At 70.8% G+C, this 57671-nt stretch carries 46 protein-coding genes, 1 tRNA gene and 3 pseudogenes (2 of these 50 cut by a window edge); 36 read left to right on the top strand and 14 right to left on the bottom strand.

Annotated elements, in window-relative coordinates; genetic code table 11:
* Positions 1-937, bottom strand: the 5' end (the start) of a protein-coding gene (locus tag P3T34_RS09070) for a LamG-like jellyroll fold domain-containing protein (protein WP_280665492.1). 4583 nt of this gene lie to the left of the window's left edge; 937 of the gene's 5520 nt are visible here — the first part of the coding sequence; its start codon is at positions 935-937; its stop codon lies beyond the left edge, outside the window.
* A gap of 341 nt (positions 938-1278) precedes the next feature.
* Here P3T34_RS09070 and P3T34_RS09065 point away from each other — a divergent pair, with 341 nt between their 5' ends.
* The 3 genes and pseudogenes from P3T34_RS09065 (at position 1279) to P3T34_RS09055 (ending at position 10551) form a co-directional block, all read left to right on the top strand.
* Positions 1279-8004, top strand: a complete 6726-nt coding sequence (locus tag P3T34_RS09065; RefSeq protein ID WP_280665491.1) for an RHS repeat-associated core domain-containing protein — start codon at positions 1279-1281, stop codon at positions 8002-8004.
* Positions 8004-8354: a hypothetical protein gene (locus P3T34_RS09060; protein WP_280665490.1), complete on the top strand. Its 351-nt coding sequence runs from the start codon at positions 8004-8006 to the stop codon at positions 8352-8354. Before P3T34_RS09065 ends, P3T34_RS09060 begins: the two co-directional genes overlap by 1 nt.
* 534 nt (positions 8355-8888) lie before the next feature.
* A pseudogene (locus tag P3T34_RS09055) lies at positions 8889-10551 on the top strand (IS1182 family transposase).
* Between the two features lie 713 nt (positions 10552-11264).
* Here the strand turns inward: P3T34_RS09055 and P3T34_RS09050 are convergent.
* Both P3T34_RS09050 and P3T34_RS09045 read right to left on the bottom strand, forming a co-directional pair.
* Positions 11265-11936, bottom strand: coding sequence for a hypothetical protein (locus P3T34_RS09050; protein WP_280665489.1), 672 nt, complete (start codon positions 11934-11936; stop codon positions 11265-11267).
* A gap of 7 nt (positions 11937-11943) precedes the next feature.
* A tRNA-Leu gene (locus P3T34_RS09045) sits at positions 11944-12028 on the bottom strand.
* A 218-nt stretch (positions 12029-12246) separates the two neighbouring features.
* Here P3T34_RS09045 and P3T34_RS09040 point away from each other — a divergent pair.
* The 3 genes from P3T34_RS09040 to P3T34_RS09030 all read left to right on the top strand — a co-directional run bounded on the left by P3T34_RS09040 (position 12247) and on the right by P3T34_RS09030 (position 15152).
* Positions 12247-13584, top strand: coding sequence for a M20/M25/M40 family metallo-hydrolase (locus P3T34_RS09040; RefSeq protein WP_280665488.1), 1338 nt, complete (start codon positions 12247-12249; stop codon positions 13582-13584).
* Between the two features lie 187 nt (positions 13585-13771).
* On the top strand, positions 13772-14014 hold the full coding sequence (locus P3T34_RS09035; RefSeq protein ID WP_280665487.1) for a chaplin: 243 nt from the start codon (positions 13772-13774) through the stop codon (positions 14012-14014).
* 304 nt (positions 14015-14318) lie between these two features.
* The gene (locus P3T34_RS09030) at positions 14319-15152 is read left to right on the top strand and encodes a chaplin (RefSeq protein WP_348534643.1); all 834 of its coding nucleotides are present in this window, start codon (positions 14319-14321) and stop codon (positions 15150-15152) included.
* Positions 15153-15215: 63 nt separating this feature from the next.
* On the opposite strand, the gene P3T34_RS09025 is transcribed toward P3T34_RS09030, so the two are convergent.
* A complete protein-coding gene (locus P3T34_RS09025; protein ID WP_280671911.1) occupies positions 15216-15422 on the bottom strand; it encodes a DUF5703 family protein in 207 nt (68 codons plus the stop codon).
* Between the two features lie 300 nt (positions 15423-15722).
* On the opposite strand from P3T34_RS09025, the gene P3T34_RS09020 reads away from it, so the two are divergent.
* A complete protein-coding gene (locus P3T34_RS09020; protein ID WP_280665485.1) occupies positions 15723-16358 on the top strand; it encodes a hypothetical protein in 636 nt (211 codons plus the stop codon).
* A 57-nt stretch (positions 16359-16415) separates the two neighbouring features.
* Here P3T34_RS09020 and P3T34_RS09015 read toward each other — a convergent pair whose 3' ends face one another.
* The gene (locus P3T34_RS09015; protein ID WP_280665484.1) at positions 16416-18539 is read right to left on the bottom strand and encodes an ATP-binding domain-containing protein; all 2124 of its coding nucleotides are present in this window, start codon (positions 18537-18539) and stop codon (positions 16416-16418) included.
* Complete coding sequence (locus P3T34_RS09010) at positions 18536-19516, bottom strand: aldo/keto reductase (RefSeq protein ID WP_280665483.1); 981 nt, start codon at positions 19514-19516, stop codon at positions 18536-18538. The genes P3T34_RS09015 and P3T34_RS09010 overlap by 4 nt, the downstream gene beginning before the upstream one ends.
* Positions 19517-19792: 276 nt before the next feature.
* Between P3T34_RS09010 and P3T34_RS09005 the strand changes: the two genes are divergently transcribed.
* From P3T34_RS09005 to mshC, 5 genes and pseudogenes are all read left to right on the top strand, one after another.
* Entirely contained in the window at positions 19793-20839 is a 1047-nt protein-coding gene (locus P3T34_RS09005; RefSeq protein WP_280665482.1) for an LLM class F420-dependent oxidoreductase, read from the top strand.
* Positions 20840-20933: 94 nt separating this feature from the next.
* A complete protein-coding gene (locus P3T34_RS09000) occupies positions 20934-21638 on the top strand; it encodes a histidine phosphatase family protein (RefSeq protein ID WP_280665481.1) in 705 nt (234 codons plus the stop codon).
* A gap of 86 nt (positions 21639-21724) precedes the next feature.
* Positions 21725-22291, top strand: coding sequence for a DUF3090 domain-containing protein (locus tag P3T34_RS08995; protein ID WP_280665480.1), 567 nt, complete (start codon positions 21725-21727; stop codon positions 22289-22291).
* Between the two features lie 5 nt (positions 22292-22296).
* On the top strand, positions 22297-23214 hold the full coding sequence (locus P3T34_RS08990) for an SCO1664 family protein (protein ID WP_280665479.1): 918 nt from the start codon (positions 22297-22299) through the stop codon (positions 23212-23214).
* Positions 23215-23348: 134 nt separating this feature from the next.
* A pseudogene (gene mshC, locus P3T34_RS08985) lies at positions 23349-24579 on the top strand (cysteine--1-D-myo-inosityl 2-amino-2-deoxy-alpha-D-glucopyranoside ligase).
* An 85-nt stretch (positions 24580-24664) separates the two neighbouring features.
* Here the strand turns inward: mshC and P3T34_RS08980 are convergent.
* From P3T34_RS08980 to P3T34_RS08965, 4 genes are all read right to left on the bottom strand, one after another.
* Complete coding sequence (locus P3T34_RS08980) at positions 24665-25651, bottom strand: slipin family protein (RefSeq protein ID WP_280665478.1); 987 nt, start codon at positions 25649-25651, stop codon at positions 24665-24667.
* Between the two features lie 267 nt (positions 25652-25918).
* Complete coding sequence (locus P3T34_RS08975) at positions 25919-26944, bottom strand: PAC2 family protein (RefSeq protein ID WP_280665477.1); 1026 nt, start codon at positions 26942-26944, stop codon at positions 25919-25921.
* A gap of 218 nt (positions 26945-27162) precedes the next feature.
* Complete coding sequence (locus P3T34_RS08970) at positions 27163-28005, bottom strand: SGNH/GDSL hydrolase family protein (protein ID WP_280665476.1); 843 nt, start codon at positions 28003-28005, stop codon at positions 27163-27165.
* A 39-nt stretch (positions 28006-28044) separates the two neighbouring features.
* Positions 28045-29145: a hypothetical protein gene (locus P3T34_RS08965; protein ID WP_280665475.1), complete on the bottom strand. Its 1101-nt coding sequence runs from the start codon at positions 29143-29145 to the stop codon at positions 28045-28047.
* A 113-nt stretch (positions 29146-29258) separates the two neighbouring features.
* On the opposite strand from P3T34_RS08965, the gene P3T34_RS08960 reads away from it, so the two are divergent.
* A complete protein-coding gene (locus P3T34_RS08960; protein ID WP_280665474.1) occupies positions 29259-29954 on the top strand; it encodes a VC0807 family protein in 696 nt (231 codons plus the stop codon).
* A 47-nt stretch (positions 29955-30001) separates the two neighbouring features.
* Positions 30002-30634, top strand: coding sequence for a DsbA family protein (locus tag P3T34_RS08955; protein WP_280665473.1), 633 nt, complete (start codon positions 30002-30004; stop codon positions 30632-30634).
* 49 nt (positions 30635-30683) lie between these two features.
* On the opposite strand, the gene P3T34_RS08950 is transcribed toward P3T34_RS08955, so the two are convergent.
* On the bottom strand, positions 30684-31727 hold the full coding sequence (locus P3T34_RS08950) for a hypothetical protein (protein ID WP_280665472.1): 1044 nt from the start codon (positions 31725-31727) through the stop codon (positions 30684-30686).
* Between the two features lie 212 nt (positions 31728-31939).
* Here P3T34_RS08950 and metH point away from each other — a divergent pair, with 212 nt between their 5' ends.
* The 3 genes from metH (at position 31940) to P3T34_RS08935 (ending at position 38178) form a co-directional block, all read left to right on the top strand.
* Positions 31940-35461, top strand: coding sequence for a methionine synthase (gene metH / locus P3T34_RS08945; RefSeq protein ID WP_280665471.1), 3522 nt, complete (start codon positions 31940-31942; stop codon positions 35459-35461).
* Positions 35462-35588: 127 nt separating this feature from the next.
* Positions 35589-36293, top strand: coding sequence for an HAD family phosphatase (locus P3T34_RS08940; protein WP_280665470.1), 705 nt, complete (start codon positions 35589-35591; stop codon positions 36291-36293).
* A gap of 262 nt (positions 36294-36555) precedes the next feature.
* Positions 36556-38178, top strand: a complete 1623-nt coding sequence (locus tag P3T34_RS08935) for an ABC transporter substrate-binding protein (protein WP_280665469.1) — start codon at positions 36556-36558, stop codon at positions 38176-38178.
* 52 nt (positions 38179-38230) lie between these two features.
* On the opposite strand, the gene P3T34_RS08930 is transcribed toward P3T34_RS08935, so the two are convergent.
* Complete coding sequence (locus tag P3T34_RS08930) at positions 38231-38902, bottom strand: response regulator transcription factor (RefSeq protein WP_280665468.1); 672 nt, start codon at positions 38900-38902, stop codon at positions 38231-38233.
* Positions 38903-39829 (bottom strand): RecB family exonuclease, encoded by a 927-nt coding sequence (locus P3T34_RS08925; protein ID WP_280665467.1) that lies wholly within the window; start codon positions 39827-39829, stop codon positions 38903-38905.
* A gap of 209 nt (positions 39830-40038) precedes the next feature.
* Between P3T34_RS08925 and P3T34_RS08920 the strand changes: the two genes are divergently transcribed.
* The 3 genes from P3T34_RS08920 (at position 40039) to P3T34_RS08910 (ending at position 43049) form a co-directional block, all read left to right on the top strand.
* Entirely contained in the window at positions 40039-41244 is a 1206-nt protein-coding gene (locus P3T34_RS08920) for a site-2 protease family protein (RefSeq protein WP_280665466.1), read from the top strand.
* Positions 41245-41292: 48 nt separating this feature from the next.
* On the top strand, positions 41293-42249 hold the full coding sequence (locus tag P3T34_RS08915; protein ID WP_280665465.1) for a tRNA (adenine-N1)-methyltransferase: 957 nt from the start codon (positions 41293-41295) through the stop codon (positions 42247-42249).
* A 161-nt stretch (positions 42250-42410) separates the two neighbouring features.
* Positions 42411-43049, top strand: a complete 639-nt coding sequence (locus tag P3T34_RS08910) for a hypothetical protein (protein WP_280665464.1) — start codon at positions 42411-42413, stop codon at positions 43047-43049.
* Between the two features lie 28 nt (positions 43050-43077).
* Here P3T34_RS08910 and P3T34_RS08905 read toward each other — a convergent pair whose 3' ends face one another.
* On the bottom strand, positions 43078-43392 hold the full coding sequence (locus P3T34_RS08905; RefSeq protein ID WP_280665463.1) for a ferredoxin: 315 nt from the start codon (positions 43390-43392) through the stop codon (positions 43078-43080).
* A gap of 252 nt (positions 43393-43644) precedes the next feature.
* Here P3T34_RS08905 and arc point away from each other — a divergent pair, with 252 nt between their 5' ends.
* The 16 genes and pseudogenes from arc to tatC all read left to right on the top strand — a co-directional run.
* Positions 43645-45411 carry a proteasome ATPase gene (gene arc, locus P3T34_RS08900; protein WP_280665462.1) on the top strand — a complete coding sequence of 589 codons (1767 nt, stop codon included), beginning with the start codon at positions 43645-43647 and terminating at the stop codon, positions 45409-45411.
* 245 nt (positions 45412-45656) lie between these two features.
* A complete protein-coding gene (gene dop, locus P3T34_RS08895) occupies positions 45657-47168 on the top strand; it encodes a depupylase/deamidase Dop (protein WP_280665461.1) in 1512 nt (503 codons plus the stop codon).
* A gap of 233 nt (positions 47169-47401) precedes the next feature.
* Entirely contained in the window at positions 47402-47620 is a 219-nt protein-coding gene (locus P3T34_RS08890) for a ubiquitin-like protein Pup (protein WP_280665460.1), read from the top strand.
* A 6-nt stretch (positions 47621-47626) separates the two neighbouring features.
* A pseudogene (locus P3T34_RS08885) lies at positions 47627-48151 on the top strand (endonuclease VII domain-containing protein); the annotation flags it as partial.
* 20 nt (positions 48152-48171) lie between these two features.
* Positions 48172-49014: a proteasome subunit beta gene (prcB, locus tag P3T34_RS08880; RefSeq protein ID WP_280665459.1), complete on the top strand. Its 843-nt coding sequence runs from the start codon at positions 48172-48174 to the stop codon at positions 49012-49014.
* A gap of 48 nt (positions 49015-49062) precedes the next feature.
* A complete protein-coding gene (gene prcA, locus P3T34_RS08875; protein ID WP_280665458.1) occupies positions 49063-49851 on the top strand; it encodes a proteasome subunit alpha in 789 nt (262 codons plus the stop codon).
* Between the two features lie 157 nt (positions 49852-50008).
* Positions 50009-51370, top strand: coding sequence for a Pup--protein ligase (pafA, locus tag P3T34_RS08870; RefSeq protein WP_280665457.1), 1362 nt, complete (start codon positions 50009-50011; stop codon positions 51368-51370).
* Positions 51371-51515: 145 nt separating this feature from the next.
* Positions 51516-52499, top strand: coding sequence for an FKBP-type peptidyl-prolyl cis-trans isomerase (locus P3T34_RS08865; RefSeq protein ID WP_280665456.1), 984 nt, complete (start codon positions 51516-51518; stop codon positions 52497-52499).
* A 127-nt stretch (positions 52500-52626) separates the two neighbouring features.
* Entirely contained in the window at positions 52627-53949 is a 1323-nt protein-coding gene (locus P3T34_RS08860; protein ID WP_280665455.1) for an FKBP-type peptidyl-prolyl cis-trans isomerase, read from the top strand.
* Between the two features lie 131 nt (positions 53950-54080).
* Positions 54081-54494 (top strand): FKBP-type peptidyl-prolyl cis-trans isomerase, encoded by a 414-nt coding sequence (locus P3T34_RS08855; RefSeq protein WP_280665454.1) that lies wholly within the window; start codon positions 54081-54083, stop codon positions 54492-54494.
* A 151-nt stretch (positions 54495-54645) separates the two neighbouring features.
* Positions 54646-55647 carry a WYL domain-containing protein gene (locus tag P3T34_RS08850; protein ID WP_280665453.1) on the top strand — a complete coding sequence of 334 codons (1002 nt, stop codon included), beginning with the start codon at positions 54646-54648 and terminating at the stop codon, positions 55645-55647.
* Between the two features lie 26 nt (positions 55648-55673).
* Complete coding sequence (locus tag P3T34_RS08845; protein WP_280671909.1) at positions 55674-56600, top strand: WYL domain-containing protein; 927 nt, start codon at positions 55674-55676, stop codon at positions 56598-56600.
* Positions 56587-56835, top strand: coding sequence for a hypothetical protein (locus P3T34_RS08840; protein ID WP_280665452.1), 249 nt, complete (start codon positions 56587-56589; stop codon positions 56833-56835). Before P3T34_RS08845 ends, P3T34_RS08840 begins: the two co-directional genes overlap by 14 nt.
* A 30-nt stretch (positions 56836-56865) precedes the next feature.
* Positions 56866-57039, top strand: a complete 174-nt coding sequence (locus tag P3T34_RS08835) for a hypothetical protein (protein WP_280665451.1) — start codon at positions 56866-56868, stop codon at positions 57037-57039.
* A 172-nt stretch (positions 57040-57211) separates the two neighbouring features.
* On the top strand, positions 57212-57532 hold the full coding sequence (locus P3T34_RS08830) for a twin-arginine translocase TatA/TatE family subunit (protein WP_280665450.1): 321 nt from the start codon (positions 57212-57214) through the stop codon (positions 57530-57532).
* A gap of 51 nt (positions 57533-57583) precedes the next feature.
* Positions 57584-57671, top strand: partial view of a twin-arginine translocase subunit TatC gene (tatC, locus tag P3T34_RS08825; protein ID WP_280665449.1) — the 5' end (the start) only. 806 nt of this gene lie beyond the right edge of the window; the window shows 88 of its 894 coding nt (coding positions 1-88); the start codon lies at positions 57584-57586; its stop codon lies off the right edge, out of view.

Below are 57671 nucleotides of genomic sequence, written 5' to 3'. Positions count from 1 at the left end.
GGCCCGGGCCGGTTGCCGAGGAGGCGATCGGCTGGCCAGTGGCGGGGTCGACCAGCTTGCCCGTGGTCGGGTCGGTCACCGGTGCGCTCGGCGGCGCGGAGGCCACCGGTGCGGAGCTCGGCGCAGCGGCCTCGACCTTGGAGGACGTGAGCGGGGCGGTCTTTGACGGGGTGGACACGGCTTGCGTCGCGGAGTCCCACATCTGGGCGGCCTGCGAGGTGTAGACCGGGTGGCCCGACGCGTCCTTCGCACTCACGTTGCCCGCACTGTCCGCGGACAGCTTCAGCGCCTTGGTCTTGGTGGCCAGCTGCAGGGTCTTGAGCGCCGGATTCGCCGCGGCCGCCGCGGTCTTGACGATCAGGGTGTCCTCGAAACCGCCTTGGGCGTCCACGACCACTGACAGGTCCACCGAGGGCAGGACGTTCGTGTAGGTGGCGGTGCTGCCGGAGAGGCTCGGTGTCGGCAGGGCCATCGGCAGCGAGACGGCCAGGGACCGTCCGGCGTCGTCCATGGAGGCCAGCGGTCCGCTGCCGCCGCCGGACAACGACAGGGCGCTGGTGGACACCGATGGCGAGATGCTGCCGTCGGCGTTCTTCACCAGCGTCGCGTCGAGGTTGTGCCAGCTGCCGCCCACCTTCTTGCGGACCGGCGCGAGGGACTGGCTCAGGGTCAGGGTCCCGTTGGGGTTGGCGGTCAGCGTGCTGCTGTTGGTCGTCGCCGCGCTGGCCTGAACGGCCTTGCCCGAGGACGTGGCCTGCGCGAGCGCCTGCTGCACACCTACCGCGGCCGGGCTCGCGGCACCGCTGCCGACTGGAGTGGCCGCCTGGGCCATGGCGGGCAGTGCGGCGGCGCCTGCGGTCAGCAGGCCGAGTGCTGTCAACGCGCTGAGCGCTCGCAGCAGCGAGCGCGCAGGTGTACGCGCGGGGGAGGTGTGCATGGGTTCTTCACTCTCTGACCGGAGGTCGATCGCCTCCGAATACCCGTCACCGTAAGCACTGCTCAGACAAGTTCCATCCGAAGTGATCCAGAGCACAGGCGTAAATGTCCTCTTACGTCGTGATGTATCCGGGCCTCCCCAGCGGATCGTGTTTGATCCGTAACCGGAATTCCATGATCCGCATGTGATCGTTGCGCCATCAGACCAGGTCAGCGGCATCCTGCCGCTGACTCTGGCCTGTCGTCATGCTCATTTTCAGGGAACGGATTCACGTGATGGTGCTGCTGCTGCACAACCAAGGCGGGGCGAGAACGCGGCGCAGACGCGCACGACTGCGGGCTGTGTCCACCGCGATGGCGGGCATTCTGGCGATGGGTGCCACCTCGGCCATGGGCCAGGTTCCCGCCCCCAAGTCGCTTGCCCCGCACGCGTCGGCGCCCTCCCTGCCGGCCACTCCGTCGGTGAAGAACGTGGTCCCGGTGGCGCCGAAGGGCATCACCCGCCCCGCGTCGGCACCCGCCTACCGCCCCGTCGCGACCACCTGGCCCAAGGCGGCCAACGCGACCGTGACGCTCGGCGCACCGGCCGCGACCCAGCCAGGGGCCGCTCCCGCCGCCGCGGCGGTGGGCCCGGTCACGCTCACGCCTCTGGCGCCCAAGAGCGGCTCCTACCAGGGGCCCAGCAGCGCGCAGGTCAGCGTCAAGGACCAGGCGACCGCGGCCAAGGCCGGCGTCAACGGCGTCCTCTTCACCGTGAACCCCGCCACAGACGGAGCAGGCGCGGCCAACGTCCGGCTGGACTACTCGGCCTTCGCCCAGGCTTACGGAGCAGGCTACGGATCACGGCTGACCCTGGTCGAACTGCCCGCCTGCGCGCTGACGACACCCCAGGTCGCCGCCTGCCGCGTCCAGCACCCCCTGGGTGCCACCAACAACGCCAAGAGCAAGCAACTGTCCGCTCAGCTCCAGCTCCAGGCGGTCGGCGCCCCGAGCACCGCGGGCATTTCCTCGACTGCGCCCGCCGCGAGCGGATCGGCGGTCAAGGCCGCCTGGATCCAGTCCTCCGCCGTGAAGCCCCAGGCCGTGCAGGCGTCTGCCAGCACGTCGAACGCCATGGTGCTAGCGGCGGTCTCCGGCTCCGGCGGTGGTGACGGCGGCGGGCCGACCGGCTCGTTCGGCTCCACCAGCCTGAAGGCGGCGGGTTCCTGGGAGGCCGGGACCTCATCCGGCTCATGGACGTACAGCTACCCGATGACCGTGCCGCCGGCGTCCTCGGCGCTCACCCCGAAGCTGTCCCTGGACTACGACTCCGGGTCCGTCGACGGCCAGACCGCAGCCTCACAGGCCCAGTCCGGCTGGGCCGGTGACGGCTGGAGCATGCCGCAGTCGTTCATCGAGCAGAGCTTCACCTCCTGCTCCGACAATCCCGAGGGCAGCGCCTCGCCGACCTCGACGGGCGACGAGTGCTACGCGGGCCCGATCCTGACGCTGTCGTTGAACGGCGCGAGCACCGCCCTGGTCTGGGACTCCACCCACAGCAGCTGGAAGGCCGCCGACGACAACGGTGACGTGGTCACCCATGTCACCGGCGCCAACAACGGCGACGGCACCTACAACACGGACTACTACACCGTCACCGACCGTCAGGGCACGACGTACTCCTTCGGCCGCAACCAACTGCCCGGCTGGACCAGCGGCAAGCCCACCACGAACTCGGTGGACACCGAACCGGTCTACTCCGCCCACGCCGGCGACCCCTGCTACAACGCGGCGGGCTTCACCTCCTCGGTCTGCACCATGGGCTACCGCTACAACCTTGACTACGTCAAGGACGTCCACGGCAACGCCATGTCCTATTACTACGACCAGAACACCAACTACTACGGCCAGGACAACGGCGCCGCGAACACGTCCTACGTGCGCGACTCGCACCTGGACCACATCGACTACGGCTTCACCGACGGCAACGCCTTCGGCACCGTCGCTGACAAGGTCGCCTTCAACACCGCGGACCGCTGCACCAGCGGCACCGCCTCCTGTGACCCGCTGAACTCCACCACCCAGGCCAACTGGCCCGATGTCCCCTACGACCTGGCCTGCGCCTCGGGTACCACCTGCTCCAGCTACTCGCCGGCGTTCTACTCCACGGTGCGCCTGGCCTCGATCGCCACCGAGCAGTACAACACCACGACCTCGGGCTACAACACGGTCGACACCTACACGCTCACGCACACGCTGCCGGTCACCGCGGACGGCGGCGCCACCCTGTGGCTGGCGTCCATCGCGCACACCGGCTCCGACACCAGAGCCGGCGGGACGACCACACCGATCACGCTGCCGTCGGTCTCCTTCGGCTCGGTCGACATGCCCAACCGGGTGGACACCTCGGTCGACGGCCTGCCCGCGCTGTACCGCTACCGCATCGCCACGGTCACCACCGAGACCGGATCGGTGATCGGCGTGCAGTACGGCCAGACCAGCCCGTGCACCGCCCCGGTCACCACCAGCCCCGCTAGCAACACCAGTTCGTGCTACCCGGTGTACTGGACCCCGCAGGGCTACACCGCCCCGATCCTGGACTGGTTCAACAAGTACGTGGTCCAGAAGGTCACCCAGTCCGACCCCACTGGCGGAGCCGTGGCCACCGCCACCTCCTACCAGTACTCCGGCGCGGCCTGGCACTTCGACGACGACGAGGTCGTGCAGCCCAAGAACCGCACCTACGGTCAGTGGCGCGGCTACGGCGATGTGAAGACCTTCAACGGCGACATCACCAACGACAAGCAGACCGAGTCCGAGACCACCTACTACCAGGGCATGTCCGACGACAACAACACCACCGCCGTCACCCTGACGGACTCCCAGGGCGGCACCCACGACGACAACGACCTGCTGGCCGGCTCGGCACTCGAGCAGACCAGTTACCTGGGCGCGGGCGGACCGGTCGACCACTCGGCGATCACCTCGTACTGGGTCTCGCCCGCCACCGCGTCCCGCAACCGCATCGGCCTGCCCGCGCTGACCGCGAACAAGGTCGTGCCCGTGGAGGAGTGGAGCCGTCAGGCCCTGACCGACGGCGGCACCACCACCTGGCGTGTGAACGAGACCGACACCGCCTACGACGCCACCACCACCGACGCCGACTTCGGCCTGCCCACCGCCGTCTACACCCACACCGTTCCGGCGAACCCTGCCTACGACCAGTGCTCGCTCAGCAACTTCGCGGCCCCGAACACCGCCGCGAACCTGGTCGGCCTGCCCAGCGGCAGCGAGACCGACGCGGTCGCCTGCGGCGGCTTCACCGAAGGCACCACCAGCAGCGTCCCCGGTTCGGTGAACACCCTGACCGCACCGGGCAGCGTCACCCGCCCCGACCAGGTCGTCAGCGCCACCCGCACCCTGTACGACGACCCCACCGACGCGGCCGCCTGGCCCCAGCCCAGCTACACCTTCCCGCAGACCGCGGCCCCCACCAAGGGCGATACCTCGATCCACCAGAAGCTCACCGGCTACACCGGGTCCACTCCGGTCTGGACCACGCAGAGCACCGAGGTCAACGACAGCGCGGGTCGACCCACCGACAGCTACAACGCGGCCGGCGCCAAGACCCACCTCGCCTACACCACCGACGCGGTCGGTCTGATCACCGCCACCACCGCCACCAACGCGCTCGGCCAGAGTGCCTCCACCACCGTCGACCCGGCCCGTAACCTGAGCCTGACCAGCACCGACCTCAACGGCGTGGTCACCACGGACCAGTACGACCCGCTGGGCCGCATCACCGCAGCCTGGTCCGACTCGCGGGCCACGACGCTGGCGGCCAACGCGACCTACACCTACACCGTCTCCAACACCGGCATCACCGCAGTCACCACCGACAAGCTCGACGAAGCCTCGAGCTACGTGGTCTCCACCGTCCTGTACGACGCGATGGCGCGCCCGAGGCAGACCCAGTCCTCCACCCCGCAGGGCGGACGGATGGTCACCGACACCTTCTACGACTCGCGCGGCTGGAAGGCGTCCACCTACAACGGCTGGTGGGACTCGGCCACCGGCCCCAACACCACCCTGGTGTCCGCGGCCAACCTCAAGGACGAGGTCCCCAACCAGGACTACTACACCTACGACGGCCTGGGCCGCGTCGTAGTCGACCAGTCCGAGAAGGACAACCTGCTGGTCTCGGCGACCACCACGGTCTACAACGGCGACCGCACCACCGTCATCCCGCCCTCCGGCGGCACCGTGAAGTCCACGCTCACCGACCCGCTGGGTCGCAGCAGCGAGCTCGACTCCTACACCGCCGCTCCCACCCTGAACACGCCAGCCGACACCTTCGCGGGCATCTGGTCGGTCTCCGGCGGCACCAGCCAGGCCACCACCTACGGCTACGACAGCCACGGCAACCAGAACACCACCACCGCCAGCGGCTCCACCTGGACCACCACCTACGACATGCTCGGCCAGGCCGTCTCCAAGCAGGACCCGGACGCCGGGACCAGCACGATGGCCTACGACGCGGTCGGGAACCTGGTGCAGGCCACCGACTCCCGGGGCAAGACCACCAGCTCCACCTACGACGCGCTCGGCCGCCAAATAGGCAGCTACGACGCCCCGGTCTCCGGCCAGTCCACCACCAACCGGCTCACCGCCAACGTCTACGACAACAGCAACAACGCCGTCACCGGCATGAAGTACCCCCTCGGCCACCTCACCACCGCTACCTCCTACGACAGCACCGGTCTCGCCTACACCACCCAGGCGATGAACTTCAACGTCTTCGGAGAGTCCCTCGGCGAGAAGGTCACCATCCCCGCGAGCCCCGCTGCCGGCTCACTCGCTGCGACCTACACCTTCCAGCACTCCTACAGCACCACCACAGGCCTGCCCGCCAAGAGCACCATCCCGGCGGCGGGCGGCATGGCCGCCGAGACCGTCGGCTACAGCTACATCGGAGCCCTCGACCTGCCCAGCGGGATCGGCGGCCTGAACGTCTACGCCCAATCCACCAGCTACGACGCCTACGGCCACGTCCAGCAGGAGACCCTGGGCACCGGTACGACCACGCAGGCCTTCATCACCGACACCTACGACCCCCACACCAGCGCGCTCACCGACCAGTTGGTCACGCGTTCCACCAACACCCCCAGCGCGGTGGACGAGCAGAACTACACCTACGACCCCGCCGGCAACATCACCAAGCAGGTCTCCACCCGTCTGGGTGCCGCCACCGCCACCGAGACCCAGTGCTACCAGTACGACGCACTGGACCGCCTCAACCAGGCATGGACCGCCACCGACTCCTGCGCCGCCACCCCGGCGACCGGTAGCTCCAGCACCGTCGGCGACCAGCTCAGCGGCGGCAGCGCCTACTGGACCGCCTGGACCTTCGACGCCCTGGGCCAGCGCACCAGCCAGGTCGCCCACTCCACCACCGGCGGAACCGACACCACCACCGGCTACACCTACAACGGCAACGGCACCAACCAGCCACACACCCTGACCGGCACCAGCACCACCGGCGCCAGCACCTCCACCACCAGCGCCGGCTACGACTCCGCCGGCAACACCACCGCCCGCACCACCCCCAGCGCCGGGACGCAGAACCTCACCTGGAACGACGCCGGCCAGCTCACCCAGATCAGCGGCGGCACCGCCGGCACCACCAACTACGTCTACGGCCCCGACGGCAGTGTCCTGCTCCAGGAGGACCCCGGCACCACCACCCTCTACCTGCCGGGTGAACAGCTCACCCTGAACACCACCACCAACACCACATCCGGCAACCGCTACTACCCGATGCCCGGCGGCGGCACCGCGGTCCGCACCGGCACGGGCAGCAGCAGCACCTACGCCTTCGAGATCACCGACCAGCACGGCACCAGCGGCCTCTCCCTGGACGCCACCGCCCAGAACCCCACATGGCGCCAGTTCACCCCCTACGGCGCCCCCCGCGGCACCACCGGAACCTGGAACGACAGCCGCGGATTCCTCAACGCCCCCACCAACACCGACACCGGCCTCACACTCCTCGGAGCTCGCCAGTACGACACCACCACCGGGCGCTTCATCAGCCTCGACCCCCTCTTCGAAGCCACCGACGACCAACTCCTCAACGGCTACACCTACACCGCCGACAACCCCATCGGCCAAGCCGACCCCAGCGGCCTGCGCCCCGACGACTGCGCCGAAGCAGGCTTCGCCTGCGGCAGCGGACCCGGCGGCACCACCACTGTCACCGACCCCGAAGGCGAGGTCGTCAACGAGCAGAGTGGCCAGGTCGTCGCCAAGACCCACCCGCCCCACACCTACGGCGTCGGCCCGTTCGACCCCGGCTCCTGGGGTGACAGCACCGGCTTCGCCCAACGGCACCACATCTGGAACAACGTCACCAACAAGAAGTGGGACGACTCCTGGGCCCAAGCCCGCGCTCAGCTCGCTGCCCAGGAAAAGGCTGAAGCAGCCGCCCGCGCATCCGAAGCGGCAGCAGAAAAGCAGGCCCTCCAACAGCAGGCCAAGAGCACGAGCGGGGGGTTCTCCTGGAGCAAGGCCGGTCTTGCCGCCGGTGCCGTGGGCTTGACCGCGGCGGACATCGCCCAACTCGGCCTTGACCCCGTCACCGATGCCGCCGATGCTGCCGATATCGGTGCCCTGGCCGCATCGGGCGACGCGGCTGCGGGTGGTGACGTCGCAGCAGCGGGCGGTGACGCCGCAGCAGCGAGTGGTGACGCCGCAGCAGCGAGTGGTGACGCCGCGGCAGCGAGTGGTGACGCCGCGGCAGCGACGGTGAGTGACGACAGCAGTGCGATCGACTGGAAAGCGGAATGGGATGCCTTGCCCCGGGGGAAACAATCGCACGTAAAACTGGCGGACTCCCCTGAAGATCTCAGGGGTCTGTTCGACCGTTGGACGTCCGGAGCGGATCGGCTTCCCGCACGTGGTCCCAAAATTCCTGACGTGATGAAGCTGCAGGATGGTCCTATAATGCAGTGGCGTGTCGTATCCGGCTCGGGAGGCGAAACGATCGATATCGACCGAGGGGTTGGAGACATCTTGAAGGTGCATCTGTGATGGACAAGAGTGACATCGTTCGCGAAGTTCTTGTCGAAGGGCTGGATGACTGGGTTTCAGTCATCGCCCTCGTTCGATATTCCATGGAGTCTGAGCCGGACAATTTTGAGAAATTGACCTCAGATATTCTGGGTGAGCTCCTGGGTGACGGCCTTGTTGCTGTAGGGGATCTCGGGGAGACTGGCTTCGAACGACGGCCGGGAAATGCGGAAGACAACGCACGGCGAGTCCTGCGTGAGTTGAAGGAGGGTTCTTGGAACCCGCCCGACGGCGGCTGCTGGCTATGTAACACTGATGCCGGCGACGCCCGTGCCCGTCTCCTGCTTGATGCTCCGGCTTCGGGATCGTGACGAGAAGCAGCGGCTGATTGTTGCGGAAGAGACGGATCTCCCGGCCTCTTGATCGGGGCGTCCGGGGTTTGACGTCCTGGTGGCGACAGACAGCTGTCCTGAATTGCCGAACGGCCGCTCACCCTCTGGGTGAGCGGCCGTTCGGCATGTTTGGAACTGGAACGGCATTCCGCATGATCCTATTCCAGTGGTTCTGCCGAGCGGTAGCCTGGACTTGACCTTGACGCAAAAGGGCCGCTCGGGTCGGATTCAGTGCAGCACTGCGGGATCTTGGTGGTTAATTCCAACGTGCCTGCCGAGCAGGTGAGATGACTTGCTGTGCTCCAGGAACTGGGAGCATGGAGCTCGTTGGTCTTCCTCGGGTTTGCTGACGGAACGGAGCGAGTGGTGTCGGTGCAGCCGCGGCCTTGGCCGGAGCCGGATCCTGTGGGACTCTGTCGCTCGATTCTTCGCAATCGGCTGACGTGCGGGTTTGTGGGTGGGATGGTGTTGGGGATCGGTCGGTTCACGGGGAAGTGAGGGGGGATCGGCGCGGTGTCGCTGCGTCCTGTCCCGGCCCCCGAGGTTCCGGGGGTGACGGCTCGGGTGGCCCGGGCGGCGTTCCCCAAGGGCTGCCTGGCGATGCGGGTACGTGATGAGCTCGGTGTGCTGTTCCAGGACGCGGACTTCGCGGCGGCGTTCCCCGCGCGGGGTGGCCCGGGTCTTGCCCCGGGCATGCTCGCGGTCGTATCGGTGATGCAGTTCGCCGAACGGTTGACGGACCGCCAGGCAGCTGACGCGGTTCGCGGCAGGATCGACTGGAAATACTTGCTGGGGCTGGAGTTGGAGGACGAAGGCTTCCTCTTCTCGGTCCTGTCAGGTTTCCGCGAACGGCTGGTCGAGCACAGCGCGGAGCAGGTGGTTTTGGACCGGCTGCTGCAGCGGCTGTCCGAGCTCGGATTCCTGCGTGCCGGTGGCCGCGTGCGCACCGATGCCACTCATGTCCTTGCTCTGGTAAGGGACTTGAATCGGCTGGAGTTCTGCACCGAGACGCTGCGGTGCGCGCTGGAAGCCCTGTCGGTCGCCGCCCCCGACTGGCTGCGCGGAGCCCGGATCGCGGACGCGTCCTGGCAGGACCGGTACGGGCAGCGGGCCGACTCCTACCGCCTGCCCAAGGGCGAGCCGGAGCGCGGGGCGTTCGCGGTGCAGGTCGGAGGCGACGGCTTCACCCTGCTGGAGGCGGTCCACCACCCGGACACACCCGCCTGGCTGCGGCAGCTGCCGGCCGTGCAGGTCCTGCGCCGGGCGTGGATCCAGCAGTACCACCGCGACTACAACGTCGAGGGGGTGCGTTGGCGGGAGGGCAAGGACCTTCCGCCGGGCAGACTCCGGCTGGTCAGCTCGCACGATCCGGACGCGCGCTGCGGCGGCAAGCGCGGCATGCTCTGGGACGGATAGAAGGTCCACTACAGCGAGACCTGTGACGACGACCTGCCGCACCTGATCGTGAACGTGGCCACCACCCACGCGGCCGTCGACGACTCCACCCAGGTCCAGCCCGTTCATGACGTCCTGGCCCGCCGGGGCCTGACGCCCGGCAAGCACCTCGTCGACGGCGGCTACACCTCCGCCGCGATCGTCCTGGCCGCCCGCGCCGAAGGAATCGACCTCACCGGCCCGCTCCCACCCGCCAGCTACCGCCAGACCCGCGAGGGCAAGGGCTTCGCGCTCACCGACTTCACCATCCACTGGGACGAGCAGTACGCGATCTGCCCGCGCGGAGCCAAGAGCCGCTACTGGGGTCACACCCGCATGGACGGCCATCCGTGCACCGTCGTCCTCTTCCCCGAGTGGGACTGCCGCAACTGCAAGGTCCGGCCCTCCTGCACCACCGGCTTCACCCGCCGCTGACCCTCACCCCCGCGAGGAGCACGAACTCCTGTAGTCACAACGCAAGTTGCAGGAAACCGACGAGTGGAAGCAGCAGTACGCCACCCATGCCGGCGTCAAAGGCACGATCTCCCACGCCGTGCGCACCACCACCATCCGCCGCAGCCGCTACCGCGGCCAGGCCAAGACCGGCCTCGCCCACGTCCTCAGCGCCGCCGCGATCAACCTCCACCGCATCGACGCCCACCGGAGCGGACGCCCCCTCGGCACCACCCGCCGCACCCACTTCGCCGACCTCGACCTCACTCCGCGAACACGCCACAGGTGAATCGAGCGACAGACTCCTACGGCGTCGAACTCTGGGTGCCGGAGGTCGGCGGCCCGATCGACCCGGAGGGCGAGGCTCACGACATCATCATGTCCGTCTTCGGCGGCATGTCGAATGCGGAACGCTCCCGCATCAAGATCCGCGTCCGCTCGGCCATGGCTGCCCAGGCCAAGCTGGAGGGCCGCTTCCTCGGCGGCCGCCCGCCCTACGGCTACATGATCGTCGACGGTGGCCCGCACCCCAACCCCGCCAAGGCAGCCGACGGCAAGCGCTTGCGCATCCTGGTCATCGACCCGATCGCCGGACCCATCGTTCAGCGGATCTTCAACGAGTACATCCGAGGCCGGGGCATCTTTGCGATCGCTGAATGCCTCACGCGCGACGGCATCCTGCCGCCCTCCGCCCACGACCGCGCCCGCAACTCCCACCGCGAGGGACTGGCGTGGGGCAAGTCCGCCGTGCGGGCCATCCTCCTCAACCCGCGCTACACCGGGTACCAGGTCTGGAACAAGCAGCGCAAGGACGAGGTCCTGATCAGCGTCGAGGACGTCACCCTCGGCTACGAGACCAAACTCAAGTGGAACTCCGCTGACAAGTGGGTCTGGTCCGACCGGCCCGCGCACGCACCGCTGGTTGGTCGTGAAACCTTCGAGAAGGTCCAGGCGATCATGTTCTCCCGAAGCCGCCACAACACCCCTCGCGACCGGGTCCGTTCAGTCCACACCTACCAACTCCGCAGCCGGATCGACTGCGTGCTGTGCGGGCGGAAGATGGGCAGCCAGTGGTCCCACGAGGAGGCGTACTACCGCTGCCGCTACCCCGAGGAGTACGCGCTGGCCAACAAGATCGCCCACCCGCGCAACGTCCTCGTCCGGGAAGCCGACCTCACCCCACACCTCGACCGCTGGCTCGCCCTCACCTTCGCCCCCGGCCACCGCGAGGCCACCATCCAACGCCTGTACGCCGCCCAGGGAACCCACAACCAGATCGGCAATAAAACCGCAGAGATCGAAGCACGCGCCGAGATCGCCACCTGCGACCGCGACCTCGCCCGCTACCGCCAGGCCCTCACCACCGCCGACCCAGGCGCGACCGCCCCCATCACCCGCTGGATCGCCGAGACCGACGCCCAGCGCACCCGGGCCGAAGCACGCCTCCGCTCCGTCGCCAGCACCCGACGCCCCCAGGGCCTGACCGAGCAGCGGATCGCCGACCTCGTGACCCACGCCGGCAGCATGGTCGACGTCCTGCGCGATACGAAGCCCGAGACCAAGCGGCAGACCTACGCCGCCCTCGGCCTGCGCTGCCAGTACGATCACGCACAACGCAAAATGCAGGTCAGGATTGCTCCTGACCTGCATTCCCTGGCCAGCAATGTTGGCCAATGGGTCGTGTCCGAGGGGGGACTTGAACCCCCACGCCCGATAAAGGGCACTAGCACCTCAAGCTAGCGCGTCTGCCATTCCGCCACCCGGACCGGGTGTTGTCTGCGTGACTCACTGCCCCGCTGACATGCGTAACTGTAGCAAAGATCGGGTCGGAGACCCAAAAATGGCCGGGGGGTGGCCGAGGGGGGCCTCCTTGGGGTGGGGCGGGAGCTGGGGGAGGATGGCAGGACCGTGCCCGCAGCGCGCCGACGAGGTCGGGGGCGTGCCGGACGGGGAGTCCGGGCGGGCCAGACGACGAGGAGTGACCGTGAGCGAGTCGAAGGCGGAGCGGGTGGCCGGTCAGCAGGTGACCGGGGAGTCTGAGGTTGTCGATATCTGTCGGGACCTGATCCGGATCGACACCAGTAACTACGGTGACCAGTCGGGTCCGGGGGAGCGGGCCGCGGCGGAGTACGTGGCCGAGCAGCTGGCGGAGTTCGGGCTGGAGCCGAAGATCATCGAGTCGGCCAAGGGGCGGGCGTCGACGGTGGTGCGGATCGAGGGGGAGGACCGGTCGCGGCCGGGACTGCTGATTCACGGGCACACCGACGTGGTGCCGGCCAACGCGGACGACTGGACGCACCACCCGTTCTCCGGCGAGGTCGCGGACGGGTGTGTCTGGGGGCGCGGCGCGGTGGATATGAAGGACATGGACGCGATGACGCTCGCCGTCGTCCGCGACCGGCTGCGGAGCGGGCGCAAGCCTCCGCGTGACCTCGTGCTGGCGTTCGTCGCGGACGAGGAGGCCGGCGGGACGTACGGCGCGCGGTACCTGGTCGACAAGCACCCGGAGTTGTTCGAGGGCGTGACAGAGGGGATCGGCGAGGTCGGCGGCTTCTCCTTCACGGTCAACGATAATGTGCGCCTCTACCTGGTGGAGACGGCGCAGAAGGGCATGCACTGGATGCGGCTCACGGTCGAGGGCCGGGCCGGGCACGGGTCGATGACCAATGACGACAACGCGATCACCGAGCTCTGCGAGGCGGTCGCGCGGCTGGGACGCCACCAGTTCCCGCTGCGGATCACCAAGACCGTGCGGGCCTTCCTGGACGAGCTGTCGGACGCCATCGGAGTGCCGCTGGACCCGGAGGACATGGACGAGACGCTCCGGGTGCTCGGTGGCATCGCCAAGATGATCGGCACGACGTTGCGCAACACGGCGCAGCCGACCATGCTCGGCGCCGGCTACAAGGTGAACGTCATTCCGGGGCAGGCCACGGCACACGTGGACGGGCGGTTCCTGCCGGGGTACGAGGAGGAGTTCCTCGCCGAGCTGGACAGCGTGCTGGGCCCGCGGGTGAAGCGGGAGAGCGTGCACTTCGACAAGGCGCTCGAGACCAGCTTCGACGGGGCGCTGGTGGAGGCCATGCAGACGGCGCTGCGGGCCGAGGACCCGATCGCGCGGGCGGTGCCGTACTGCCTGTCGGGCGGGACGGACGCGAAGTCGTTCCAGGACCTCGGGATCCGCTGCTTCGGCTTCGCGCCGCTGCAGCTGCCGCCTGAGCTGGACTTCGCCGGGATGTTCCACGGTGTGGACGAGCGGGTGCCGGTGGAGGGGCTGAAGTTCGGCGTGCGGGTGCTGGACCGGTTCATCGACGCCTGCTGATCGGGAAGTCGGCTTGGGTCGGGGGATGGGCGATGGCGGTGGAGATGGGCGATGGAGATGCGGTCAGATGATCGAATGATCACCGTTACGGGTGAATGGGGAGTCGCGTCCGTACCCCATTTGGCAGAGCCTCGTTGACTCCTATGACAGTCCGCAGAATGGCCTGTCACATGATCAGGAGGAAATCATGAAGGTCAAGAAGATCGCCGTTGTTGCCGCTGCCGCCGGTGGCCTGATGCTCGCCGGTGCCGGTGTGGCCGCCGCCCACGGTGGTGCGGGTGCCGAGGGCGCTGCGGTGAACTCGCCCGGCGTGCTTTCGGGCAACAACGTGCAGGTGCCGGTGAACATCCCGGTGAACCTGTGCGGCAACACCGTCTCTGTGATCGGCCTGCTCAACCCGGCCTTCGGCAACAACTGCCAGAACTTCTGAGCACCGGTTCCGCCTGGGTCGGGTGATTCCTTGGAATCGTTGGAATTGCCGAATCTGGCGGGAATGTAGGGAGAAGAGGGTCGCCCCGTCCGGGGTGGCCCTCTTCGGCTTTCCGGCTCGGACGAATATTCGCTAGAGCAATCGGCGAAACCTACCCGATCGAGTGAGGCGCGGCTGGTTGGGCCAACCTTTCGAGGGGTGACTCGTTAAGTAGTGGGCGGGAAAAGCTCTCGTCGGAAATTCAGACCATCAGATGTCAGGGGTACCTATGCGACAAGTTGCCAGGAGAGGGATCCTCACCGCTGTGGCCACCGGCAGCGTGCTGGCGTCCACCGCGGGGTACGCCTACGCGAGCACCGAGGCCCAGGGCGTGGCGGCCAACTCTGCCGGGGTCGGGTCGGGCAACAGCCTCCAGGTGCCGGTGGACGCGCCCGTCAACGTCTGCGGCAACACCGTGGACGTCATCGGGCTGCTCAATCCGGCCTTCGGCAACCAGTGCGCGAACGCCTCGGCGCCGAGCCACGGCGGCCCGTCGCACACCTGGAACGGCGGGACGGGTGGGACGAGCGGTACGGGTGCCACCAGCGGGACGCCGACCTCGGCGACGCCGGGGACGCCAGGGGCGCCCGGCACCTGGGGCGGATCGGGCGGCTCGGGTGGAACGGGTGGAACGGGCAGCCCAGGTGGTTCCGGTGTCCCGAGCGTCGGCGGCAGTAGCGCCTCCGGTGCCAGCCAGGGCTCGCCCGGCGTGGGCTCGGGCAACACGGCGCAGACGCCGGTCGACGTGCCGGTCAACGCCTGCGGCAACACGGTCGACGTCGTCGGGCTCGGCAACTCCGCCATGGGCAACGACTGCGTCAACCAGTCCGCGCCCACGCCCGCTCCGCCCCAGAGCCCGCCTCCGCCGAGCAGCGTGCCGGTCGTCGCACCCCCCGTCGTGACGCCGGCCTCGCCCGTGGTCGGCGCCGTGCACACTCCGGCCCCGGTGGTTGCGCCGCTCGCCCCCGCGCCTCAGGTGGCCAAGGCGACCCAGCTCGCCTTCACCGGCGTCGACGGGCTCGGCCTGATCGGCCCGGCCGGTCTCGCGCTGCTGATCGGCGGCGGCGTGCTGTACCGCCGCTCGCGCACGGCGGCCTGAGCCCGCGGCGGCCTCCGGGTCGCCTGCTCTGCCCGGCCTCCCTCGTCATGACGGGGGAGGCCGTCACCAGCTCCGGGTCTGCCGGATGATCCGCCGACGCAGGAGGACAGTCCGACTGCCGTCCGGGAGGAGTCGCAGCCTGTCCAGCTCCCAGTGCCCGTACTCGGCGTGCTCGGTGAGCAGCTGGCGTGCCGCGTTCCTTGTCGTGCCGCGCGGCATCCGCAGCGACTGGTACTCGTACTCGGACTGCCGGACCAGCTTCGGTTGGATCAAGGTTCGCCTCCTCAGCGACGTCTGCGGGTAAGCCTACGACCTGCCCCTGACAGCGGCGTAGGCCCGCATCGGACCAGCCGTCAAGGACCGTCTGATGCATGCTCAACTCCCGTCGAGCGCCTACGTCTGGAGACGTTCTACCCGCCTTGAGGACCCGGAATGCGACCCCCGCAGGCGACCGCATCGCTGGAACAAATCGGCCCGGAAGGGACTTTGCCGGGCAAATTGCCTGTGAATCGCGCACTCAGACCGGAACCCCTGTGCGCCCGGGCCCCGGGTACGGATACCGTCTGCCCCATGTCTGATGCCGCGCAGCTCACCCGCACCGAGGTACGCGACGCCGCCGAGGCGGTCAAGGCCGCCATCGACCGCCATCTGGAAGCGGTGTCCAGCACCACCACAGCGGACGACCCCGCTGTCTTCGCCGCGTACGAGGAGCTGGCCGCCGCGGCCATCGCCTACGACCAGTTGCTCTACGAGGTCTATGACGAGGTCACTCCCTTCGAGGTCCCCGGTGACGGGCTGCCCGACAGCTACCGGGCGCCGGACCAGCCGGCCGCGATCAGCGTGCTGATCCGGCGGGACTACCGGATCGCGGATCCGCGCCGGCTGCGTGCCCAGGCCGAGCGCCTGGACAGTTCGCTGACGCCGGTCGGCGCCGACAAGCCGAGCGGGGCCGGCGAAGGCGTGAGCGCGGCCGTGGGGGTGGTGTTCGGCGAGTACGAGCCGGACGAGATCGCCGCCCGCGCCGAGGAGTTCGGCCTGGAGGAGGGCGACGCGACGGTCTGGGTGGCCGCGGCCGAGCCGTCCGAGCCGGGCGAGTGGCTGGCCGAGCCCTTCGACAGCCCGGACCCGCAGCTGCTGATCTGCCGCTTCGACGTCAGCGAGGTCTACGACGACGAGGAGCCGGACGGCGGCGGCTCGGAAGGCTGAGGAAACGCGGAACTGACGGGGGTGGGCCGTGCGGCCCACCCCCGTCGTGCTCAGTGCTCAGTACGCCGCCTGTTCGGCGTGCTCGGCCAGGATCGCCCGCAACCGGGTGGTCCGCGGCTGGGCCGACCGCTCGGCGACGGCCTGCGCCAGCGCCGGTCCGGCGGCGTGCACCACGGACAGGTGCCGCTCGGCCCGCCCGAACGCGGTGTAGACCCACTGCCTGGTCAGTGCGGCGGCCGCGTCCTCGGGCAGCACCACCACCGCGCCCGGCCAACGCCGGCCGACCGCCTGATGGACCGTCAGGGCCCAGCCGTGGCGCAGCTGCGCGGCCTGCGCGGGGCTCACCGTCAGCTCCTCGCCGCTCGCGAACGCCAGCCGCAGGCCGGCCGCGTCGCCGCCCAGCACCGTGCCGGGGCGGTTCACGCCGGGGGCGGGGGAGTGCACCACCCGGTCACCGGGGTCGAAGCCGCCGAAGCGTCCGGGGCCGGGGTTGATCCGGGCCTTGGCGGCGGCGTTGAGCGCGCGCGTGCCGGCCGTACCGCCGTGCCCGGGGGTCAGCAGCACCACCTGCTCGGCGGGGATGCCCAGGGCTCGCGGGATCGAGTCGGTCAGCAGCTGGACGGCGCGGTGGACCGCCTCGGCGCCGTCGCGCGCGGTGAGGATCACCACCTCCTTGTCCGGCGCCTCGACGGTCTGCAGCTCGCCGACGCCGATGCCGGAGACCAGCTCGCCGATCGGGCCGAGGTCAGGGGTTCGGGAGGCGACGACGGGGCAGGGCTTGGCGGCCAGCAGGTCGGCGAAGAGCCGCCCGGGGCCGGCCGACCAGAGCTGGTTGGGGTCGCCGCTGAGCACCAGCCGGGTGCCGTCGGCGAGCGCCTCGACCAGGGTGGCGGCCAACTCCAGGTCGAGCAGCGGGGCGTCCTGGACGATGAGCAGGTCCAGGGCGAGCGAGCCGTCCTCGGCCCGCCCGGGGCTGCGGGCACCGGAGAGCAGCTCGCCGAGCGTGGCCGACGGCGCGGGCGCCTCGCCAGCCTCGCCCGCCTCGGACGACGCCGCAGGCGACGCCTCGGAGGACGCCTCAGGCGACTCCTCGGGTGACGGCAGCAGCGCGGCGAGCGCGTCGCGGCCGTGCTCGGTCCAGGAGGCGGCCCAGGCCCGCAGGCCGAGCCCCTGGGCGGCGGCGAGCAGCGCGGCCAGCTCGCCGCGCGAGGCCTCACCGCCGGTGTGCAGGACGAGCGGGTGCTCGGCGGCGGCGCGGATCAGCGCGGTGGCCGAGGAGGACGGCGCGGCCACCGCGGCGGCCTCCCACGCCTCGGCGGTGGCCACGGCAGGCCCGTCCACCTCCCCATCCCCATCCCCATCCCCATCCCCATCCTCAGCCTCAGCCTGAGTCGGAGTCGGAGCCGGCTCGAAGGTGGACATGATCCGTACCAGGCCGTCCGCTGCGCTGTCCTCGGCGAGCGCGAGGCGCTCCAGCGCGAGCAGCATCCGCATCGGCGGCTCGCCGTCCTCGTCCTCCCCGCCACCCGCAGCGGCAGCAGCAGCGAGCGCGGCGGGACCGGTCAGCTCCTCCTGGAAGGGCATCACCCGGCCGTCCAGCACCACGTCCTGCAGCGCCTGCGCGGGATCCGGCAGGCCGAGCTTCTCCAGCCCGCTCTGCAACTCGCCGGCCTCCAGCGCGGAGTGGCCGCGCAGCGCCGCCTGCTCTAGCAGCCAGGCGGCCAGCGCCTGGCCGCGGCGGGTGTCGCCGGGGCCGGCCGCGGAGCCGAGCAGCGCGCGGGCGAACCCGTCGGCCTGCTCGGGGCGGACGCCGGGCAGCACGAGCAGACCCCACGGGTCCTCGCGCAGCGCGTCGGCCGCGCCCTCGCCGTACGCGGCCAGCGCGGCCGCGGCGAGCCCGGGGACGGCCTCCGCCGGCGCCCCACCGGCGGCCAGCACCTCGCTCACGGCGCGCAGCGCCTCGGCCCGGGCCTCGTCCGGCGCGGCGGCGGGGGCAGCCGCAGCGGCGGCGTCCCCGGCCTCGCTCCGGACGATGGTGCGGATCGCCTCGGCCAGCGCGGCGACCTCGGCCGTCCGCCGACCCTCCCCCTCGCCGCCCGTGCCGGTACCGGCAGCAGCGGGTGCGTCCCCAACAGCGTCAGCGGAGTCAGCGGAATCAACGGAGTCGTGCGTCTGGCTCACAATTCGTTCCAGTCCTGATCGGGGTAGCGACGCACCGGCGCCGAGATGTCGTCGAGCGCACCGCGGATCTCATCCGGAAGCGTAAGCGCCTCCACCGACAGTGATGACCGCAGCTGAGCGGCGGTCCGGGCGCCCACGATCGCGCTCGCCACGCCGGGCCGGTCGCGCACCCAGGAGAGCGCGACCGCCAGCGGGCTGCTCGCCAGGCCGTCCGCCGCGGTCGCCACCGCGTCCACGATCCGCCGCGAGCGCTCGCCCAGGTACGGCTGGACGAAGCCGGACAGGTACGGCGAGGCGCCCCGCGAGTCCGGCGGCACCCCGTGCCGGTACTTGCCGGTCAGCACCCCGCGGCCCAGCGGTGAGGAGGCCAGCAGCCCGAGCCCGCCGTCCAGCGCGGCCGGCAGCACCTCGCGCTCGATGCCCCGCTGGAGCAGCGAGTACTCCATCTGGGTGGACGCCAGCGGTACCCGGCCCGCCCCGCAGCGCTGCCAGGTGGCGGCCTTGGCGAGCTGCCAGCCGCTGAAGTTGGACACCCCGGCGTAGCGCGCGCGGCCCGAGCAGACCGCCAGGTCCAGCGCGTGCAGGGTCTCCTCGGTGGGGGTGCCGGGGTCGAAGGCGTGCACCTGCCACAGGTCCACGTAGTCCGTGCCGAGTCGGCGCAGCGAGGCGTCCAGGGCGGTCAGCAGCTGGCCGCGTGAGGTGTCGAACCGGCGGTCGCTGTCCGGGACGCTGCCGGCCTTGGTGGCGATCACCAGTTCGGAGCGTGGGATCAGGTTGTCCGTCAGGCGCGAGATGAGGTACTCGGCACCGCCGTCCGCGTAGATGTCGGCGGTGTCCACCAGGGTGCCGCCGGCGTCGGCGAACTCCTTGAGCTGCTCGGCGGCTTCCTGCTCGTCGGTGTCCCGGCCCCAGGTCATGGTGCCCAGGCCGAGCCGGGAGACCCGTAGGCCGGTGCGGCCGAGATGACGCTTCTCCACAAGGAGCCCCCTCGATCGGTTGCGCGGACGGAACGCTCAAGCGGCCAGGGCACGGCAGGCCAGGGCGCAGCAGGCCAGGGGCCGGGCGGGGCGAAAGTCCACGAGGGAAGAGCGTAGTGGGAGCCCGCAGGGGCACTGCGCCGACCCGCAGAGCACGCGCGGCGCCCGCCACCGCCCCGAGCTGTGACGCGCACCACAACTACCGGCCAGTAGCATGGCCCCCGCACCGCGGCTACGCTCGGCGCGGACCCCTCTCCCGGAAGGCTCGGCACCCTCATGCGACTCGGCATCAACCTCGGCTACTGGGGACTCGGCATGGATGCCGACAACATCGCGGTCGCCCAGGAGGCCGACCGGCTCGGCTACTCGGTCTGCTGGGCCGCCGAGGCGTACGGCTCCGACGCGGCGACCGTGCTGAGCTTCGTGGCGGCGAAGACCGAGCGGATCGACGTCGGCTCGGCGATCTTCCAGATCCCGGCCCGCACCCCGGCGATGACCGCGATGACCGCCGCCACCCTGGACACCCTCTCCGAGGGCCGCTTCCGGCTGGGCCTGGGCGTCTCGGGTCCGCAGGTCTCCGAGGGCTGGTACGGCGTCAAGTTCGACAAGCCGCTCGCCCGCACCCGCGAGTACGTCGAGATCATCCGCAAGGCGATGTCGCGCGAGCGCCTGGTGCACGAGGGCCCCAACTGGACGCTGCCGCTGCCGGGCGGCCCGGGCAAGCCGATCAAGCTGACCGTGCACCCGGTGCGTGAGCACATCCCGCTGTACATCGCCGCGATCGGCCCGAAGAACCTGGAGCTCACCGGCGAGATCGCCGACGGCTGGCTCGGCATCTTCTTCGCCCCCGAGCACGCCGCCCTCTCGCTCGACCAGCTGGCCGCCGGGCGTGCCAAGGCCGGCCTGACGCTGGACGGCTTCGACATCTGCCCGACCGTCACCATCTCGGTCGGCGAGGACGTCAAGGCCGCCGCCGACGCCCACCGCTCCTACGCCGCGCTATACATCGGCGGGATGGGCAGCAAGGACAAGAACTTCTACAACCAGCTGACCCGCCGGATGGGCTACGAGCAGGCCGCTGACGAGGTCCAGCAGCGCTACCTCGCCAAGGACTACGCGGGCGCCGCGGCCGCCGTGCCGCACGAGCTGATCGACGCCACCTCGCTGCTCGGCACCAAGGAGCGGATCGCCGACCGGATGCAGGCCTTCGCGGACGCGGGCGTCACCACGCTCACGCTGGCCCCGGCCGGCTTCACGCTGGACGAGCGGATCGCCGCGCTGCGTACGGCGGTCGAGGCCGTCGAGCTGGCCGGGCTGGCCTGAGGGCCCAGGCAGGGCCAAGGCAGGTCCAAGGCAGGTCCAAGGCAGGGCCCAGGGCCCTGCCGGGAGGACTGGACCACCCCGTAGGCTTGGATCCATGCCCACGCTGCTGCTGGTACGCCACGGACGGTCCACCGCCAACACCGCCGGGATCCTCGCCGGCTGGACGCCGGGAGTGGACCTCGACGACACCGGCCGGTCCCAGGCGGCCGCGCTGGTGGACCGGCTGACGGGCATTCCGCTGGCGCAGGTGGTCAGCAGCCCGCTGGAGCGCTGCCGGCAGACCCTGGCGCCGCTGGTCGAGGCCCGTCCGGACCTCGGCGAGCCGACCCTGGACGACCGGTTCGGCGAGTGCCACTACGGGGAGTGGACCGGGCGTCCACTCTCCGAACTGGCGCAGGAGCCGCTCTGGCGCACCGTCCAGGACCACGCCTCCGCGGCCGCCTTCCCCGGCGGGGAGTCGCTGCGCGCGCTGAGCCACCGGACGGTGGCGGCGGCCCGTGAGTGGGACGAGAAGATCGCCGCCGAGCACGGCCCGGAGGCGGTCTGGGCCGTGTGCACGCACGGTGACGTGGTCAAGGCCGTGGTGGCCGACGCGCTCGGGCTGCATCTGGACCACTTCCAGCGGATCAACGTCGAGCCCTGCTCGGTGACCGCGATCCGCTACACCCCGCAGCGGCCCTTCGTGCTGCGGATGGGCGACACCGGCGACCTCGGGTCACTGCGCCCGCGCCCGGCCCACGCGTCCGGCGGCGCTCCGTCCGGTGACGCGGTGGTCGGCGGCGACACCGGGACGGCCTGAGGCCGGACCCTCCCACGGCGACACGAAAGCCGTAGGGTGAAAAGCACGCCCCCCACCGACCCGTTTCACACCCCCGGAGCGAGAGAGTGCCCCGTCAGGTCTACTTCTACGACCAGCCCGAGCGGTTCGTGGCCGGTACCGTCGGCCAGCCCGGCGCCCGGGCGTTCTTCCTGCAGGCCAGCGCACGCGGCCGGATCACCAGCGTGCTGCTGGAGAAGACGCAGGTCGCGGCGCTCGCCGAGCGGGTCGAGGAGGTGCTGGACGAAGCGCTGCGGCGCAGCGGCGGCGACGCCCCGATCCCGGCCGTCGCCCCGGTCGAGCTGATCGACACCGCGCCGCTGGACCTGCCGCTGGAGCAGGAGTTCCGGGTCGGCACCATGGCGCTGGCCTGGGACAGCACCGCGAGCTGCCTGGTGGTCGAGGCGCAGGCGGTGCTGGAGGGCGAGGAGGACGACCCGGAGGCCGAGGTCGCCTTCGAGGACGAGAACGGCCCGGACATGCTCCGGGTGCGGCTCAGCGGGGCGATGGCCCGGGTCTTCGCCAAGCGGGCGCTGGACCTGGTGGCGGCCGGCCGCAAGCCCTGCCCGTTCTGCAACCTGCCGCTGGACCCGGAAGGGCACCTGTGTCCGCGCGCGAACGGCTACCGGCGCTGAACGGCGTGAGCGGCGAAGCCGACGCGCCCGAGGCCCAGATGTCCGAGGCCCAGATGTCCGAGGCTCAGACGCCCGAGGCGGCGGACCCCGACATACCCGACGCCGACCCCGCGCTCGCGGCCGCGCTGGCCGCCGACGTCCCCGCCGCGCTGAACCTGCTGCGCGCGGGCGAGCTCACCGTGCACGGGCAGCTGACCGACGCCTCCAACGCGGCGCTCTACTGCTCGGTCGCGCTGGACGGCGTCAGCGCGCTCTGCGTCTACAAGCCGGTCGCGGGTGAGCGCCCGCTCTGGGACTTCCCGGACGGCACCCTGGCCGGCCGCGAGGTGGCCTCGTACGAGCTGGCCGCGGCGACCGGCTGGGGCTTGATCCCGCCCACCGTGCTGCGTGAGGGGCCGTACGGCAGCGGGATGGTGCAGATCTGGGTCGAGCCGGACCCGCAGGCGCCGGCGCTGCTCGCCCTGCAGGACCCGGCCGGCCCCGAGCAGGGCTGGCTGCCGATCGTCCGGGCCGAGGTCGGCGGCGGCCGTACGGCGCTGCTGGTGCACCTGGACGACCAGCGGCTGCGCCGGCTCGCCGTCGTCGACGCGGTGCTGAACAACGCCGACCGCAAGGGCGGCCACCTGCTTTCGGCCGCCGACGGGCGGATCTACGGCATCGACCACGGCGTGACCTTCGCCGTCCCGGGCAAACTGCGCACACTGCTCTGGGGCTGGGCCGAGCAGCCGCTGGCCGAGGAGGCGGCCGAGATGCTGCACCGGCTGTCCGGCGATCTCGACGGTGCGCTGGGGGAGCGTCTGCGGCCGCATCTGACGGCGGCTGAGCTGACGGCCACCCGGGAACGGGTCGCGGCGCTGCTGCGCACCGGGCGCCACCCGGCGCCGTCCGACGAGTGGCCCTCGATCCCCTGGCCACCGGTCTAGAGCCGTCACGGGTCCAGATCCGTCACCGGGTGGCCGTATTCCCAGGCAGGAGAACTGTGGCGTACAGCGCAGATTCAGCCGAATCTGACGTACTGGTTAGCCTTTCAAATGATCGCAAGGTTAAAGTCATTTTCATGCATGCCTGGCCCGCCTCCGAGGTTCCCGCCCTGCCTGGTCAGGGACTCCCCCTGCGTATCCACGACACCGCCGCGGGCTGTATCCGGGAGGTGGTGCCGCAGGGCCCCACCGCCCGGATGTACGTCTGCGGCATCACCCCGTACGACGCCACACACCTCGGCCACGCCGCCACGTACAACACCTTCGACCTGGTTCAGCGGGTCTGGAGGGACGCCGGCCACGACGTCCTGTACGTACAGAACGTCACCGACGTGGACGACCCGCTGCTGGAGCGCGCCAACGCCACCGGTCAGGACTGGGTCGAGCTCGCCGAGCGTGAGACCGCGCTCTTCCGCGAGGACATGACGGCGCTGCGGATACTCCCGCCGGCTCACTACATCGGCGCCGTCGAGTCGATCCCGTGGATCGTCCCGCTGGTGACCAAGCTGCTGGCGACCGGCGCCGCCTACCGGCTGGACGGCGACATCTACTTCTCGATCGAGTCCGACGCCCGCTTCGGCGAGGTCTCCGGCCTGAGCCGCGAGGAGATGCTGGCGATCTTCGCCGAGCGCGGTGGCGACCCGGAGCGGGCGGGCAAGAAGCACCCGCTGGACGCGCTGCTCTGGCTGGCCGCGCGCCCCCGGCGAGCCCGCCTGGGACACCGAGCTCGGCCGCGGCCGCCCCGGCTGGCACATCGAGTGCGTGGCGATCGCGCTGGAGTACCTGGAGATGTCGTTCGACATCCAGGGCGGCGGCAACGACCTCGCCTTCCCGCACCACGAGATGGGCGCCGCGCACGCCCAGGCGGTCACCGGCAGCCACCCGTACGCGCGGGCCTATGTGCACGCCGGGATGGTCGCCCTGGACGGGCACAAGATGTCCAAGTCGCGCGGCAACCTGGTCTTCGTCTCCGCGCTGCGCCGCGACGGCGTGGACCCGGCGGCGATCCGCCTCGCGCTGCTCTCGCGGCACTACCGCAGCAACTGGGAGTGGGACAAGTCCGTCCTGGACGAGGCCGTCGAGCGCCTGGCGCGCTGGCGTGCAGCCGTCTCGCGCCCGGACGGGCCGGCGGCCGAGCAGCTGCTCGCCGAGGTCCGCGCGGCGCTCGCCGAGGACCTGGACACGGCCGGCGCGCTGGCCGCGGTGGACCGCTGGGCCGCCGAGCAGGAGCGCACCGGCGGCCAGGACATGGGCGCGCCGGGCCTGGTCTCGCGCACCGTGGACGCGCTGCTCGGCGTCGCGCTCTAACCCCGCGGCACCCTTCGAGGGCCGCCGACCCCGCCAGCCGGGGGTCGGCGGCCCTTCTCGCTGTCGAGCGCCTGCTCCTAGCTCGTTAGCCCTTGGCCGACGGGTCGTCCGCCTCCAGGACCTCCAGGTCCGCCGCCACCTCCGCGTCCGCCTCGGCCACCGCCCGCATCGCCGCGTGCAGCGCGTCCTGCAGCGCTTCGGCGGTCGCCGGGCCTTCGACGGCGGGGGCGGTGCCGTTCGCCGATGCCACCTCCGGGGGCGCCGGTGCGCCCTGCTCGGTGGACGGCGCCGGCTTCGCGAGGTTGACCTTGGTCGCGCTGTCCAGGAAGCGCAGCAGCTCGACCGGGAAGGGCAGCACCAGCGTCGAGTTCTTCTCGGCGGCGACCTCCACCACAGTCTGCAGCAGCCGCAGTTGCAGCGCCGCCGGAGTGGCGCTCATGATCGCGGCGGCCTCCGAGAGGCGGGCCGACGCCTGGAACTCGCCGTCCGCGGTGATGATCCGGGCGCGCCGCTCGCGGTCGGCCTCGGCCTGCCGGGCCATCGAGCGCTTCATCGACTCGGGCAGCGCGACGTCCTTGATCTCCACCCGGTCGATCCGCACGCCCCAGCCGAGCGCCGGGCTGTCCAGCATCAACTCCAGGCCCTGGTTGATCGGTTCGCGGTTGGCCAGCAGGTCGTCCAGCTCGCTCTTGCCGATGATCGAGCGCAGTGAGGTCTGCGCGACCTGCGAGATGGCGAACTGGTAGTCCTGCACCGCCACGGCGGCCCGGACCGGGTCCTCCACCCGGAAGTAGACCACCGCGTCCACCCGGACGGTCACGTTGTCCCGGGTGATGCCCTCCTGGGCGGGGATGGGCATCGTGACGATCTGCATGTTCACCCGCTGGATGTGGTCGGCGATCGGCATCAGCAGCACCAGACCGGGCTGGCGGATCTCCTCGCGCACCTTGCCGAACCGGAAGACCACGCCGCGCTGGAACTGCTGCACCACCCGCAGGCTCAAGCCCACCACGACCGCGGAGGCACCGGCCAGTCCGGCCAGCGCTCCCAGCACCGCATCCACGATCACCATGTCGTCACCTCGGCCCCACGCGGCTCCGAGCTTCCACGGTACTCCCGCCGGTACGCCGCCCGCCCGGGTCTGCACCGGGTCGCCGAAGCGGGTCGCTGCACCTGGTCGCCGTACTCCGGAGATCAAAAATGGTCTAGACCCTTGACAGCTCCCGTCCGGGCGGGTGGACTGGAGCCGACCGATGACCGGCGGCTGCCCGACGCCGGTCATCGGTCCTGAACCGCCGTGCTCCTGACGGCGGTTCAGGCGGTAGTCAGTCCTCGCGAGTCAGTCCTCGCCGCGCTCCTCGCCCGCCTCGCGGGCGGCCGTCCCGTCGCCGGGCTCGACCGGCTCCGCGGTGTCCACCGCCTCCACCGCCTCGGTGGGATCGGTGGGCTCGGCGGCCTCGCTCGCCTCGGGCGAGCGCTCGGCCAGGGCCCGCCCGCTCACCGGCTTCTCGCCGGTCGGCCCCTGGTTCTCGCGGCGCCGCAGGTAGCGTTCGAACTCGCGTGCGATCGCATCGCCGCTCGCCTCCGGGAGCTCGGCGGTGTCCTGGGCCTCCTCCAGCTGCTGCACGTACTCGGCCACCTCGGTGTCCTCGGCGGCCAGTTGGTCCACGCCCAGCTGCCAGGCGCGGGAGTCCTCGGGCAGGTCGCCCGGGGGGATCCGCAGGTCGAGCAGGTCCTCCAGCTTGTTCAGCAGCGCGAGGGTGGCCTTGGGGTTGGGCGGCTGCGCCACGTAGTGCGGCACCGCGGCCCAGAGCGTCACCGCGGGCACGCCGGCGTGCGCGCAGGCCTCCTGGAGCACCCCGACGATGCCGGTCGGGCCCTCGTAGCGGCTCTCCTCCAGGTCGAGCGTGCGGGCCAGGTCGGCGTCGGAGGTGACCCCGCTGACCGGGACCGGACGGCTGTGCGGGGTGTCGCCGAGCAGCGCGCCCAGGATCACCACCAGCTCGACGCCCAGCTCGTGGGCGAAGCCCAGCAGCTCGTTGCAATACGAACGCCAGCGCATGCTGGGCTCGATGCCGCGGACGATCACCAGGTCCCGGGTCTTCGGCTCGGTCACCCGGACCACGGACAGCCGGGTGGTCGGCCAGGTGATCCGGCGGACCCCGCCGTCCAGCCAGACCGTGGGGCGGTTGACCTGGAAGTCGTAGTAGTCCTCCGCATCCAGGGCGGCGAAGACCTTGCCGCCCCAGGTCTCGTCCAGATGTCCGACCGCTGCCGAGGCGGCGTCGCCCGCGTCGTTCCAGCCCTCGAAGGCGCAGACCATGACCGGGTCGATCAACTCGGGAACATCTTCCAGCTCGATCACCCAGCGTCTCCCTCCGGCCGGCCCGGCCGTGTCCCGCGCCTGCGGGCCGGTGACCGGCTGCCGACTGTTTCTGCCTCGCGTGGAACGCTCCGTTCCACGGTCCTACCTGCCCAGCCTACCGGGATATATCCGCTGGGCTGCGGGGTTAAGCAGTCCCGGGGCGGCCCGAAAAGCGGTGGCGCGAAAGGCCCGTCATGGCGTACGGACGCCGCCGCGGCCTACCCGGTGACTGCCGTGGCGACGGTCGGCAGGTAGCCGAGGGACTGCCCGTCGGCGGTCGGGTGGAAGGACTCCCACAGCGGGGTGAGGACGATCCGGTTGATCCACTCCGGGCCGTGCGCGGTGCAGATGCCGTGGCCGGCGAAGGCGGGGCGCGGGTCGGCGAAGCGGAAGCGATCGCCCTGCGCCGCGGTGCGCTGGCGCAGTACGTCGTCCAGCTGGTCGGTCAACGCGTTGAAGCGCTTGCGCTCGGACGTGGTGGCGACGAAGCAGGTGGTCCCGGTCTCCAGCAGATGCGGATAGCCCGTCACCACCACGCGGGCCGACGGCTGGGCCTGGCCGATGCCGGTCAGCAGCCGGTCGAGCGCGCCGGGCAGCTGGTCCCGCAGCAGCTGGGTGGAGTGGTCCAGCGCCTGGTTGCACTTGCCCTCGGTGGTGAACGGCTGCAGGCAACTGGTCACCGCGTCCACGAAGTCCAGGTCGTTGCCGCCCACGGTCAGCGTGACCAGGCCCGCCGTCCCGGTCGGGACGGCGGGCAGCTGGTCGCTCAGCACACTCGCGGCGGTGGCGCCGGTGCACGCGACGTCCTGGAAGGCCGAGGGCTTGGCGCGGGCGGCCAAGAGCGCGGGGTAGCCGCGGGTGCTGCGGTGGCAGTCCCCGCCGGCCTGGTCGTACGCACCGGCGCCCACCCCGGCGGCGTAGGAGTCACCGAGCGCGGCATACCCGGTCGCCGGTGCGGGGGAGTCGGCTGTGGGAGAGGCGGCCGCTGGGGAGGCCGCGCCGAGCAGCAGCAGCGCGGCGGCCGTCAGGGCGGCGAGGAGCTTGGGACGCACAAGGATCATGGCCACGCATCGTAGCGGAGCGTGCGCACACCGTGATTCTTAAAGCGCGCGCAGCCAGGCCGAGACCTGCTTGGCGACGTTCTCGCCGATCCGGCCGACCGTCGCGGCGATCTCCTCCAGGTCCGCCAGTGGGAAGGGGCTCGTGCCCGGCTCGCCCGGCTCGCTCGGCGCCGCGACGACGGTGCCCCGGTAGCCGACCGCGCCCTCGTTGACGCGCTGCGACCAGCCGAGGAACGACGCGCCGCAGTCGATCAGGCCGATCGAGGCCGAGCAGCCGCGCTGGTCCGACCAGTTGATCCGCTCCAGCGGCGCGCCGCCGGTCGCCAGGATGAGCGTCAACGGGCCGCCCTGGTGCCAACGCCCGCCCCAACCGGCCTCGGTGGCGAAGCGCAGCACCTCCTGGGACCTGCTCCGGGCGGGGAAGGCGGTGCGGCCGGTGAGGTCGCCGCGCAGCTCGAACCAGTCGCCGTCCTGGTCGCGCAGCTGGCCGTAGAAGGTGAAGAGCTCGGTGCCGAAGCTGACGGACGCCTCGACGCCCTCGACATCGCGCCAGCCCAGCTGCGCCGGCAGCCCGCGCTCGCCGCTGTCGAGGTACACCCGCAGCGGCGGCCCGGGCTCCCAGCTGTCGCCGTCCGCCGCACGCCGGTAGGTGTCGTAGGTGAGGAGCGACTCCTCGGCGGCGTCGGCCAGCCATGCGCGCTCGGCGCCGTCGCGGTCCGCCACCGACTCCAGCAGCACGCGGTAGAGCCAGAGCTGCGACCTGGCGTCGTCGCCGGACCGCAGGCGCAGCGTGTTGCCGCCCGGGCGCAGCAGCGCCCGCGGGACGGCGACCACCGTCTCGTGCGGCAGGTCCCCGCCGCCGGCTATCCGGTGGTCGGCCAGCAGCGCGGCGCCGTTCACCGTCACCTCCAGCGGCGCGTACCCGAGGCGCGCGCCCAACTTGGAGACCAGCGCGCGGATCTTGAGCGTGAGCTCCTCGGGCAGGGCGTCCGCGTCGACCGGTACGTCGAAGTCGATCTCCACCGCCCCACCGGCGCCGAGCGCGAGGTGGTCGCGATCGGCCGAGCACTTCTCCGTGCGCGCCTCGGCGTTGCCCCTGCGCAGCTCCGGGGTCGAGAAGTCAACGAATACGGGATCCATGTCAGTCTCCAAAGAGCGGCGGTGAGTTGGCTGCGATCCGACCCTGGGACTGTAACCCGCCGCACTGTCGCCGCCGGGTTTCACCCCCGCCCGACCGAGGCAGGAGCCCACCCATGCGAGCACCGTCGAGCGGACCTCCCAGCAGCCGAACCAGCAGCCGAACCAGCAGCCGAGGCGTGCTGCTCAAGACGCTGTGGGACGTGGCGGCGCCGATCGCCCTCTACTACGGGCTGCGCGCGGCGGGAATGAGCGTCTTCGCCGCGCTGCTCGTGGGCGCGCTGCTCCCGCTGGCGACCACGGCGGTGCAGTGGGTCCGGCAGCGGCGGTTGGACGCGATGGCGTCGTTCGTGGCGGCGGTGATGCTGCTCGGGCTCGCGGCCACCCTGGTCAGCGGCAGCACCCGCTTCATGCTGGCGAAGGACGGCTGGGTGACGGGCGTGGCCGGCCTGCTCTTCCTGGCCTCGGTGCGTGCCCGGCGCCCGCTGGTCTTCCTCGGGGGCCGACCGCTGTTGGAGGGGCGCTGGCGCTCCGACGGCACCTCCTGGGACGTCCTGTGGGAGCGTGAGCCGGCCTTCCGCCGGATCTGGCGGGTGTCCACGGTGATCTGGGGTGTCGCCATGCTCGTGGACGCGGCGGCCCGGATCGTGATGGCGTACACCCTCCCGGTGGACGCCGTCCCCGGACTCGGCGGCCTGCTCTGGCCGGTCACCCTGGTGCTGCTGCAACTCGTGAACGGCGTCTACTACGAGCTCGCGGGCCTCTGGCGGATCACCGCCGGAACCACCCCGAATGGCCCGCCAAGCCCGTAGTCCAATGGCCCTGACTCCGAACCTGGCGGCCCTCTATTGTTGAAGGTATGACGACTTCCGAGCAGACCGCCGCCGCCCCCACCAAGGTCGACTTCTACTTCGACCCGCTGTGCCCCTTCGCCTGGATCACCTCGCGCTGGATCCTGGAGGTCGAGCAGTACCGCGATCTGGAGCTCAACTTCCGGGTGATGAGCCTCTCCGTCCTCAACGAGAACCGCGAGGGCCTGCCGGAGAACTACCGCGAGATGCTGGACCGCGGCTGGGGCCCGGTCCGGGTCTGCATCGCGGCGGCCGAGCAGCACGGTCCCAAGGTGCTGCGCGACCTCTACACCGCGCTCGGCACCCGGATCCACAACGAGCAGAACAAGGACTTCTCCGTGGTCATCCCGCAGGCGCTCGCCGAGCTCGGCCTGCCGGCCGAGCTGGCCGATGCCGCCCAGAGCACGCAGTGGGACGAGGCGCTGCGCCGCAGCCACCACGAGGGCATGGACCCGGTCGGTGAGGACGTCGGCACCCCGACCATCCACATCGACGGCGTGGCCTTCTTCGGCCCGGTCCTCACCGCCATCCCGCGCGGCGAGGACGCGCTGCGCGTCTTCGACGGCGCCCGGCTGCTGGCGAGCTACCCGAAGTTCTTCGAGCTGAAGCGCACCCGCACCGGCGAGCTCGACTTCAGCTGAGCGAACCGCAGTTGACGGCCCGTCAGCCCAAAAGCTGACGGGCCGTCAACTAACCCTCCCGGCACCAGATCTCCCGGTAGGCGGCCCAGTCCCCGGCGGTGGCCGTGAAGTCGGCGTACATCGCCACCCCGAAGCCCTGCCGGCCCACCGCCGTGCGGCTGAGCCCCAGCCGTACGCCGCGCAGCGCCGCGCCGACCGTCTCGGCCGAGCCGCGGTGGCCCCACGAGTTCGCGTAGTACGCCGGCAGGCCCATCAGCACGTCGGTGCCCGCCGGGGCGGCCTCCAGCGCGAGCGCGGTCTGCTGGGCGACATAGCCGCTGTAGAGCGACTGCACCGGCATCCCGGTGTCGTACGACATCACCGCCACCTGCTCCACCCGCCGCGCGACCTGGCCGAAGTACGCCTGCGACCACCACTTGGGGTGCCCGGTGAGCGCGCCCGGCACGGTGTGCAGCGCGGGCAGCGGGTCGATCTGCGGGGTGGCCACCGACAGCGGCACCGCGCGCGCCGCCGTCACCGCGTGCACCTGGTCGAGCAGCGCGAGGTACCCGCTGTCGCCCGAGTGCACCGGCTCCAGGTCGAGGTGCACCCCGTCGAAGCCGGCGTCCAGCACCTGGCGGGCCGAGACGGCGATCCGGTCCCGGACGGCGGGACTGTCCAGCTGCAGCCCGGCGTCCTCCGGCTCGACCACATCGCCGAGCCACGCCTGCACCCGTACGCCCGGCAGCTCCCGGTGCACCGCGTCCAGCAGGGCGCGGGCCTGCGGGTAGCGCGCGGCAGGCAGCGAGCCGTCGTGCTCCAGCGGCCCGGCGTGCACATAGAGGTCGTGGACGCCGCCGCGCACCAGCTGCGGCAGCGCGGCCAGCTGGGCCGGACCCTTGCTCCCGTCCACCCACGCGTGGCCGAGCCAGACGGCGTCCCGCCCGCGGGTGACGGCCTGCGTCGAGGGGGTGCCGGCGGCCTCCAGGCGCAGCGCCAGAGCGGCCGAACCGACCGGGAGCACCAGCACCGCGACCAGCGCCAGCGCCCCGCCCGCCGTCCGCCGCCGCCAGGCCGGCCAGCCGCGCCACCTGGCGCCCCACCGACCGCGCAAGCCGCCCCACCGACCGCGCAGGCCGCGCCACCTATCGCCCCACCTGCGCCGCAATCGCCCGTCCGGCCGCACATCGCCTCCCCTTGCCAGTGAACCGCCCACCATACGGAATGGACGGTGGCAATCGGCCGGTGCGGTTACGCTGACGGCGTGCACCCCCGTTTCCGAGGGGAGCGCATAGCCGACAGCCGTCGCATCCAGGGAGTAGCCCCATGGCAACCAGTGTCCCCAATGCCGCCCAGCAGAGCCGCGCCACCGCGCTGCGGGAGGCCCTCGCCACCCGGGTCGTCGTCGCCGACGGTGCGATGGGCACCATGCTCCAGGCGCAGGACCCCACCCTGGAGGACTTCCAGGACCTCGAAGGCTGCAACGAGGTCCTGAACATCACCCGACCCGACATCGTGCGCTCGGTGCACGAGGCGTACTTCGGCGTCGGCGTGGACTGCGTGGAGACCAACACCTTCGGCGCCAACCATGCGGCGCTGGCCGAGTACGACATCCCCGAGCGGGTCTTCGAGCTCTCCGAGGCCGGCGCCCGGATCGCCCGCGAGGTCGCCGACACCTTCGCCACCGAGGACCGCCCGCGCTGGGTGCTGGGCTCGATCGGCCCGGGCACCAAGCTGCCGACCCTCGGCCATGCCCCGTACCAGCTGCTGCGCGAGGGCTTCCGGCAGAACGCGGCCGGCCTGATCGCCGGCGGCGCCGACGCGCTGCTGGTGGAGACCAGCCAGGACCTGCTGCAGACCAAGGCCGCGGTCCTGGGCTGCAAGCTGGCGCTGGCCGACGCCGGCCTCGACCTGCCGATCCTGGCCCAGGTGACGGTGGAGACCACCGGCACCATGCTGCTCGGCTCGGAGATCGGCGCGGCGCTGACCGCCCTGGAGCCGCTGGGCATCGACTACATCGGCCTGAACTGCGCCACCGGCCCGGCCGAGATGAGCGAGCACCTGCGCTACCTGTCCAAGAACGCCCGGATCGGCCTGTCCTGCATGCCGAACGCGGGCCTGCCGGTGCTCGGCAAGGACGGCGCGCACTACCCGCTGAGCCCCGAGGAGCTCGCGGACGCCCACGACACCTTCACCCGCGAGTACGGCCTCTCGCTGGTCGGCGGCTGCTGCGGCACCACCCCCGAGCACCTGCGCCAGGTGGTCGACCGCGTCCGGGGCCGCGAGGTCGCCGCCCGCGACCCGAAGCCTGAGCCGGCCGCCGCCTCGCTCTACCAGTCCGTCCCGTTCCGCCAGGACACCTCCTACCTGGCGATCGGCGAGCGGACCAACGCCAACGGCTCCAAGAAGTTCCGCGACTCGATGCTGGCCGGCGACTGGCAGGCCTGCGTGGAGATCGCCCGCGAGCAGATCCGCGATGGCTCCCACCTGCTGGACCTGTGCGTGGACTACGTCGGCCGGGACGGCGTGGCCGACATGAAGGAGATCGCCGGCCGGCTCGCCACCGCCTCCACCCTGCCGATCGTGCTGGACTCCACCGAGACCGACGTGCTGCGCGCGGGCCTGGAGCTGCTGGGCGGCCGCGCGGTGCTGAACTCGGTCAACTACGAGGACGGCGACGGCGCGGACACCCGCTTCGGCAAGGTCGCCGCACTGGCCCGCGAGCACGGCGCCGCCGTCATCGCGCTGACCATCGACGAGCAGGGCCAGGCCCGCACCGCCGAGACCAAGGTCGCCATCGCCGAGCGGCTGATCACCCAGCTAGGCGAGGAGTACGGCATCGCCGAGCACGACGTGATCGTCGACTGCCTGGCCTTCACGCTGGGCACCGGCCAGGAGGAGTCCCGGCGCGACGGCATCGAGACGATCGAGGCGATCCGCGAGCTCAAGCGCCGCCACCCGGCGGTGCAGACCACGCTGGGCCTGTCCAACATCTCCTTCGGGCTCAGCCCGGCGGCCCGCCAGGTGATCAACTCGGTCTTCCTCAACGAGTGCGTGGAGGCGGGCCTGGACTCGGCGATCGTGCACGCCTCCAAGATCCTGCCGATGGCCCGGATCCCTCAGGAGCAGCGCGAGGTCGCCCTCGACCTGGTCTACGACCGCCGCCGCCCGGCCACCGACACCGAGCCGGCCTACGACCCGCTGCAGCGGCTGCTGCAGCTCTTCGAGGGCGTCAGCGCGGCGTCCAGCGCGGCCTCCAAGGCGGAGGAGCTGGCCGCCCTGCCGCTGGAGGAGCGCCTGCAGCGCCGGATCATCGACGGCGAGCGCAAGGGCCTGGAGGCGGACCTGGACGAGGCGTTGACGCTGCGCCCGGCGCTGGAGATCGTCAACGACACGCTGCTGTCGGGCATGAAGGTGGTCGGCGAGCTGTTCGGCTCCGGCCAGATGCAGCTGCCGTTCGTGCTGCAGTCCGCCGAGGTGATGAAGACCGCGGTGGCCCACTTGGAGCCGCACATGGAGAAGTCCGATGACGAGGGCAAGGGCACCATCGTGCTGGCCACCGTCAAGGGCGACGTGCACGACATCGGCAAGAACCTGGTCGACATCATCCTGTCGAACAACGGCTACACCGTGGTCAACCTCGGCATCAAGCAGCCGGTCTCGGCGATCCTGGACGCGGCCGTCGAGCACCAGGCCGACGTGATCGGGATGTCCGGGCTGCTGGTGAAGTCGACCGTCATCATGAAGGAGAACCTCCAGGAGCTCAACCAGCGCAAGCTGGCGGCCGACTACCCCGTCATCCTTGGCGGCGCCGCGCTGACCCGCGCCTACGTCGAGCAGGACCTGCACGAGATCTACGACGGCGAGGTCCGCTACGCCCGCGACGCCTTCGAGGGCCTGCGGCTGATGGACGCGCTGATCGGCGTCAAGCGCGGGGTGCCGGGCGTGGTGCTGCCCGAGCTGAAGCAGCGCCGGCACGCCCGGGTGGAGGTCGAGGAGCCGGAGGAGGTGAACCTCGGCCAGATCCGCTCGGACGTCGCCGTCGACAACCGGGTGCCGGAGCCGCCGTTCTGGGGGGACCGGATCGTCAAGGGCATCCCGTTCGCCGACTACTCCTCCTGGCTGGACGAGGACGCGCTCTTCAAGGGCCAGTGGGGCCTGAAGGCGGCCCGCACCGGCGCCGGCCCGAGCTACGAGGAGCTGGTGGAGACCGAGGGCCGGCCGCGGCTGCGGATGTGGCTGGACCGGCTGCAGACCGAGGGCTGGCTGGAGCCGGCCGTGGTCTACGGCTACTACCCGGCCGCCTCCAAGGGCGATGACCTGCTGGTCTACAACCTGGACGGCAGCGAGCACACCCGCTTCACCTTCCCGCGCCAGCGCCGCGGCCGCAGGCTCTGCCTGGCCGACTTCTTCCGCCCGGAGGAGAGCGGCGAGCGCGACGTGCTCGGCCTGCAGGTGGTCACCATGGGCAATCGGATCTCCGAGGCCGCCAATGAGCTGTTCAAGGCGGACGCCTACCGCGACTACCTGGAGTTGCACGGCCTGTCCGTCCAACTCGCCGAGGCGCTGGCCGAGTTCTGGCACGCCCGGGTCCGCTTCGAGCTCGGCTTCGGCGACGAGGACCCGCAGGACGTCAAGGACATGTTCGCCCTGAAGTACCGCGGCGCCCGCTTCTCGCTGGGCTACGGTGCCTGCCCCGAGCTGGAGGACCGCGCCAAGATCGCCGAGCTGCTCAAGCCCGAGCGGATCGGTGTGGTGCTCTCCGAGGAGTTCCAGCTGCACCCGGAGCAGTCCACCGACGCGATCGTCATCCACCACCCGCAGGCGACGTACTTCAACGCGCGGTAACCCGCAGGTCGCGCGGCGTTTGGCGGGCTGCGCGTATCCTGGACGACCCCGTACGGGCCGACTCGCGCACCAGCGCGAGTCGGCCCGCACCATCCCGGGGGTCGCGCGCAGTGAAGGGACGTGTCCAATGACCAGCATCGACACCATCACCCCGGCCCTGGAGCAGTCCGGCGGCCAGGGCCTGCAGGCGGTGCTGCTGGACATGGACGGGACGCTGGTGGACACCGAGGACTTCTGGTGGCAGGCCGAGGCCTCGCTCTTCGCCGAGCTCGGACACCCGCTGGACGAGTCGCACCGGGTGCACTGCGTGGGCGGCCCGATGAGCCGGGTGGTCGCCTACCTGCTGGACGCCACCGGGGTGCAGCTCGCCCCTGCCGAGTTGAGCACGCTGATCAACCAGCGCTTCGTCGAACTGCTGGACGGCGGCGCGCCGCTGATGCCCGGCGCCGCCCGGCTGCTGGCCACGCTGGCCGAGCACGCCATCCCCACCGCGCTGGTCTCCGCCTCGCACCGCCACATCATCGACCTGGTGCTGAAGAACCTCGGCGACCACCCGTTCGCCTTCTCGGTCTCCGGCGACGAGGTGGCCCGCACCAAGCCGCACCCGGACCCGTACCTCGCGGCGGTGGCCCGGTTCGGCGCCGAGCCGGGGCGCTGCGTGGTGATCGAGGACGCCCCGCTGGGCGTGCAGGCCGGCGAGGCGGCCGGCTGCCCGGTGATCGCGGTGCCGTCGGTCGCGCCGATCGGGCCGGGCCCGGGCCGCACGGTCTTGGCGTCGCTGGAGGAAGTGGATCTCGACCTGCTGCGCTCAGTGGTGGCCGCCCGGGTGTGACGCTCGTCTCACTTGCGATCCGCCCACGGGGTAACAGATCACGGGCAGCCGGGAGAAATCGGGCATTGCGCGACAACTCGGCTGGCGCCGTGCCGTGCTGGGGCGCCGTCGGCAGGGAGGGGTGACGGCGGCACAGGGGTCGTGTGGCAGGCTGCGTGGGTCTATCCCGACATGTTCGAGCGTCGTCTGCGAAGCACCCCATCCGGGCCGCCGACGGCTGCTCACCGGCACCCCCAGGCCGGCCAGCACGGAGAAGGAACGCATGACTTCAGCCATACGACGCGCACCCGGCCGGATGGCCGCGGTGGGCTGCGCGCTTCTGGTCGCCACCACCGTCTCGGGCTGCGGCTCGGTGCAGTCGGCAGTGGGCGGCGGCGGCAGCAGCAGTGCCATCACGATGGGGACCACCGAGGTCACCAGCGTGCTGGATCCGGCCGGCGCCTACGACCAGGGCGCCTGGCTGATCCTCAACAACACCTTCCAGTCGCTGCTGAGCTTCCCGGTCGGTGCCACCTCCCCGCAGCCGGACGCCGCGCAGTCCTGCCAGTTCACCGGCGCCGACGCGATGACGTACCAGTGCACCATGCGGTCGGGCCTGACCTTCTCCAACGGTCACCCGCTGACCGCGCAGGACGTGGTCTTCTCGATGAACCGGATGAAGTCGATCAACGACCCCAACGGTCCGGCCGGGCTCTTCGACACCGTCAAGTCGGTGGAGGCGCCCAGCGACAGCGTGGTGGTCTTCCACCTCACCCAGCCCGACGCGGTGCTGCCCGACAAGCTCGCCAGCGGCGCCGGCTCGATCGTCGACCACAGCGTCTTCCCCGCAAACAAGGAGCTGCCGAACGCCCAGGTGGTCGGCTCCGGTCCTTACAAGATCGACTCGATCGACGAGATGACCGGCTCGGACGGCGCCAAGGCCCCCGGCAAGATCGTCATGTCGGCGAACAGCCACTACCAGGGCGACGAGAAGCTCAACAACTCCAAGTTCACCGTGCGCTTCTTCAACACGCCGGTCGAGCTGAAGACCGCGCTGGACGCCGGCGACGTCGACCTCACCGACAACAGCCTGGACCCCAATGTCTCGGCCCAGTTGGAGGCCGACCAGCAGGCCGGCAAGGGCAACTACAAGGTGGCCGTGGGCGAGGGCAGCGACACCCGCTTCCTGCTCTTCAACACCAAGGACCAGACCACCGGCCAGCTCGCGGTGCGCCAGGCAGTGGCCCAGCTGATCGACCGGGACGCGTTGATCAGCAACGTCTACGCGCGTACCGTCGAGCCGCTGTACTCCGTGGTGCCGCAGGGCATCGGCGGCCACACCACCGCCTTCTTCGACAAGTACGGTGACCCGGACCCGGCCAAGGCCAAGGCGATCCTGTCGGCCGCCAAGGTCCAGCTGCCGGTCAAGCTCAGCCTGACCTGGTCGCGGGCCTCCGCCCAGGGCGCCGAGTCGGCGGAGATCAAGAAGCAGCTGGAGGCCAGTGGCCTGTTCCAGGTCACCGTCCACCAGGAGGCCGACTGGACGGCCTTCAAGAAGGGCTGGGCGGACGGCAGTTACCAGGCCTACACGGCCGGCTGGACCGCCGACTACCCGGACGCGGACGACTTCGTGGTCCCGCTGGTGGTGGGCGGCGGTGCCTACCACACCGGCTACGACAACGCGCAGATCACCCAGTCGCTGGTCCCGCAGACGCTGACGCAGGCCGACCGCAGCGCCGCGGCCGGCACCTACGGCACCATCCAGAACATCATCGCGGACACCGTGCCGATGGTGCCGCTCTTCCAGAACAAGTCGTTCTACGTCTCGCGCAACAACATCACCGGCGTCGAGAGCACCATCGACAGCACCGGCGTGTTCCGCTTCGCGAACATCGGCCGCAGCTGACCCAACGTCGAAGGGGTGCCCCGCAGTTGTGCGGGGCACCCCTTCGGCGTGGTTACAGCGCGCCGGGGCGCACCAGCCCGCTCTCGTAGGCGTAGACCGCCGCCTGCACCCGGTCGCGCAGTCCCAACTTCGTCAGCACATGGCCGACATGGGTCTTCACCGTGGTCTCGCTGACGAACAGTTCGCCGGCGATCTCCGCGTTGGACAGCCCCCGCGCCACCAGCCGCAGGACCTCCATCTCGCGCTCGGTCAGCGTGCTCAGCGCCGGCGAGGGCGTCTCGTCGCCGGACGGCAGCCGGGTGGCGTAGAGGTCCAGCAGCCGCCGGGTGATCGAGGGGGCGAGCATCGCCGCGCCGTCCGCCACCACCCGGATCGCCTGCACCAACTCCTCGGCCGGTACGTCCTTGAGCAGGAAGCCGCTGGCACCGGCCCGCAGCGCCTCCACCACGTACTCGTCCAGGTCGAAGGTGGTCAGCACCAGGACCTTCACCGGGCCGTCCCGCCCGGGCCCGGCGATCCGCCGGGTGGCCTCCACCCCGTCCATCCGCGGCATCCGGATGTCCATCAGCACCACGTCGGGCTGCAGCGCCCGCACCTGCTCCAGCGCCTGCTGCCCGTCCCCGGCCTCACCCACCACCACCAGGTCGGCCTCGGCCTCCAGAATCATCCGGAAACCGGTGCGCAGCAAAGGCTGGTCATCGACCAGCAGCACCCGGATCGCCACTTAGGACTCCTCGCTCATCTGCTCGCTCATCTGCGTGTTCGATACCTCGCCGATCGATCCCTCGCCGATCGCGGGCTCGTTCCGCGCCGGCGGGATCACGGGAAGGGGGTAGAGCGGCGGAGTGCCCCCGAACTCCGGACAGCTCTGCTGATGGTCGCACCAGTCGCACAACCGGTTACGGGTGGCCGGGAACTCTCCGGTGGCGACCGCCCGGCTGATCGTCTCCCAGAGCGCCAGCAGCTTGCGCTCCACCGCCAGCAGGTCGGTCTCGTCGGGGTCGTAGCTGACCACGTCGCCGCCCCCACCGAGGTAGACCAGCTGCAGCCGCTTGGGGATCACGCCCTTCCAGCGCCAGACCACCAGGGCGTAGAACTTCATCTGGAACATCGCCTTGCCCTCGAAGTCCCGCGAGGGCGCCCGGCCGGTCTTGTAGTCCACCAGCCGCACCTCGCCGGTGGGAGCGACGTCCACCCGGTCGATGTAGCCGCGCAGCTTCAGGCCCGACTCCAGCACGGTCTCCACGTACAGCTCGCGCTCGGCGGGCTCCAGGCGGGTCGGGTCCTCCAACCTGAACCACTGGCCGAGCAGCTTCTCGGCGTCCCCCAGCCAGCGGGCCAGCACGGCGCCCTCGGGATCGTCGGCGAACAGCTCGGCGAGCTCCGGGCGCTCGCCCAGCATCCGCTCCCACTGCGGGCGCAGCAGCTCCCTGGCCCGGTCCGCGGTGCGCTCGGCGGCGGGGTGGTCGAAGAGCCGCTCCAGCACGGCGTGCACCACGGTGCCCCGGGTCGCCGCCGCGCTGGGCGGCTCCGGCAGCTTGTCGATCACCCGCAGCCGGTAGAGCAGCGGGCAGGTCAGGAAGTCCCCGGCACGGGAGGGGGAGAGCCCGGTCGGGGGCACGGCCCGGCGGGCGGTCTCGGTCGGCTGCATGGACCCGACCCTATGGGGTCCGGCCGTCATCCGGCTGTCAGGGCGCTCACAGCCCGGTCCGGTGCTGGTGGCCGAGGGCCCCGGGTGGGTAGGACACTTGGTGACAGGGGCGTCCCGCGGCCGTGGCCGGAGATCACGTAGCGTGGGGAAGCCACCCGCCCGGCAGGGGAGCGGGACAAGGGCGGGGACGACGACCTGAAGGGGTCACGGTGAGCGACACCACGGGTCAGCAGACCTCCAAGCAGCCACCCGGGAAGGACGGGCCCCCGCAGGGGCCGGTTCGTCCCGGCGGCGGCATCCTGATGGGCCGCCCGTTCGGCGTCCCGATCTACGTCACGCCCACCTGGTTCCTGATCGCCGGCCTGATCACCTGGATCTTCGGCGGGCAGCTCGCCAACGTGCTGCCCGGGCTCGGCGCCACCCGCTATCTGGTCGCGCTCTCCTTCGCGATCGCCTTCTACGGCTCGGTGCTGGTCCACGAGCTCGCTCACACCTTGGTCGCACTGCGCTACAAGCTGGGCGTACGGCGGATCCAACTGCAGTTCCTCGGCGGCATCTCGGAGATCGAGCGGGAGGCGGAGACCCCGGGCCGCGAGTTCTGGCTGGCCTTCGTCGGACCGCTGCTCTCGCTGGTGCTCGGCGGCATCTGCTGGGGCGCGCTGCAGTTCGTCGAGACCGACACCGTCCCCGGCGTGCTGATCGCCGGTCTCGCGGTCTCCAACCTGGTGGTCGCGGTCTTCAACCTGCTGCCAGGCCTGCCACTGGACGGCGGCCGGATGCTGCGCGCGGTGGTCTGGGGGGTGACCGGCCGCCCGATGGCCGGCACCGTCGCCGCCGCCTGGGCCGGGCGGGTGCTGGCCCTGGCCGTGCTGTTCGGCCTGCCGGCGGTCAGCGCCGCCCGTGGCGGCAACCGGTCCTCGGGTGACGCGCTGCTGGACACCGTGCTCGCCGCCGTGCTGGCCGTGGTGATCTGGAACGGCGCCGGCGCCGCCGTGCGCAACGCCCGCCTGAAGGCCGCGCTGCCCGGCCTGACGCTGCGCAGCCTCACCCGCCGGGCCGTCTCGGTCAGCGCCGACACCCCGCTCGCCGAGGCGCTGCGCCAGGCCCGCGAGGCGCAGGCCGGCGCCGTCCTGGTGGTCGACGGCTACGGCGAGCCGGCCGCGCTGGTCAAGGAGGCCGCGGTGCTCCAGGTGCCCGAGCAGCGCCGCCCCTGGGTCGCGGTCGGCGCCCTCGCCCGCTCGCTGGAGCCGGGGATGCGCCTCGCCGGCGACCTCAGCGGCGAGGATCTGCTGAACGCCCTGCGGGCCACCCCCGCCAGCGAGTACCTGGTGGTCGAGGCGGACGGCTCGGTCTACGGCGTGCTGGCCGTGCTGGACGTCGAACGCCGGCTCACCGCAGCCGTCACCGGCCGTTGAGACTTCTGGTGGTCGGGGGCTGGTCCCGGTTCCCTTAGGATTGTCCTTATGTCCGAACCGACCGGTGCCACCCGCAGGCGGGGGCCATTCACGGTCGGGGATCAGGTTCAGCTGACCGACCCCAAGGGCCGCCACTACACGTTCACGCTCGAAGCCGGGAAGAACTTCCACACCCACAAGGGTGCGTTCCCGCATGACGAGTTGATCGGCGCCCCCGAAGGCACGGTCGTGCGCACCACGGGGAACGTTCCCTATCTCGCGCTGCGCCCTCTGCTCCCCGACTACGTCCTGTCCATGCCCCGCGGCGCCGCCGTGATCTACCCCAAGGACGCGGGTCAGATCCTGGCGATGGCCGACATCTTCGCCGGCGCCCGCGTGGTCGAGGCCGGCGTCGGCTCCGGCGCGCTCAGCACCTACCTGCTGCGCGCGGTCGGCGACACCGGCATGCTGGCCTCCTACGAGCGCCGCCAGGACTTCGCGGACATCGCCCGCAAGAACGTCGAGCGCTACTTCGGCAGCCCGCACCCGGCTTGGAAGCTCACCGTCGGCGACCTGCAGGACAACCTGGTCGAGGACGACGTCGACCGGATCATCCTGGACATGCTCGCCCCCTGGGAGTGCCTGGACGTCGCCGCCAAGGCGCTCGTCCCCGGCGGCCTGCTCTGCTGCTACGTGGCCACCACCACGCAGCTGTCGCGCACCGTCGAGGCGCTGCGCGAGCACGGCAACTTCACCGAGCCGCAGTCCTGGGAGACCATGGTCCGCACCTGGCACGTGGAGGGCCTCGCGGTCCGCCCGGACCACCGGATGATCGGTCACACCGGCTTCCTGCTGACCTCCCGCCGGCTCGCGGACGGCGTCGAGCCGCCGCTGCGCCGCCGCCGCCCCGCCAAGGGCTCGTACGGCGAGGACTACGACAGCGGCACCCCGGAGCCCTCGCTCGCCGAGCGCGCGGCCGCCCGGGCGGCCACCCGCGAGGACAACCCCGTCATCGAGCAGGACTGACCCCGCAACGACCTCACCACGAAGGGCGGCGCCCACGGCGCCGCCCTTCGGCGTACCCGGCGCGTGACCCGGCTTGTGACCCGGCGGCCCGGTGCCGAACCACCGCCTCTGATGTGCGACGATGCTGGCAACACGGACATCCTGCCGGTGGAGGGGCCCCCTTGGCGGACGACGCAGTGCACGAGTCAGCGACCGGTATAGCGCCCGCCCGGCCGCCCGAGCCGGTCGCGGGCCGACCCGACACCACCCCCGCGCACGCCCGCCCGGGCCTGCTGCACTGGAGCGTCGTCCTGGCCGCCTGCGTGGCCGTGGTGGCCGCCGCGCTGGCCGGCGGCAGCGCCAGTGGCACCGTCACCGCCGCCCCGACCGGCGCTCCCGAGCCCGTCCCGACCGCCCAGGCGCCCGACCCCGCCCAGGCCGTGCTGCCGCTGGACTGCGGCCCCTTCCCGGTCAAGGTCTCCGTCAGCTTCGCCGCCGACCTCGGCGACGGCACCCCCAGCACCGTGGTCGCCGCGCACTGCGACGCCGACAACGGCACCCCGCCGGACGGCGTCTTCGTCCTGGGCGCCGGCGCCGACGGCCACCCGGTGGTCCGCGACACCCTGGTCTCCTGGCAGGAGAACCTGACCGTGACCCGGCTCGCCCTGCGCAGCGACGGCGTGCTCACCGCCCAGGCCCGCGGCTACTCCACCGCCGCCGTGCCGCGCTGCTGCCCCGACCTCACGGTCTCGCTCAACTGGACCCGCAAGGGCGGCTCCTACGTCCGCACCCAGACCAGCGCCCCGTCGGCCACGGCCTGACGGGGCGCCAGCGCGGGCGATCGGCCGCTCAGTCGGCGTCCGGTCCGTAGACCTCGACCCGGTCGCTCACCCGGCGGACGTGGATGCAGTCGCCCGGGCACTCCTTGGCCGAGTCCACCACGTCCTGAAGGAGCGTCAGCGGGACCGGCGCGCTGTCGCCGGGCTGCTGGCGCAACTCGTCGTCCTCGCCCTTCACATAGGCCAGGCCGTCGATGTCCAGCTCGAAGACCTCCGGCGCGTACTGGACGCAGATGCCGTCACCTGTGCACAGGTCCTGATCGATCCACACCTCGAGGGGCTCGCCGACCGCTGCCCCACTGGTCGCCTCGCTGGTCACCGACATCGTCTCCTGCCGTTCTGTCCGCTTGTCCGACGATCCGTCCAGGAGGAACGGTCACGATCGGGTATTGACTTGCTCGACGATACATCTGCCCGCTTTCCGACGGTGTGCGGTGGGTATCTCTCTGCCAGAGGGGAAGCACACACGGGTGAAGATCGGACACACCCCTTCCGTCTTTCTGATCTAGGGGTTTAGCCGGCCCCTGGTCCAGGTAGGGTCTGGAAGCATCCCGCTCCCCAGGAGGAGGTGAGGACCGTGGCAGCCCACGATGACGACTACAACCGCACGGCAGGCAAGCCCGCTCGTGGTTCCGACGAGGCCGCACAGGTCTCGTACCTCGAGCAGGAGATCGCTGTCCTGCGCCGCAAGCTCGCCGACTCGCCGCGCTCGTCGAGAATTCTCGAGGACCGGATCGTCGAGCTCCAGACCAACCTGGCCGGAGTCTCCGCCCAGAACGAACGGCTCGCCTCCACCCTGCGTGAGGCCCGCGACCAGATCGTGGCCCTCAAGGAAGAGGTGGACCGGCTGGCCCAGCCACCCGCCGGGTTCGGCACCTTCCTCAGCCAGAACGAGGACGGCACCGCCGACATCTTCACCGGCGGGCGCAAACTGCGCGTCAACGTCAGCCCCAGCCTCGAACTCGACGAGCTGCGCCGCGGCCAGGAAGTACTCCTGAACGAGGCACTGAACATCGTCGACGCCTTCGAATTCGAGAGCATCGGTGACATCGTCACCCTCAAGGAGGTCCTGGAGGACGGCGAACGCGCGCTGGTCACCGGGCACACCGACGAGGAGCGGGTGGTGCGGCTCGCCGAGCCGCTGCGCGACATCATGCTCCGCCCCGGCGACTCGCTGCTGATGGAGCCGCGATCCGGCTACGTCTACGAGGTGGTCCCGAAGTCCGAGGTCGAGGAGCTCGTCCTCGAAGAGGTCCCGGACATCGACTACCGGCAGATCGGCGGTCTGCACGCCCAGATCGAGATGATCCGCGACGCGGTCGAGCTGCCCTACCTGCACGCCGAGCTCTTCAAGGAGTACGAGCTGCGCCCGCCCAAGGGCGTGCTGCTCTACGGCCCGCCCGGCTGCGGAAAGACCCTGATCGCCAAGGCGGTCGCCAACTCGCTGGCCAAGAAGGTCGCCGAGGTCACCGGCCGGCCCCAGGGCAAGAGCTACTTCCTCAACATCAAGGGCCCCGAGCTGCTCAACAAGTACGTCGGTGAGACCGAGCGGCAGATCCGCCTGGTCTTCCAGCGCGCTCGTGAGAAGGCCAGCGAGGGCACCCCCGTGATCGTCTTCTTCGACGAGATGGAGTCGCTCTTCCGCACCCGCGGCTCCGGTGTCAGCTCGGACGTGGAGAACACCATCGTCCCCCAGCTGCTCGCCGAGATCGACGGCGTGGAGGGGCTGGAGAACGTCATTGTGATCGGCGCCTCCAACCGCGAGGACATGATCGACCCGGCGATCCTGCGCCCGGGCCGGCTCGACGTCAAGATCAAGATCGAGCGTCCGGACGCCGAGGCGGCCAAGGACATCTTCTCCAAGTACCTCAAGACCTCGCTGCCCTTCCACCCGGACGACCTCAAGGAGCACGACGGGTCGCTGGACAGCACGGTCGCCGCCATGATCCAGGCGGTCGTGGAGCGGATGTACACCGAGACCGAGGAGAACCGCTTCCTGGAGGTCACCTACGCCAACGGTGACAAGGAGGTCCTGTACTTCAAGGACTTCAACTCCGGCGCGATGATCCAGAACATCGTCGACCGTGCGAAGAAGATGGCCATCAAGGACTTCCTCGACCACGGCCAGCGCGGTCTGCGCGTCTCCCACCTGCTCGCCGCCTGCGTGGACGAGTTCAAGGAGAACGAGGACCTGCCCAACACCACCAACCCGGACGACTGGGCCCGGATCTCCGGCAAGAAGGGCGAGCGGATCGTCTTCATCCGCACGCTGGTCACCGGAAAGCAGGGCGCCGAGTCCGGCCGCTCCATCGACACCGTGGCCAACACCGGCCAGTACCTGTAGAACGAGGAAGTACCAGCACCACCTGTGCGACGACACGCTCCGACACCCCGTCCGGCCGTGTGCCCCCGGGCCCACGGCCGGACGGGGTGTCTGGCACACCGGGGCCCGGACAGCCCCGGACCGTCGGCGCAGCGCACCAGGCACCACCCGCGGCCGGCCCGCCGGACGGTCCGTCAGCCGCGGCGCACAGCAGGGACGTCGGTGTCCCGCCCGCTCGGGGCGGGGCGACGGGCAAGGAGGGCCGCATGACCGTAAGGCGCGTGATGGGCATCGAGACCGAGTACGGCATCTCCGTACCCGGGCACCCCAACGCCAACGCCATGCTCACCTCGTCCCAGATCGTCAACGCGTACGCCGCGGCGATGCACCGGGCGCGCCGCGCCCGCTGGGACTTCGAGGAGGAGAACCCACTGCGGGACGCCCGGGGTTTCGACCTCGCCCGCGAGGTGGCGGATTCCAGCCAGCTCACCGACGAGGACATCGGCCTGGCCAACATCATCCTCACCAACGGGGCCCGCTTCTACGTGGACCACGCGCACCCCGAGTACAGCTCGCCCGAGGTCACCAACCCGCGCGACGCGGTGCTCTGGGACAAGGCCGGCGAGCGGATCATGGCCGAGGCAGCCGCCCGCGCCCTGGAACTGCCCAACGGGCAGACCATCCACCTGTACAAGAACAACACCGACAACAAGGGCGCCTCCTACGGCACCCATGAGAACTACCTGATGCAGCGGGCCACGCCGTTCGCCGACATCGTCCGCCACCTCACCCCGTTCTTCGTCTCCCGCCAGGTGGTCACCGGCGCGGGCCGGGTCGGCATCGGCCAGGACGGCTCCGCCAACGGCTTCCAGATCAGCCAGCGGGCCGACTACTTCGAGGTCGAGGTCGGCCTGGAGACCACCCTCAAGCGCCCCATCATCAACACCCGGGACGAACCGCACGCGGACGCCGAGAAGTACCGCCGGCTGCACGTGATCATCGGCGACGCCAACCTCTCGGAGATCTCCACCTACCTCAAGCTCGGCACCACCTCGCTGGTGCTGGCGATGATCGAGGCCGGCTTCATCGCCGTCGACCTCGCCGTCGACCAGCCGGTGCGCACCCTGCACCGGGTCTCCCACGACTCCTCGCTCGAACACCTGATCGTGCTGCGCAGCGGCCGCAAGCTGACCGCCGTCCAGCTCCAGATGGAGTACTGCGAGCTGGCCCGCAAGTACGTCGAGGACCGCTACGGGCACGACGCCGACGAGCAGACCATTGACGTGCTGGCCCGCTGGGAGGACGTGCTCGGCCGCCTGGAGCGCGACCCGATGAGCCTGTCCAAGCAGCTCGACTGGGTCGCCAAGAAGGAGCTCCTGGAGGGCTACCGCCAGCGCGACGGCCTGGACTGGGACAACCCCCGGCTGCACCTGGTCGACCTCCAGTACAGCGACGTGCGGCCCGACAAGGGCCTCTACAACCGCCTGGTGGCGCGCGGCCGCTTCGAGCGCCTGGTCACCGAGGAAGAGGTCCTGCGGGCCGCCCACAAGCCCCCGGAGGACACCCGGGCGTACTTCCGCGGCCGCTGCCTGGAGCAGTACGCGGAGCACGTCGCGGCGGCCTCCTGGGACTCGGTCATCTTCGACCTGCCCGGCCGCGACTCCCTGCAGCGGGTCCCGACCCTGGAGCCGCTGCGCGGCACCCGCAACCACGTCAAGGAACTGCTGGACCGCTGCCGCACCGCCGAGGACCTGGTCCGGGTGCTCTCCGGCGGCTGATCCCGTGCGCGGGCGATCACCACGGGTGAACACCCCGCTGAAGGGGAATCATCCAGGTGACGTCCGGACGTTGAACAGGGTGAGGACGCAGGACGCACGCAGGACCAGGGTCGACGCGGCACCCATACCGCGGATACCACGCAAACGGGCAGCGCCAGTCGCACCCGGTGTATAGGGTCTGAGCAGCAAGCTTGGACCAACCGTGCCAGACGAATTCGAGCGGGGTGAGGGACATGGCGACCAAGGACACCGGCGGCGGCCAGCAGCGGGCGAACCGCTCCTCCGAGGAGGTCGAGGAGCAGACTGCGGAAACGCAGAACTCCGAGGAGCTCAAGGAGCGCCAGGAAAAGCTGAGCGACGACGTGGACGCGGTATTGGACGAAATCGACGAAGTGCTCGAGTCGAATGCAGAGGACTTTGTTAGGGGATTTGTCCAGAAGGGTGGGCAATAGTCCCCAATGTCCGATTCGGTAAATCGGGCGTGGTGCAGCCGCTGTCAGCAATGGCTCGAGTGCGGAGCGTTCGCGCGCAATCGGTCGATGAAGAGTGGTCTTCAGGCATATTGCCGCGAATGCTCCGCGCGTTATTACGACGCTCGACAGCAGGCCAAAGGGAAAGTGGTCAGGCCGCGCGTCGAGGTGCCGGAAGGGCACAAGCGGTGCCCCGACTGCGAAGAAGTGAAGCCGCACAGCGAATGGGACAGGAACGCGCGGCAGCCGAGCGGTCTTGCGCCCTATTGCAAACCGTGCCGGTCCGCGCGTAATCGCGAGAGCTATTTCCGGCGCACGTACGGCATGACCGAGGCCGACCTGCAGGCCATGCTCGCCGAGCAGCGCCACCTCTGCGTGATCTGTCTGGAGAAGCGGGCGGAACATGTGGATCACGACCACGAAACGGGTAGGGTCCGTGGCATCCTCTGCTTCGCGTGCAACGCGGCACTGGGGCAGATGAGGGACCGGCCCGACGCGCTCCGGCGGGCTGCCGACTATCTGGAAGGAATCGTGTGGAAGCCAACACTCGTGGCACCGGGCGTCTACCGGCTGCCTTCCTCACCCCGGGATCCTCGTCGTTCATCGAGTTCCTGGCGGACCATTCGCCGGAACTGCTCCCCGGACGGCGTCCGCTCCCCGCGGGGCTGACCGTCGATGCGCCGCACGGCACCACTATCGTCGCGGCGGTCTTCGACGGCGGGGTGGTGATCGCGGGTGACCGCCGGGCCACCATGGGCAATGTGATCGCGCAGCGCGACATCGAGAAGGTCTTCCCGGCCGACGAGTACAGCGCGGTCGGCATCGCCGGCACCGCCGGACTCGCGGTCGAGATGGTCCGGCTCTTCCAGCTGGAGTTGGAGCACTACGAGAAGATCGAGGGCGCCGTCCTCTCGCTGGAGGGCAAGGCCAACCGGCTCACCACGATGATCCGGGGCAACCTGGGCATGGCGATGCAGGGCCTGGCCGTCGTCCCGCTGTTCGCCGGCTACGACCTGGACCTCGGTCGCGGCCGGATCTTCAGCTACGACGTCACCGGCGGCCGCTCCGAGGAGCGGGGCTTCACCGCCACCGGTTCCGGTTCGATCTTCGCGCGGGGCTCGCTGAAGAAGCTCTACCGCGACGACCTGACGGGTGACGAGGCCGCCACCCTGGTCGTCCAGGCGCTGTACGACGCCGCCGACGACGACTCGGCGACCGGTGGTCCCGACCTGGCGCGCAAGATCTTCCCGATCGTCTCGCTGATCACCGAGGACGGCTTCCGCAGGCTGTCCGACGACGAGGTGTCCACGATCGCGCACTCGATCGTCGAGCACCGCAACACCCGTCCGAACGGCCCGCAGGCCCCCCTGCTGTAGTCCGCCAGCCCCACACCCCACCCACCTGACAGAAGGGGACGACCGCCGGTGTCCACACCGTTCTACGTCTCGCCTCAGCAGGCCATGGCGGACCGCGCGGAGTACGCCCGCAAGGGCATCGCGCGCGGTCGCAGCGTGGTCGTGCTCACCTACGCCGACGGCATCGTCTTCGTGGCCGAGAACACCTCCCGGGCGCTGCACAAGGTGTCCGAGATCTACGACAAGATCGCCTTCGCCGCGGTCGGCCGCTACAACGAGTTCGAGAACCTGCGGATCGGCGGCGTCCGCTACGCCGATCTGCGCGGCTACTCCTACGACCGGGCCGATGTGACGGCCCGTGGGCTGGCCAACGTCTACGCCCAGACGCTGGGCACCATCTTCTCCTCGGTCGGCGAGAAGCCGTACGAGGTGGAGCTGATCGTCGCCGAGGTGGGCAAGGCCACCGAGGACGACCAGATCTACCGGCTCACCCCGGACGGTTCGGTGGTGGACGAGCAGAACACCGTCGTGGTCGGCGGCAACGCGGACTCGATCGGGACGTACCTGGAGCAGCGCCACCAGCCGGGCCTGAGCCTGGCGGAGGCGCTCAAGGTGGCCGTCGAGTCGCTGGCCCGGGACCCCAACGGCGGCTCGCCGCGCACCCTCACGCCCGAGCAGCTGGAGGTGGCCGTGCTGGACCGCCACCGGCCCCAGCAGCGCAAGTTCAAGCGGATCCTGGGCGGCCAGCTGGCCCGGCTGCTGAGCGGCGACGAGTCGGCCGCCGCGGAGGACGCCGGCGACGCCGACGGCAAGGGCGCGGGCGGCAAGAAGGGCCCGGCCGGCTCCGCCGACGAGTAGCGCGGCAGTCACCGTGCCCGTGGGGTGCGACGCCCATCGGCGCCGCACCTCACGGGCACGCGCACATCCGAACCCGTTCGGTGGGTTTCGATTATCGTGCTCCGATTGGCGCAGCCGAAACGGTTTCAGAACCCTTCAAGAAGCGTAATCTCCCCTCATGGATCGCCGAATTTTCGGGCTGGAGAACGAGTACGGCGTCACGTGTACGTTCCGGGGACAACGGCGTCTGTCTCCGGACGAGGTGGCCAGGTACCTCTTCCGCCGCGTAGTTTCCTGGGGACGAAGCAGCAATGTCTTCCTGCGCAATGGCGCACGGCTTTACCTCGATGTCGGTTCGCACCCTGAGTACGCCACTCCGGAGTGCGATGACGTCACCGAGCTGGTGACGCACGACAAGGCGGGCGAGCGCATCCTCGAAGGCCTCCTGGTGGACGCCGAACGGCGCCTGCACGAGGAGGGCATCGCCGGGGACGTCTACCTGTTCAAGAACAACACCGACTCGGCCGGCAACTCCTACGGCTGCCACGAGAACTACCTGGTGGGCCGGCACGGGGAGTTCTCCCGGCTGGCGGACGTGCTGATCCCGTTCCTGGTGACCCGTCAGCTGATCTGCGGCGCCGGCAAGGTGCTGCAGACCCCGCGCGGCGCGGTCTACTGCGTGAGCCAGCGGGCGGAGCACATCTGGGAGGGCGTCAGCTCGGCGACCACCCGCTCCCGTCCGATCATCAACACCCGGGACGAGCCGCACGCGGACGCCGAGCGGTACCGGCGGCTGCACGTGATCGTCGGCGACTCCAACATGTCGGAGACCACCACGCTGCTCAAGGTCGGCGCCACCGACCTGGTGCTGCGGCTGATCGAGGCCGGCGTGGTGATGCGGGACCTGACGCTGGAGAACCCGATCCGGGCGATCCGCGAGGTCAGCCACGACCTGACGGGCCGCCACCAGGTCCGGCTGGCCAACGGCCGGGAGGCCAGCGCCCTGGAGATCCAGGAGGAGTACTACAGCAAGGCGCTGGAGTTCGCCGACCGCAAGGGCCTGAACACCGGCACGGTGGCCCGGGTGCTGGAGCTGTGGGGCCGCACGCTGGAGGCGGTGCGCGACGAGGACCTCGGCAAGGTCGGCACCGAGATCGACTGGATCATGAAGTACCAGCTGATCGAGCGCTACCGCGAGAAGCACCAGATGAGCATGTCGAACCCGCGGGTCGCCCAGATCGACCTGGCGTACCACGACATCCACCGCCGGCGCGGGCTCTTCTACCTGCTGCAGAACAAGGGCCAGGCGCAGCGGGTCACCACCGACCTGAAGACCTTCGAGGCCAAGTCGGTCCCGCCGCAGACCACTCGCGCCCGGCTGCGCGGGGACTTCATCCGCAAGGCGCAGGAGCAGCGCCGCGACTTCACGGTGGACTGGGTGCATCTGAAGCTGAACGACCAGGCGCAGCGCACGGTGCTGTGCAAGGACCCGTTCCGCTCGGTGGACGAGCGGGTGGAGAAGCTCATCGCCGGGATGTAGTCGGCACTGGGTCGAAGGCGGGGCGGGAGGTGCGTTTGATCACCTCCCGCCCCGCCTTCCGCTATCGGGAGACCACGGGTTCTAGGGTGGTCGAGTTCGCTGGACCGTTGTGTCCGGACTGACTTGACCGACAGTGAGGAACACCGTGCGACGGATCGCCGGGCTGCTCGTAGCCCTGCCCATGCTGGCGCTCGTGGCGTGCAGCAGCAGCACACCCGTGAAGAGCGGCCCGTCCGCGGCGCCGAGCAGCTCCGCTCCGGCCGTCCCCAGCCCGGTGGGGTCGGCGTCCCCGATGCCCACGGTGGCCGGGGATTTCGGCAAGAAGGCGACCATCACCATCCCGCCCGGGCAGCCGAGCGGCCAGTTCGTGGTCAGCACGGTGACGGACGGCGACGGCGCCACCGTGAACAAGGGCGACTGGGTGACGGTCAACTACACCGCGAAGGACTGGACGACCGGCAAGGACGTGCCGAGCTCGTACGATGCGGGCTCCAAGCCGCAGCTCTACCAGGCGGGCAACGGGCAGCTGGTGCCGGCCTTCGACCAGAGCGTGGTGGGCAGGAAGGTGGGCAGCCGGGTGCTGGTGGTGGCGCCGCCGGCGGCGGGCTTCGGCAGCACGGGCAACACCGCGCTCGGGGTGGGTGCCAGTGACACCGTGGTGTTCGTGCTGGACGTCATGGAGGACGTGCCGCAGGACGCCGCGGTGACCGGCACGATGACCCAGGCCCCGCCGACCTCCCCGCAGGTCAAGGACAACGGCAAGGCCGCCCCGACGATCACCATCCCCGCGGGGCAGCCGGCGCCGGCCGATCTGCAGACCTCGGTGCTGATCAAGGGCGACGGCAAGCCGGTGCAGGCCGGGCAGACGCTGGTGGTGCAGTACACCGGGGTGCTGTGGAGCAACGGCCAGCAGTTCGACTCGTCCTGGACGCACGGCGGCGCGCAGGCGCTGCAGGTCGGGACCGGCAGTGTGATCGCGGGCTGGGACAAGGGGCTGGTCGGGCAGACCGTCGGGAGCCGGGTGCTGCTGACGATTCCGCCCTCGCTCGGCTACGGGGACAAGGCGCAGTCCTCGATCCCGGCCAACTCCACGCTGGTTTTTGTGATCGACATCCTGGAAGCTGTGTAGTCAATCGGTAGGGCAGGCTCTCATTGGGTGTCATGGACACCCAATGAGAGCCTGCCCTCATGCTGAACTGACATACTGCTGCCGATTCGCACAGTGGCGAGGGATCTGATCGCGAGGATGGGGAGTCATGGCTGAGAATGCGTCGGGACCGGGCGAGGCCGACACCGCGAGCGGCGCGGTCGCTGACCCGGCGGCCCCGCGGCCCGGGGGTCCGCTGCCGGGCGACGGGGAGTCGATCGTGATTCCGCCGTCGATTCTCAAGCAGCAGGCGGGCTGGGCCCAGCCCGGTCAGGAAGTGCCGGCCGCTCCCGGCACGCCCAAGGAAGAGGCCCCGCAGGTCTTCGCCTCCACGGTGCGCAAGGTGCAGCAGTCCGAGGCGGACTACGACAAGGCGCCCGGGGTGGGCCGGCTCGGCGCGGTGCTCGGCACCGTGCTCGCCGTCCTGCTGGTGGGCAGCGGCATCGCGCTCTACGAGATCAACAAGCCGACTTCGAGCAGCTCGGCGGCGGACAGCGCCACGGCGGCCCCCAGCGCGCCGGCCTCGCCCAGCGCGCCGCCCGTCCCGCCGATCAAGACGGACGCCAAGGTGCTGCCGACGGTCACCGGTGACGTCGGCAAGAAGGCGACCATCACGCTGCCGGCCGGCCAGTCCCCGGACGGCAGCTTCGTGGTGAAGCCGCTCACCGAGGGCGACGGCGCCAAGGCCGGCAAGGGCTCCTGGGTCAGCGCGGACTTCACCCTGAAGGACTGGACCACCGGCAAGGACATCCCCGGCTCCTACGACCAGGGTCAGCCGCAGATCTTCCAGGCGGGCCTGGGTCAGCTGATCCCGGCGCTGGACGCCAGCGTGGTGGGCCACAAGGCCGGCAGCCGGCTGCTGGTGATCGCACCTCCGGCGGCCGCCTTCGGCGACCAGGGCAACCAGAGCCTGGGCCTCGGCCCCAAGGACACCCTGGTGATGGTGATCGACGTCGAGCGGGTCAACGCGCCCGACGCCCGGGTCAGCGGTGACGTGACCGAGCCGCCGGCCGACTTCCCGCAGGTGAAGGAGAACCCGGGCAAGCCGGACACCATCACCCCGCCGGCCGGCGTGACCGACCCGACCGCGCTGAAGACCGCAGTGCTGATCCCGGGCAAGGGCCCCAAGGTCGCCACCGGCGAGAAGGTCGTCGTCCAGTACACCGGGGTGACGCTCAAGGACGGCAAGGAGTTCGACTCCTCGCTCAGCAAGAAGCAGGCGTTCAGCTTCGTCACCGGCGGTGGCACCGTCATCCCCGGTTGGGACCAGGGTGTCGTCGGCCAGAACGTCGGCAGCCGGATCGAGTTGGTGATCCCGGCCTCGCTGGCCTACAAGGACCAGCCGCCGGCCGGCAGCGGGATCCCGGCCAACGCCTCGCTGGTGTTCGTGATCGACATTCTGGATGCCGGAGTGGGCTCGGCCAGCTCCTAATGACACTATTGGGGTGACCGGCCGTCGGGGCGACCCGCCAGGCCGGGCCTGATCTGCATGGGCGGCGGACGGCCGTACGGTGGTTCCTCACGGAGGCACGGTGCGGTGGTCCGCCGCCGTGCTGTGTACTGATGGAGGCCGCGTCAGGCGGCCGAGGAGAAGAGGCAGTTGTGAGCCAGAAGACGAAGCCGGAGATCGATTTCCCGGGTGGCGAGGCGCCGGCCGAGCTGCAGATCCGCGACATCGTGGTGGGCGACGGCGCCGAGGCCAAGCCCGGCGCGAACGTCGAGGTGCACTACGTGGGTGTCACCTTCAGCACCGGCGAGGAGTTCGACGCCAGCTGGAACCGCAACTCGACCTTCCGCTTCCCGCTCGGTGGCGGCCGGGTCATCAAGGGTTGGGACGAGGGTGTCGTCGGGATGAAGGTGGGCGGTCGGCGCGAGCTGATCATCCCGGCCAACAAGGCCTACGGCAACCAGTCGCCGACCCCGCTGATCCCGGCCGGTTCGACCCTGATCTTCGTGGTCGACCTGATCAGCGTCTGACGCTGCTCGTGAGGCCGTCGCACCCCGGAGGACCGGGGTGCGGCGGCCTCGGCTTTCGCCGGATGTGCCCGTACCGGTACGGTCGGGTCGCCGGGTTCAAGATTCCCGGTGGAGCGGTCCGCGCACAGCGCGGCACACCGGAAGGGTCACGATGGCGATCGCCAAGGCAGAGCGGCTGATGAACCTCGCCCTGTGCCTGATGAACACCAAACGCCCGCTCTCCAAACGAGAGCTTCGGGAGTCCATCGAGGCCTACCGGGAGGCCTGGCAGCACGGCAGCGAGGACGCCTTCAACCGGATGTTCGAGCGCGACAAGGACGACCTGCGCGAGCTGGGCCTGGTCATCGACGTCGACGAGAACACCGCGGACGGCGAGATCGGCTACCTGGCCCGCGCCGACCGCAACCGGCTGCCGGAGATCGCGCTGGACGCCGAGGAGGCGGCCGCGCTGAGCCTGGCCGCCAAGGTCTGGCACCAGGCCCGCCTCTCGGGTGCCGCCAGCGGCGCGCTGCAGAAGCTGCGTGCGGCGGGCGTGCCGTTCACCGAGGACGTCGCCGAGGGCCGTACCGCGCTGGAGCCGCGGATCCCGGCCCGCGAGGCCGCCTTCGAGCCGCTGCTGCTGGCCGCCCGGGATCGCCGGCCGGTCGGTTTCGAGTACCGCAAGTCCGGGTCCGCGGTCGTCGAGGCGCGCTCGGTCGAGCCGTGGGCGCTGGAGTGCTGGCGCGGCCACTGGTACCTGGCCGGCTGGGACCGCGACCGCGCGGCCGTCCGGGTCTTCCGGCTCAGCCGGATCACCGGCAAGGTCCGCTCGCGCTCGGCCGCCTTCTCCGCGCCGATCCCCGAGCACGTGGACGTCCGGGCCCACGTCGCCACCTTCGCCGGTGAGGGCGCCACCACCACCGCCACCGTGCGGCTGCGCCGCGGTGCGGGCTTCCCGCTGCGGGCCAAGGCGCTGGCGACCCGTCAGGTCGACGCGGTCTGGGACGAGTTGGAGATCCCCTACGGCCACGGGCTGGGCGCCGACCTCGCCGAGTTCGGGCCGGACCTGGTCGTCCTGGAGCCGGACGACCTGCGGGCCGACGTCATCGACCGGCTGCGCGCGGTGGCCGGCCTGCCCGCCGAAGCAGCAGCCTCCGAAGGAGCCTCCCGGTGAGCAACGCCATCGACCAGACCCGCCGGATGCTCTCGCTGGTCACCTATCTGCGCGAGCGCCCCGGCGCCGAGGTCGCCGAGGTGGCCCGGGCGTTCGGGATCACCGAGCGCGAGCTGATCGCGGACCTGAACGTGCTGCCGATGTGCGGCACCAGCTTCCGCGGCGGCGACCTGCTGGACATCGACACCGACGGCGAGCGGATCTGGTGGCACAACGTCGACGATGTGGCCCAGCCGCTGCGGCTGGCCGCCGACGAGGCGACGGCGCTGCTGGTGGCCGCCCGCGCGGTGGCCGGGCTGCCGGGCCTGCGCGCCCGTGACCGCGAGGCGCTCACCCGCGCCGTCGCCAAGATCGAGAACGCGGCGGGGGAGAGCGCCGAGGGCAGCGCCCGGGTCGGGGTGACCTTCGAGGCCGAGGGCCAGGTCTTCGCCGACATCGACCGCGCGCTCTCCGAGGGCCGGCTGATCTGGCTGCGCTACTACTCGCACGGGCGCGGTGGCATGACCGAGCGCGAGGTGGACCCGATCCGCCTGGTGACCGAGGGCCACACCTACCTGGAGGGCTGGTGCCGGACCTCGGAGGACCGCCGGCTCTTCCGGCTCGACCGCGTGGCCGAGGTCAAGCTGCTGGACGAGCCCGCCCGCCCGCCGCGTCTGGAGCCGCGCGACCTCTCGCAGGGCCTGGTGAACCCGGGCGCGGACGACCCCGAGGTGGTCGTCGAGGTCGGCGCCGGCGGTCGCTGGGTGGCCGAGTACTACACCCACGACGTGGCCGAGGAACTGCCCGACGGGGGCTTGCGGATCACCCTGCGCAGCTCCGATCCCTCGGGCCTGCGCACCCTGGCACTGCGCCTGGGCCGGGACGGGCGGATCGTTTCGCCGGCCCCGCTGGCGGAGCAGGCCCGTGAGGCGGCGCTGGCCGCGCTGGCGGGCTACCAGGGTGGGACGCACTGACGTGGAGGGCGAGGAGACCAGGTTCAAGGTCTACTGCTCGCAGTGCCGGGAGAAGGTCGAGCTGGCGGCCTCGGAGTTCCGGCTGGCGCTGGGGCGGACCAAGGAGCGGACCTTCTACAGCTTCAGCTGCCCGGTCTGCGGTGCGGCGGTGCGCAAGCCCGCCGGTGAGAAGATCGTCGCGGCGCTGACCGGCGCCGGGGTGAGCACCATGCGGCTCGTCCCGGTCGAGGGATAAGCGTCACCGGAGGAAGAGGAGGCGGCCGTCATGCCGTGGACCATTGTGGCGGTCGTCGGGCTCGGGACCGTGGGGCTGCTGGTGCTGGGGGTGCTCGGGATGCGGCTGTGGCTGGATGTCCGGGTGCTGTCGCGTGAGGTGGACACCGCGGCCCGCACGCTCACCGAGGCCTGCACCGAGCTGGCCGGGACCGTCCAGGGCTGAGCGAGCGCGGTTCGTCGCTCCCAAACTTCACCTGCTGGTGTATGCCGGGGGGCTCGTTCGGCTCCTGCGCGCGGGTTAGGCTCTCACGGTGGTCCGGTGTACCCGCGGCCACGTCGTCCCGTCCGCCCGTGGTCAGGGCCGGGTACCGCTCTCGTTCAGGAAGGCTTCGCCCATGGGCAGGATCGTGGAGTTCCTCCTGATCGCCGGGATGGTCACCGTGCTCTTCGGTGCGAAGCGGTTGCCCCAGCTGGCCAGGTCGCTGGGCGAGTCCCTGCGCATCCTCAAGAGCGAGACCAAGGCGCTGCGCACGGACGTCGCCCCGCCGGCGGCGCAGGCCGCCGGGGCCGGGGCCGAGACGACCAGGACCATCAAGGCCGCACCCGGTGATGCCTCCACCGCGCGGCCGGTCACCGAGCAGAAGCCCACCCGGCCCGCGCTGAGCGGTCGGCCGCACCGTGGTCCGCCGTCCGGCGGGCCACGACGCACGAGTTGAGGACCGGGGTTGAGCAAGTCTTCCAAACCGCCCAAGGATCCTGACGGACGGATGTCCCTCGGGGATCACCTCCGCGAACTGCGGAACCGGCTGGTCAAGTCGGTGCTGGCGATCGTGGTGTGCACGATCGTCGCGGCGT

The organism is Kitasatospora sp. MAP12-44, from assembly GCF_029892095.1.
Taxonomy (GTDB): Bacteria; Actinomycetota; Actinomycetes; order Streptomycetales; family Streptomycetaceae; genus Kitasatospora.
The sequence above is the reverse complement of the archived record's forward strand: the minus strand, read 5'-3'. Positions and strand labels throughout refer to the sequence as shown.

Excerpts from the sequence above, each read along its gene's own strand:
- P3T34_RS08970 (WP_280665476.1), bottom strand. The coding sequence starts at position 28,005 with ATGATCCTTGTGCGTCCCAAGCTCCTCGCCGCCCTGACGGCCGCCGCG.
- P3T34_RS08960 (WP_280665474.1), top strand. The coding sequence starts at position 29,259 with ATGCGAGCACCGTCGAGCGGACCTCCCAGCAGCCGAACCAGCAGCCGA.
- P3T34_RS08980 (WP_280665478.1), bottom strand. The coding sequence starts at position 25,651 with ATGGTGATCGTGGATGCGGTGCTGGGAGCGCTGGCCGGACTGGCCGGT.
- pafA (WP_280665457.1), top strand. The coding sequence starts at position 50,009 with ATGGATCGCCGAATTTTCGGGCTGGAGAACGAGTACGGCGTCACGTGT.
- P3T34_RS08955 (WP_280665473.1), top strand. The coding sequence starts at position 30,002 with ATGACGACTTCCGAGCAGACCGCCGCCGCCCCCACCAAGGTCGACTTC.
- P3T34_RS08965 (WP_280665475.1), bottom strand. The coding sequence starts at position 29,145 with ATGGATCCCGTATTCGTTGACTTCTCGACCCCGGAGCTGCGCAGGGGC.
- P3T34_RS08925 (WP_280665467.1), bottom strand. The coding sequence starts at position 39,829 with ATGCAGCCGACCGAGACCGCCCGCCGGGCCGTGCCCCCGACCGGGCTC.
- P3T34_RS08915 (WP_280665465.1), top strand. The coding sequence starts at position 41,293 with ATGTCCGAACCGACCGGTGCCACCCGCAGGCGGGGGCCATTCACGGTC.
- P3T34_RS09035 (WP_280665487.1), top strand. The coding sequence starts at position 13,772 with ATGAAGGTCAAGAAGATCGCCGTTGTTGCCGCTGCCGCCGGTGGCCTG.
- P3T34_RS08935 (WP_280665469.1), top strand. The coding sequence starts at position 36,556 with ATGACTTCAGCCATACGACGCGCACCCGGCCGGATGGCCGCGGTGGGC.
- P3T34_RS08835 (WP_280665451.1), top strand. The coding sequence starts at position 56,866 with ATGCCGTGGACCATTGTGGCGGTCGTCGGGCTCGGGACCGTGGGGCTG.
- dop (WP_280665461.1), top strand. The coding sequence starts at position 45,657 with ATGACCGTAAGGCGCGTGATGGGCATCGAGACCGAGTACGGCATCTCC.
- P3T34_RS08845 (WP_280671909.1), top strand. The coding sequence starts at position 55,674 with ATGCTCTCGCTGGTCACCTATCTGCGCGAGCGCCCCGGCGCCGAGGTC.
- P3T34_RS08940 (WP_280665470.1), top strand. The coding sequence starts at position 35,589 with ATGACCAGCATCGACACCATCACCCCGGCCCTGGAGCAGTCCGGCGGC.
- P3T34_RS09060 (WP_280665490.1), top strand. The coding sequence starts at position 8,004 with ATGGACAAGAGTGACATCGTTCGCGAAGTTCTTGTCGAAGGGCTGGAT.
- P3T34_RS09020 (WP_280665485.1), top strand. The coding sequence starts at position 15,723 with ATGTCTGATGCCGCGCAGCTCACCCGCACCGAGGTACGCGACGCCGCC.
- P3T34_RS09000 (WP_280665481.1), top strand. The coding sequence starts at position 20,934 with ATGCCCACGCTGCTGCTGGTACGCCACGGACGGTCCACCGCCAACACC.
- P3T34_RS08890 (WP_280665460.1), top strand. The coding sequence starts at position 47,402 with ATGGCGACCAAGGACACCGGCGGCGGCCAGCAGCGGGCGAACCGCTCC.
- P3T34_RS08905 (WP_280665463.1), bottom strand. The coding sequence starts at position 43,392 with ATGTCGGTGACCAGCGAGGCGACCAGTGGGGCAGCGGTCGGCGAGCCC.
- P3T34_RS08860 (WP_280665455.1), top strand. The coding sequence starts at position 52,627 with ATGGCTGAGAATGCGTCGGGACCGGGCGAGGCCGACACCGCGAGCGGC.
- metH (WP_280665471.1), top strand. The coding sequence starts at position 31,940 with ATGGCAACCAGTGTCCCCAATGCCGCCCAGCAGAGCCGCGCCACCGCG.
- P3T34_RS08850 (WP_280665453.1), top strand. The coding sequence starts at position 54,646 with ATGGCGATCGCCAAGGCAGAGCGGCTGATGAACCTCGCCCTGTGCCTG.
- P3T34_RS08830 (WP_280665450.1), top strand. The coding sequence starts at position 57,212 with ATGGGCAGGATCGTGGAGTTCCTCCTGATCGCCGGGATGGTCACCGTG.
- P3T34_RS09005 (WP_280665482.1), top strand. The coding sequence starts at position 19,793 with ATGCGACTCGGCATCAACCTCGGCTACTGGGGACTCGGCATGGATGCC.
- P3T34_RS08855 (WP_280665454.1), top strand. The coding sequence starts at position 54,081 with ATGGAGGCCGCGTCAGGCGGCCGAGGAGAAGAGGCAGTTGTGAGCCAG.